Annotated in this window: 50 protein-coding genes, 1 tRNA gene and 1 pseudogene (1 of these 52 only partly in view); 32 read left to right on the forward strand and 20 right to left on the reverse strand. The window is 73.1% G+C overall.

The window, feature by feature from the left end; translation table 11 throughout:
• The 3 genes and pseudogenes from AB0L40_RS01980 to AB0L40_RS01990 all read left to right on the forward strand — a co-directional run.
• Positions 1–177: pseudogene (locus AB0L40_RS01980) on the forward strand (ribose-phosphate diphosphokinase); the annotation flags it as partial.
• 115 nt (positions 178–292) lie between these two features.
• On the forward strand, positions 293–607 hold the full coding sequence (locus AB0L40_RS01985) for a hypothetical protein (RefSeq protein ID WP_364348362.1): 315 nt from the start codon (positions 293–295) through the stop codon (positions 605–607).
• A gap of 96 nt (positions 608–703) precedes the next feature.
• A complete protein-coding gene (locus AB0L40_RS01990; protein ID WP_364348365.1) occupies positions 704–1,774 on the forward strand; it encodes a cellulase family glycosylhydrolase in 1,071 nt (356 codons plus the stop codon).
• A 97-nt stretch (positions 1,775–1,871) separates the two neighbouring features.
• On the opposite strand, the gene AB0L40_RS01995 is transcribed toward AB0L40_RS01990, so the two are convergent.
• On the reverse strand, positions 1,872–2,159 hold the full coding sequence (locus AB0L40_RS01995; protein ID WP_364348368.1) for a DUF4235 domain-containing protein: 288 nt from the start codon (positions 2,157–2,159) through the stop codon (positions 1,872–1,874).
• A 50-nt stretch (positions 2,160–2,209) separates the two neighbouring features.
• Between AB0L40_RS01995 and AB0L40_RS02000 the strand changes: the two genes are divergently transcribed.
• The 3 genes from AB0L40_RS02000 to pth all read left to right on the forward strand — a co-directional run bounded on the left by AB0L40_RS02000 (position 2,210) and on the right by pth (position 5,820).
• Positions 2,210–4,327 (forward strand): glycoside hydrolase family 2 TIM barrel-domain containing protein, encoded by a 2,118-nt coding sequence (locus AB0L40_RS02000; RefSeq protein ID WP_364348371.1) that lies wholly within the window; start codon positions 2,210–2,212, stop codon positions 4,325–4,327.
• Positions 4,328–4,443: 116 nt separating this feature from the next.
• Positions 4,444–5,097: a 50S ribosomal protein L25 gene (locus AB0L40_RS02005; RefSeq protein ID WP_364348374.1), complete on the forward strand. Its 654-nt coding sequence runs from the start codon at positions 4,444–4,446 to the stop codon at positions 5,095–5,097.
• A 111-nt stretch (positions 5,098–5,208) separates the two neighbouring features.
• Positions 5,209–5,820 carry an aminoacyl-tRNA hydrolase gene (gene pth / locus AB0L40_RS02010; protein WP_364348377.1) on the forward strand — a complete coding sequence of 204 codons (612 nt, stop codon included), beginning with the start codon at positions 5,209–5,211 and terminating at the stop codon, positions 5,818–5,820.
• A 234-nt stretch (positions 5,821–6,054) separates the two neighbouring features.
• Here the strand turns inward: pth and guaB are convergent, their stop codons facing one another.
• A complete protein-coding gene (gene guaB / locus AB0L40_RS02015; protein WP_364348380.1) occupies positions 6,055–7,593 on the reverse strand; it encodes an IMP dehydrogenase in 1,539 nt (512 codons plus the stop codon).
• 293 nt (positions 7,594–7,886) lie between these two features.
• On the opposite strand from guaB, the gene AB0L40_RS02020 reads away from it, so the two are divergent.
• From AB0L40_RS02020 to AB0L40_RS02035, 4 genes are all read left to right on the forward strand, one after another.
• Entirely contained in the window at positions 7,887–8,330 is a 444-nt protein-coding gene (locus AB0L40_RS02020) for a hypothetical protein (protein ID WP_364348383.1), read from the forward strand.
• Between the two features lie 215 nt (positions 8,331–8,545).
• Complete coding sequence (gene mfd, locus AB0L40_RS02025) at positions 8,546–11,962, forward strand: transcription-repair coupling factor (RefSeq protein ID WP_364348385.1); 3,417 nt, start codon at positions 8,546–8,548, stop codon at positions 11,960–11,962.
• A 187-nt stretch (positions 11,963–12,149) separates the two neighbouring features.
• Positions 12,150–13,307 (forward strand): peptidyl-prolyl cis-trans isomerase, encoded by a 1,158-nt coding sequence (locus AB0L40_RS02030; RefSeq protein WP_364348388.1) that lies wholly within the window; start codon positions 12,150–12,152, stop codon positions 13,305–13,307.
• A 162-nt stretch (positions 13,308–13,469) separates the two neighbouring features.
• Positions 13,470–14,375, forward strand: coding sequence for a MazG nucleotide pyrophosphohydrolase domain-containing protein (locus AB0L40_RS02035; RefSeq protein WP_364348391.1), 906 nt, complete (start codon positions 13,470–13,472; stop codon positions 14,373–14,375).
• A gap of 73 nt (positions 14,376–14,448) precedes the next feature.
• Here AB0L40_RS02035 and AB0L40_RS02040 read toward each other — a convergent pair whose 3' ends face one another.
• Both AB0L40_RS02040 and AB0L40_RS02045 read right to left on the reverse strand, forming a co-directional pair.
• A complete protein-coding gene (locus AB0L40_RS02040) occupies positions 14,449–14,595 on the reverse strand; it encodes a DUF1059 domain-containing protein (RefSeq protein ID WP_364348393.1) in 147 nt (48 codons plus the stop codon).
• A gap of 119 nt (positions 14,596–14,714) precedes the next feature.
• The gene (locus AB0L40_RS02045; RefSeq protein WP_364348396.1) at positions 14,715–15,074 is read right to left on the reverse strand and encodes a peptidoglycan-binding domain-containing protein; all 360 of its coding nucleotides are present in this window, start codon (positions 15,072–15,074) and stop codon (positions 14,715–14,717) included.
• 290 nt (positions 15,075–15,364) lie between these two features.
• Here AB0L40_RS02045 and eno point away from each other — a divergent pair, with 290 nt between their 5' ends.
• The 3 genes from eno to AB0L40_RS02060 all read left to right on the forward strand — a co-directional run bounded on the left by eno (position 15,365) and on the right by AB0L40_RS02060 (position 17,620).
• Positions 15,365–16,648: a phosphopyruvate hydratase gene (gene eno, locus AB0L40_RS02050; protein ID WP_364348399.1), complete on the forward strand. Its 1,284-nt coding sequence runs from the start codon at positions 15,365–15,367 to the stop codon at positions 16,646–16,648.
• Between the two features lie 161 nt (positions 16,649–16,809).
• Entirely contained in the window at positions 16,810–17,151 is a 342-nt protein-coding gene (locus AB0L40_RS02055; RefSeq protein WP_364348402.1) for a hypothetical protein, read from the forward strand.
• Between the two features lie 145 nt (positions 17,152–17,296).
• Positions 17,297–17,620 carry a hypothetical protein gene (locus tag AB0L40_RS02060; protein WP_364348405.1) on the forward strand — a complete coding sequence of 108 codons (324 nt, stop codon included), beginning with the start codon at positions 17,297–17,299 and terminating at the stop codon, positions 17,618–17,620.
• Between the two features lie 126 nt (positions 17,621–17,746).
• Here the strand turns inward: AB0L40_RS02060 and AB0L40_RS02065 are convergent, their stop codons facing one another.
• The 3 genes from AB0L40_RS02065 to AB0L40_RS02075 all read right to left on the reverse strand — a co-directional run bounded on the left by AB0L40_RS02065 (position 17,747) and on the right by AB0L40_RS02075 (position 19,360).
• The gene (locus AB0L40_RS02065) at positions 17,747–18,352 is read right to left on the reverse strand and encodes a hypothetical protein (RefSeq protein WP_364348408.1); all 606 of its coding nucleotides are present in this window, start codon (positions 18,350–18,352) and stop codon (positions 17,747–17,749) included.
• A 160-nt stretch (positions 18,353–18,512) separates the two neighbouring features.
• Complete coding sequence (locus tag AB0L40_RS02070; RefSeq protein ID WP_364348411.1) at positions 18,513–18,767, reverse strand: hypothetical protein; 255 nt, start codon at positions 18,765–18,767, stop codon at positions 18,513–18,515.
• Positions 18,764–19,360: a thermonuclease family protein gene (locus AB0L40_RS02075; RefSeq protein ID WP_364348414.1), complete on the reverse strand. Its 597-nt coding sequence runs from the start codon at positions 19,358–19,360 to the stop codon at positions 18,764–18,766. The genes AB0L40_RS02070 and AB0L40_RS02075 overlap by 4 nt, the downstream gene beginning before the upstream one ends.
• Positions 19,361–19,593: 233 nt before the next feature.
• Between AB0L40_RS02075 and AB0L40_RS02080 the strand changes: the two genes are divergently transcribed.
• The 6 genes from AB0L40_RS02080 to AB0L40_RS02105 all read left to right on the forward strand — a co-directional run bounded on the left by AB0L40_RS02080 (position 19,594) and on the right by AB0L40_RS02105 (position 23,869).
• The gene (locus AB0L40_RS02080; RefSeq protein WP_364348417.1) at positions 19,594–20,670 is read left to right on the forward strand and encodes a class I fructose-bisphosphate aldolase; all 1,077 of its coding nucleotides are present in this window, start codon (positions 19,594–19,596) and stop codon (positions 20,668–20,670) included.
• A gap of 121 nt (positions 20,671–20,791) precedes the next feature.
• The gene (locus AB0L40_RS02085; RefSeq protein WP_364348420.1) at positions 20,792–21,658 is read left to right on the forward strand and encodes a zinc ribbon domain-containing protein; all 867 of its coding nucleotides are present in this window, start codon (positions 20,792–20,794) and stop codon (positions 21,656–21,658) included.
• A gap of 112 nt (positions 21,659–21,770) precedes the next feature.
• Positions 21,771–22,154 carry a hypothetical protein gene (locus tag AB0L40_RS02090; RefSeq protein WP_364348423.1) on the forward strand — a complete coding sequence of 128 codons (384 nt, stop codon included), beginning with the start codon at positions 21,771–21,773 and terminating at the stop codon, positions 22,152–22,154.
• Positions 22,151–22,828, forward strand: a complete 678-nt coding sequence (locus tag AB0L40_RS02095; RefSeq protein ID WP_364348426.1) for a metal-dependent hydrolase — start codon at positions 22,151–22,153, stop codon at positions 22,826–22,828. The genes AB0L40_RS02090 and AB0L40_RS02095 overlap by 4 nt, the downstream gene beginning before the upstream one ends.
• A gap of 9 nt (positions 22,829–22,837) precedes the next feature.
• On the forward strand, positions 22,838–23,119 hold the full coding sequence (locus AB0L40_RS02100; protein ID WP_364348428.1) for an Lrp/AsnC ligand binding domain-containing protein: 282 nt from the start codon (positions 22,838–22,840) through the stop codon (positions 23,117–23,119).
• 48 nt (positions 23,120–23,167) lie between these two features.
• A complete protein-coding gene (locus AB0L40_RS02105; protein WP_364348431.1) occupies positions 23,168–23,869 on the forward strand; it encodes a hypothetical protein in 702 nt (233 codons plus the stop codon).
• Between the two features lie 163 nt (positions 23,870–24,032).
• On the opposite strand, the gene AB0L40_RS02110 is transcribed toward AB0L40_RS02105, so the two are convergent.
• Complete coding sequence (locus AB0L40_RS02110; RefSeq protein WP_364348434.1) at positions 24,033–25,556, reverse strand: RNA polymerase sigma factor; 1,524 nt, start codon at positions 25,554–25,556, stop codon at positions 24,033–24,035.
• A gap of 236 nt (positions 25,557–25,792) precedes the next feature.
• On the opposite strand from AB0L40_RS02110, the gene AB0L40_RS02115 reads away from it, so the two are divergent.
• Complete coding sequence (locus AB0L40_RS02115; RefSeq protein ID WP_364348437.1) at positions 25,793–27,412, forward strand: adenylate/guanylate cyclase domain-containing protein; 1,620 nt, start codon at positions 25,793–25,795, stop codon at positions 27,410–27,412.
• Here the strand turns inward: AB0L40_RS02115 and AB0L40_RS02120 are convergent.
• Positions 27,409–28,335 carry a Ppx/GppA family phosphatase gene (locus AB0L40_RS02120; RefSeq protein WP_364348440.1) on the reverse strand — a complete coding sequence of 309 codons (927 nt, stop codon included), beginning with the start codon at positions 28,333–28,335 and terminating at the stop codon, positions 27,409–27,411. The genes AB0L40_RS02115 and AB0L40_RS02120 overlap by 4 nt on opposite strands.
• A 323-nt stretch (positions 28,336–28,658) precedes the next feature.
• Between AB0L40_RS02120 and AB0L40_RS02125 the strand changes: the two genes are divergently transcribed.
• Together AB0L40_RS02125 and AB0L40_RS02130 are read left to right on the forward strand one after the other, a co-directional pair.
• Positions 28,659–29,420 carry a helix-turn-helix domain-containing protein gene (locus AB0L40_RS02125; protein ID WP_364348443.1) on the forward strand — a complete coding sequence of 254 codons (762 nt, stop codon included), beginning with the start codon at positions 28,659–28,661 and terminating at the stop codon, positions 29,418–29,420.
• A 366-nt stretch (positions 29,421–29,786) separates the two neighbouring features.
• Positions 29,787–29,860 (forward strand) — tRNA-Met (locus AB0L40_RS02130).
• A gap of 402 nt (positions 29,861–30,262) precedes the next feature.
• Here the strand turns inward: AB0L40_RS02130 and AB0L40_RS02135 are convergent.
• The 4 genes from AB0L40_RS02135 to AB0L40_RS02150 all read right to left on the reverse strand — a co-directional run bounded on the left by AB0L40_RS02135 (position 30,263) and on the right by AB0L40_RS02150 (position 34,668).
• Positions 30,263–31,624 carry a hypothetical protein gene (locus tag AB0L40_RS02135; protein WP_364348446.1) on the reverse strand — a complete coding sequence of 454 codons (1,362 nt, stop codon included), beginning with the start codon at positions 31,622–31,624 and terminating at the stop codon, positions 30,263–30,265.
• Between the two features lie 65 nt (positions 31,625–31,689).
• Positions 31,690–32,613 carry a hypothetical protein gene (locus AB0L40_RS02140; protein ID WP_364348449.1) on the reverse strand — a complete coding sequence of 308 codons (924 nt, stop codon included), beginning with the start codon at positions 32,611–32,613 and terminating at the stop codon, positions 31,690–31,692.
• A 509-nt stretch (positions 32,614–33,122) separates the two neighbouring features.
• Entirely contained in the window at positions 33,123–34,160 is a 1,038-nt protein-coding gene (locus tag AB0L40_RS02145; RefSeq protein ID WP_364348452.1) for a hypothetical protein, read from the reverse strand.
• Between the two features lie 70 nt (positions 34,161–34,230).
• Entirely contained in the window at positions 34,231–34,668 is a 438-nt protein-coding gene (locus AB0L40_RS02150; RefSeq protein WP_364348455.1) for a TetR/AcrR family transcriptional regulator, read from the reverse strand.
• Between the two features lie 80 nt (positions 34,669–34,748).
• Between AB0L40_RS02150 and AB0L40_RS02155 the strand changes: the two genes are divergently transcribed.
• Together AB0L40_RS02155 and AB0L40_RS02160 are read left to right on the forward strand one after the other, a co-directional pair.
• Positions 34,749–34,961, forward strand: coding sequence for a hypothetical protein (locus tag AB0L40_RS02155; protein WP_364348458.1), 213 nt, complete (start codon positions 34,749–34,751; stop codon positions 34,959–34,961).
• Between the two features lie 66 nt (positions 34,962–35,027).
• On the forward strand, positions 35,028–35,588 hold the full coding sequence (locus AB0L40_RS02160; protein WP_364348461.1) for a cupin domain-containing protein: 561 nt from the start codon (positions 35,028–35,030) through the stop codon (positions 35,586–35,588).
• Between the two features lie 193 nt (positions 35,589–35,781).
• Here the strand turns inward: AB0L40_RS02160 and AB0L40_RS02165 are convergent, their stop codons facing one another.
• Together AB0L40_RS02165 and AB0L40_RS02170 are read right to left on the reverse strand one after the other, a co-directional pair.
• Complete coding sequence (locus AB0L40_RS02165; protein WP_364348464.1) at positions 35,782–36,306, reverse strand: GNAT family N-acetyltransferase; 525 nt, start codon at positions 36,304–36,306, stop codon at positions 35,782–35,784.
• Positions 36,299–36,577, reverse strand: coding sequence for a DUF1778 domain-containing protein (locus AB0L40_RS02170; RefSeq protein ID WP_364348467.1), 279 nt, complete (start codon positions 36,575–36,577; stop codon positions 36,299–36,301). The genes AB0L40_RS02165 and AB0L40_RS02170 overlap by 8 nt, the downstream gene beginning before the upstream one ends.
• A gap of 194 nt (positions 36,578–36,771) precedes the next feature.
• Here AB0L40_RS02170 and AB0L40_RS02175 point away from each other — a divergent pair, with 194 nt between their 5' ends.
• The gene (locus AB0L40_RS02175) at positions 36,772–40,077 is read left to right on the forward strand and encodes a hypothetical protein (RefSeq protein WP_364348470.1); all 3,306 of its coding nucleotides are present in this window, start codon (positions 36,772–36,774) and stop codon (positions 40,075–40,077) included.
• A 41-nt stretch (positions 40,078–40,118) separates the two neighbouring features.
• Entirely contained in the window at positions 40,119–41,315 is a 1,197-nt protein-coding gene (locus AB0L40_RS02180; protein ID WP_364348473.1) for a serine hydrolase domain-containing protein, read from the forward strand.
• Here the strand turns inward: AB0L40_RS02180 and AB0L40_RS02185 are convergent.
• The 3 genes from AB0L40_RS02185 to AB0L40_RS02195 all read right to left on the reverse strand — a co-directional run bounded on the left by AB0L40_RS02185 (position 41,275) and on the right by AB0L40_RS02195 (position 47,738).
• Positions 41,275–44,469, reverse strand: coding sequence for an AAA family ATPase (locus AB0L40_RS02185; protein WP_364348476.1), 3,195 nt, complete (start codon positions 44,467–44,469; stop codon positions 41,275–41,277). The two genes, AB0L40_RS02180 and AB0L40_RS02185, sit on opposite strands and share 41 nt — an antisense overlap.
• Before the next feature lie 56 nt (positions 44,470–44,525).
• Positions 44,526–45,203, reverse strand: coding sequence for a Crp/Fnr family transcriptional regulator (locus AB0L40_RS02190; protein ID WP_364348479.1), 678 nt, complete (start codon positions 45,201–45,203; stop codon positions 44,526–44,528).
• A gap of 486 nt (positions 45,204–45,689) precedes the next feature.
• Positions 45,690–47,738 carry a bifunctional metallophosphatase/5'-nucleotidase gene (locus AB0L40_RS02195; RefSeq protein WP_364348482.1) on the reverse strand — a complete coding sequence of 683 codons (2,049 nt, stop codon included), beginning with the start codon at positions 47,736–47,738 and terminating at the stop codon, positions 45,690–45,692.
• Between the two features lie 213 nt (positions 47,739–47,951).
• Here AB0L40_RS02195 and AB0L40_RS02200 point away from each other — a divergent pair, with 213 nt between their 5' ends.
• From AB0L40_RS02200 to AB0L40_RS02210, 3 genes are all read left to right on the forward strand, one after another.
• Complete coding sequence (locus AB0L40_RS02200; protein ID WP_364348485.1) at positions 47,952–48,551, forward strand: ATP-binding cassette domain-containing protein; 600 nt, start codon at positions 47,952–47,954, stop codon at positions 48,549–48,551.
• Between the two features lie 48 nt (positions 48,552–48,599).
• On the forward strand, positions 48,600–48,752 hold the full coding sequence (locus AB0L40_RS02205) for a hypothetical protein (RefSeq protein WP_364348488.1): 153 nt from the start codon (positions 48,600–48,602) through the stop codon (positions 48,750–48,752).
• Positions 48,753–48,917: 165 nt separating this feature from the next.
• Positions 48,918–52,346: an SdiA-regulated domain-containing protein gene (locus tag AB0L40_RS02210; protein ID WP_364348491.1), complete on the forward strand. Its 3,429-nt coding sequence runs from the start codon at positions 48,918–48,920 to the stop codon at positions 52,344–52,346.
• A 48-nt stretch (positions 52,347–52,394) separates the two neighbouring features.
• Here AB0L40_RS02210 and AB0L40_RS02215 read toward each other — a convergent pair whose 3' ends face one another.
• Entirely contained in the window at positions 52,395–52,685 is a 291-nt protein-coding gene (locus tag AB0L40_RS02215) for a hypothetical protein (RefSeq protein ID WP_364348494.1), read from the reverse strand.
• Between the two features lie 315 nt (positions 52,686–53,000).
• The gene (locus AB0L40_RS02220) at positions 53,001–53,147 is read right to left on the reverse strand and encodes a hypothetical protein (protein WP_364348497.1); all 147 of its coding nucleotides are present in this window, start codon (positions 53,145–53,147) and stop codon (positions 53,001–53,003) included.
• 572 nt (positions 53,148–53,719) lie between these two features.
• Between AB0L40_RS02220 and AB0L40_RS02225 the strand changes: the two genes are divergently transcribed.
• The 3 genes from AB0L40_RS02225 to AB0L40_RS02235 form a co-directional block, all read left to right on the forward strand.
• The gene (locus tag AB0L40_RS02225) at positions 53,720–54,133 is read left to right on the forward strand and encodes an SCP2 sterol-binding domain-containing protein (RefSeq protein WP_364348522.1); all 414 of its coding nucleotides are present in this window, start codon (positions 53,720–53,722) and stop codon (positions 54,131–54,133) included.
• Between the two features lie 46 nt (positions 54,134–54,179).
• Positions 54,180–55,472, forward strand: a complete 1,293-nt coding sequence (locus AB0L40_RS02230; RefSeq protein WP_364348500.1) for an acyl-CoA dehydrogenase family protein — start codon at positions 54,180–54,182, stop codon at positions 55,470–55,472.
• Between the two features lie 242 nt (positions 55,473–55,714).
• On the forward strand, positions 55,715–56,913 hold the start of the coding sequence (locus tag AB0L40_RS02235) for an amidase (protein WP_364348503.1). Its footprint extends 1,804 nt past the window's final position; 1,199 of the gene's 3,003 nt are visible here — the first part of the coding sequence; the start codon lies at positions 55,715–55,717; its stop codon lies beyond the right edge, outside the window.

The raw sequence follows: 56,913 nt of genomic DNA on the forward strand, positions 1-56,913 counted from the left end.
CTCGCCGCCGCCCCGTTCGAGCAGATCGTCGTCACCGACACGATCCCGCTGCGCGCCGGCGCCCCGGACAACGTCCACGTCGTCTCCTGCGCCGCGCTCCTGACGGACTCGATCCGCTCGATCTTCACGGACGACTCGGTCTCCGAGGTCTTCCAGGGCGAGAACCAGCTCTTCTAAGGGGAGGGGGGACCGGGCCCCGCCCCGAGCGTCTCGGGTCTCGACCGATCCGGGCTGCGACGAGGCTCGGGCCACCCGGAGGGGACCGGGCCCCGCCCGCGGTACCCTCGGTGGGATGCCGACGACCGCCGCCCAGCTCCTCGCCGAGCGCCTGGGGCTGACCGACGACGAGGTCCTGCTGATCCTCGACGCCGATCCGCTGTCGGTGATCGGCGGCGAGCTCGAGCACAAGCCGCAGCTGGCGCTGCTGCTGACGCTGACCACGGAGCCGGCGGAGCGGGTCGGCCTGCCGGCCCTCCACCGCTGGATGCGGACGAGCGGCCCCGTGGGCCGGCCGGTCGAGCTCCTGACGGCCCGGCGCTTCGGCGACTTCGAGGACGCGCTGACGGCGCTCGCCGACCGCGGCCTCGTCATCCGCCGGGCCCGCTGACCCGCGGCCTGGTGCCCAGGCGTCCGAACCCGGCGTACGGTGCCTCCGCGTTTGGCATCATGCTCCCGTCGTACCCCACGAGAGGACCACCCCCACATGTCCCGAACCACAGCCCGCACGCTGGCCGGCGGCCTCGCCGTGCTCTCCCTGATCGCGGTCCCGGCCTCGGCAGAGGCGAAGACCGTCAAGGGCCTGCAGGACAACTCGATCCTGAGCGACAACGCGGCCGACCGCCAGTCGTTCTTCACGGACGCGAAGGCGTCGAGCTCCCGCACCGTCCGCGTGCTCGTCAACTGGGACGGCAAGTCGACGTCGGCGCCCGCGGACCAGATCGCCCGGATCCGCCGCGCGGCCACCGAGGGGCGCGGCTACCGCGTCAAGCTGCTCGTCGGCAGCTACGTGACGATGGGCCGCGGCAAGAAGGCCGGCGCGAAGGTCCCGGCCGCGACGCAGTCCAACTACGTCCTCTTCATGGGCGACATCGCCAAGCAGCTCTCCGACCTGTCGCTGGCCGGCTACCTGACGTTCAACGAGCCGAACTACAAGACCGCCTGGCCGACGCACCAGGAGGCCGCCTGGGTGAAGCTCTCCAACCGGGTCTACAAGCAGATCAAGAAGAACGACCGGGGCGCCAAGGTCCTGGTCGGCGAGGCGGCCCCGAACACCCGCTCGGGCGACGCCTCGACGAACCCCGGCGCGTTCTTCCGCAAGGCGCTGTACCTGAACTCGAGCTTCAAGCCGACGAGCCGCTCGAAGGCCGCGAAGACGAAGCTCCTGGGCGACGGGTTCACGCTCCACACCTACGACTTCTCGCGCTCGCCCGTCAAGGCGACGTCGTCCAAGGACCAGTGGACGCACGGCAACCTGAAGACGACGGTCGCGCAGATCAAGAGCCTGGCGCGCGCCGGCCGGCTGTCGGGCACCGCCGCGAAGAACATCAACATCACGGAGTTCGCGTACCGCACCGAGGGCCGCTACAAGACGCCTGACGCGCGCGCCGCGACCTACCTGAAGCAGGCGTTCTCGCTCGCCAAGAAGAACGGCATCAAGACGTTCATCTGGTACCAGCTGCGCGATCCGGCCGGCAAGAGCGACTGGAAGTCCGGCCTGAAGACGTCCACCGGCGGCGTCCGCAAGACCTGGACGGCGTTCCTCAAGCTGAAGTGATCCGGTGGGCGGGGCGCGGCGACGCGCCCTGCCCACCCGTGGGCGCCGCGTGGTCCGCGGCGTCCCGCCGCGGGCCCCCCGGCCCGCGGCCCGCCGGTCAGGCCTCGACCTGCTCCGGGGCCTCGCGGTGGTCGCCCGGCCAGCGGCCGAAGGTGTGCTCGAAGACGTGCATGCCGTAACGGCTGGCGGCCGCCGACGTGCCGGCGAAGATCGCGGCCTGCAGCGCCGCGGCGGCGATCGCCCGCCCCGCGGGATCCTCGCGGACGTCCGCGTTGGGCAGGTCGCCCCCGTCGACGCGCTGCCACACCTGGTCGAAGATCGCGGTCGCGGCGCGCGAAGCGACGAGGCCCGCGACGAGGCCGAACGGCTTGAAGAGGAGCTTCATCGCTCGCGAGAGTAGCGCGGGATCCGGGCGCCGCGTGCTAGAGAGCAGGCATGCATCGCCCCCTTCGGGCCGCCTCGCGCGTCGCGGCCCTGGCCGTCGTGCTGTCGGCCCTCATCGCTGCGCCCACCCACGCGCAGGACGTGCCCCCCGCCACCACGGGCCCCGCGACCCCCACCACCCAGGCACCAGCGACCCCGAGCACGGACACCGCCCGCCCGGTGCCGTCGCTCCCCTCGAAGGGCGGCCGCTACTTCGCGGGCCCGGACGACCGCTGGACGGTCGGCGGCAGCTGGCTGATCCGCCGCGACCAGGGCCAGGTCGGCCTGAAGAACGCGTGGCAGCGGCAGAAGAGCGCGGTCGGGTGGACGCCCACGACGGTCCCCAACGTCTGGAACGCCGGCGACAACAGCCCGGCCTCGCAGCTCGGTGGCATCACCTGGTACCGCCGGGAGCTGCGCCTGCCGACGATCCCGAAGGCCCGCCGCGGCGGCCTCTTCGTCCTGCGCTTCGAGCGCGTGTCCGTCCAGGCGATCGTCTGGGTCGACGGCGTCCGGGTCCGCTCGCACCGCGGCGCGTACGAGCCGTTCCAGGCCGTCATCCCGCGCGACAAGGCCAAGGACGGGCAGGTCAACATCGTCGTCCGCACGGACAGCCGCCGGACGGTCGGCGACCTGCCGCCCGGGTCGACCCAGAAGGACGGCACCCCCGGCGGCGGCTGGTGGAACGACGCGGGGATCCCGCGCGAGGTCGGGCTGCGGTACGCCGACCAGGTCGACCTCTCCCCGGTCCAGATCACGCCGGACCTGCCGTGCCCGACCTGCTCGGGGGTCGTCCGCTACCGCGTGACGGCGACGAACTTCTCCTCCAAGCGCCAGCGGGCGGAGATCGTCGCGAGCGTCGCCGGCCGCTCGATCACGCTGGGCCGCGTCTCGCTGCGACCGTCACCGGCCCTGGGCCGCTCGCACCCCAAGGAGCTGACGGGGACCGTGAAGATCCCCAAGCCGCACGTGTGGTCGCCGAAGGACCCGCACCTCTACGAGGCCGACGTCGACGCCCGGCTGATCGGCGGCAAGCGCGACGGGGAGCGGGTGGCGCACTACCGCGCCCGCACCGGCATCCGCTCGATCCGCGTCAAGGCGGGCAAGCTCCAGCTGAACTTCAAGGACGTGGACCTGCGCGGCACCGGCGTCCACGAGATGGACATCCCCCGCGGCAGCGCGCTGACGGACGAGGGCCAGGACCTGCTGCTGCAGCAGGTCCGCGACCTCGGCGGCCTCGTGATCCGCGGGCACTACCCGTTCCACCCGCGGATCCTCGAGGAGGCCGACCGGCTGGGCCTGCTCGTCTGGACCGAGATCCCGGTCTACCAGGTGCGCCAGTCGCAGCTGGCGCGCGACACCATCCGCGAGGACGCCCTCGACCTGCTGAAGACCACGATCACGGTCAACGCGCACCACCCGTCGGTCTTCACGTGGTCGATCGGCAACGAGCTCACCACGAACCCGGGCCCGCCGATCGTCCGCTACGTCCAGGACGCGCGCAAGGTCGTCGACGAGTACGACCCGACGCGGCCGATGGCCTACGCCCGCCAGTCCGGGGTCAAGTACGGCTGCGTCGGGGCCTACGGACCGGTCGACCTGCTGGGGATCAACGACTACTTCGGCTGGTACGGGTCGCCGACGGAGCCGCTCGCGGACCCGGCCCAGCTCGGGCCGTTCCTCGACAACCTCCGCAAGTGCAACCCCAACGAGGCGATCATGATCACCGAGACGGGGGCCGAGGCCAACCGCGACGGCCCGGTCACCGAGCCCGGCACGTACGCCTTCCAGGCCGCGTACGCGGCTCACCACTTCGCGGTCTACCGCTCCCGCCCGTGGCTCTCGGGCGCGATCTGGTGGGGCCTGCGCGAGTTCCGGGTCCGCCCGAACTGGGGCGGCGGCAACCCGGTGCCGACGCCGCCGTGGCACGGCAAGGGCCTCCTGGGCCGCGACATGTCCCGCAAGCCCGCGTGGCAGGTGCTGCACGACGAGTTCGGGAGCGTCGACCAGCTGGCCCCGGCGCCGAGCACGCCGGTCGACATCCCGCCGTCGCCCCCGGGCCGCCTCTCGTCCGACGGCACGGGCGAGGACGGCGACCCGGCCGACGGGGTCGCGTCGCCCGGCGCCTGACCGGCACGGCCCCGCCGCCGGAGGCGGGGCCGCGCGGGCCCGGGGCCGGCCGCTCCGGGCCCGTCCGGTGGCGCGGGACGGATCCCGAACGCCTTCGCTAAGATCATCGGTCGCTCATGGCCACGAACTCTTCCTCGCTCGCAGTCGCTTCCCGCGAACCCGCCCACTCGCGTGAGGCTCGGCGTGCCCGTCGTACGGGCAGCGTCCCCGGCGTGATCTACGGCGGCTCGGCCGACCCGGTCTCGATCGCCGTGAACGAGCGCGACCTGCGCCACACGCTGGCCGCCAAGGGCGCCGTCATCGACGTCGCCATCGACGGCGGCGCGAGCGAGCCGGTCGTGCTCAAGGAGGCCCAGCGCCACCCCGTCCGCGGCCAGATCGTGCACATCGACCTGCTGCGCGTCGACCTGAAGCAGAAGATCCAGGCCACGGTCCCGGTCGAGGTCGTCGGCTCCGACGACGCCGAGGCGATCAAGCTCGGCGGCATCGTCGCGCAGATCGTCCGCGAGATCACCATCGAGGCCCTCCCGAACGAGATCCCCGAGTCCGTCTCGATCGACGTCACCGACCTGAAGATCGGTCACCACCTGACCGTCGGCGACATCGCGATCCCGAGCAGCGCCACGCTGGTCGACGATCCGGAGCCGATCGCCGTGAACATGGCCGCCCCGCGCCTGGCGTCCGAGGTCGAGGCCGAGGAGGAGGCCGCCGCCGAGGCCGGCACGTCCTCGTCCGAGGGCAGCGCGGCCGCCGAGGGCTCCGGCGAGTAGTCGACCCGGACGGGCCGCCGCCCGGCCGCTCCGCCCGCCCGCGCCCTGCGCGGGCGCGGCGTCCGAGCGCCGTGCGGCACCACCTCCCGTCCGCGTCAGATCCCCCCCCCGATGTCCCTCCTCGGCGGCACGACGCCCGTCGACTGGCTGGTCGTGGGGCTCGGGAACCCCGGTTCCCAGTACGAGCGCACCCCGCACAACGCCGGGTTCCAGGTGGCCCGCGAGCTCGTGCGCCGCTGGGACCTCGGCAAGGGCCGCGCCAAGTTCCGCGGCGAGTTCTGGCAGGGCACCGTCCGGGAGTCTCCGGGCGAGGCGCCGACCCGCGTCGCCGTCCTCCTGCCGCAGACCTTCATGAACGAGTCCGGGCGGTCCGTGAGCCCCGCCCGCGGCCAGCTCAAGGTCCCTCTGGAGCGGATCCTCGTCCTGCACGACGAGATCGACCTCGCCTTCGGCGACGTCCGGTGGCGCCTCGCGGGTGGCCTCGCCGGCCACAACGGTCTGCGGTCGCTGAAGAAGGAGCTCGGCGAGCCCACCTTCGGCCGCGTCCGCATCGGCGTCGGCCGGCCGAACTCCACGGACCCCGAGATCGTCTCGGGGTACGTGCTGGGCACGTGGCGCCAGCCCGAGCAGGACGTCGAGGACCTGGTCACGACCGCGGCGGACGTCGCCGAGTCGATCGTCTTCGGCCGCCGCGAGCTCGTCGCCGCGAAGCAGAACGGCTGAGGGCATCGTTCTGGCCCCGCCCCGAGCGTCTCGGGTCGGGATCGTGTCCGGGGGTCGGCGAGGCTCCTGGCACCCGCAGGGCTGCGGGCCCCGCCCCCGACTGACGCGATTCCGCCCGCCCGGGCCGCGTCCGGACTGCGGCGCGGCTCGGGGCCACCCGCAGAACGACCACGGGCCCGCCGTGGCGGACCCGTGGGGTGCTGCTGAGCGGCGCCTCGGCGCCGCCGGGACGTCCTAGCGGGGCCGCGCCGCGTAGTTCGGCGCCTCGACCGTCATCTGGATGTCGTGGGCGTGGCTCTCCTTGAGCCCCGCCGACGTGATCCGCACGAACTGGCCGTGGTCCTGCAGCTCGCCGATGGTCGCGGAGCCCGTGTAGCCCATCGCGGCGCGCAGGCCGCCGACGAGCTGGTGCGCGACGGCCTGGACCGGGCCGCGGTACGGGACCTGGCCCTCGACGCCCTCGGGGACGAGCTTGTCGTCGCCGGAGACGTTGTCCTGGAAGTAGCGGTCCTTGGAGAAGCTCTGGCGGCCCTGCATCGCGCCGAGGGAGCCCATGCCGCGGTAGGACTTGAACTGCTTGCCGTTGATGAAGACGAGCTCGCCCGGAGACTCCTCGCAGCCCGCCAGCAGCGAGCCGAGCATCACCGACGACGCGCCGGCGGAGATCGCCTTGGCGATGTCGCCCGAGAACTGCAGGCCGCCATCGCCGATGACCGGCACGCCGGCCGGGCGGGCGGCGCGGGAGGCCTCGAAGATGGCCGAGACCTGGGGGACCCCGACGCCGGCGACGATGCGGGTCGTGCAGATGGAGCCCGGGCCGACGCCGACCTTGACGGCGTCCGCACCCGCGTCGATCAGCGCCTGGGCGCCGCCGCGGGTGGCGACGTTGCCGCCGATGACGTCGACGGACGTCTCGCGCTTGACCTGGGCGACGGTGTCGAGCACGCCGCGCTGGTGGCCGTGGGCGGTGTCGACGATCAGGACGTCGACCCCGGCGTCGACGAGCGCGTGGGCGCGCTCGCGACTGTCGGCCCCGACGCCGACTGCGGCGCCGACGAGCAGGCGGCCGGAGCCGTCCTTGGAGGCCGACGGGTACTTCTCGGTCTTCGTGAAGTCCTTCAGGGTGATGAGGCCGGCGAGTCGGCCGTCGCCGTCGACCAGCGGCAGCTTCTCGATCTTGTGCTCGCGCAGGAGGCGCATCGCCTCGTCGCCCGAGGTGCCGGGGGAAGCCGTGACGAGCGGCATCCTCGTCATCACCGAGTGCAGCGGCTGCCCGTGGTCGGACTCGAAGCGGATGTCGCGGTTGGTGACGATGCCGAGCAGCAGGCCCTGCTCGTCGCAGATCGGCAGGCCGCCGATGCCGTAGCGGCCCATCACGGCGTCGGCGTCGCGGATCGTCGCGTCCGGGCCGATCGTGACGGGGTGCCGGATCATCCCGGCCTCGGACCGCTTGACCGTGTCGACCTGGGCCGCCTGGTCCTCGATCGACTGGTTGCGGTGCAGGATCCCGATGCCGCCCTGGCGGGCCATGGCGATCGCCATGCGGGCCTCGGTGACGGTGTCCATCGCCGCGGAGAGCAGCGGCACCTTCAGCTGGATGTTGCGCGTCAGCCACGTGCCGGTCCCGACGTCGCCCGGGAGCACGTCGGACGGCCCCGGGAGTAGCAGCACGTCGTCGTAGGTCAACCCCTCGAGCACGAACTTGTCGCTCGGCGTGACCGCCTCGACGGCGGGGGCGACGTCATGGGACGTCAGGTGCGATACGTGGGGCATGGCGGCGGGTGCTGGGTCGGCGGCGAGGAGAACCCGGGTGCCGCGACGCTGCTGACTGCCGCAGCGACGTGACGTCCGTCTTAGGACGGTAGCGCGCCCGGAGGGCGGAACAGCGTGATCGGGCTCCCGTAACGCGGTACGCGGCGTGGCCGGTTCGTCCACCGCGTCGCGCATGCCCGCGCCGGTCCCTGGACGGTCGACCGCCGCGCGGGCGGCTCGAGGCCCCCTGGGGTGTCCCTGGCGCACTCGCCCCACGGCGTTTGCGGTTGCGTGCGTACGGGCAACACGCACCCGTGAGCATCTTCGATCGGAAGCTGAGCGACCTGACGGTCGGGGACGTGGCGAAGGGCTACGCCGTCTACTGGGGCATCGGCGCCGTCGCCGCCCTGGTCGTCGCGGTGATCGGGTTCTCGATGGTGAGCTCGGCGAAGGACGACGCGTCGTCGTCGTTCGGTCCCGGGGGCTTCGGCGGGTCCGGCGGCGGGACGATGCTCGAGACGTCGGCGAGCGACCACCAGGTGACGCGTGCCGAGTACGTCGCCGTGAAGACCGGCACGAGCAAGGACGCCGTGCTCGAGCGGTTCGGCGACCCCGGCGGCAAGGGCTCCGACATCTACGACCAGACGGGCCAGGGGTCGGACGACTGCGTCTACTACTCGCGCGCGACGAAGCCCGACAAGGGCTACCTGTTCTGCTTCGACGGCGACGAGAAGCTCACGGCGAAGCACGGCATGTAGGGGCGCCGGCGCCGGCCGGAGCCCCGGGGTCCCGCCGGCCCCGATGGCCACGGGCCCCGGCCACGTCCGGCACGAACGGCCGCCGCGTACAATCGGCGGCGCCCTCCGGCGGTCGTCCGGCGGGTCCGAACACGGCCGCGCCGGCTCCCGGCGGGGCCTTCGCGCGTCCCGTCGCCCGCCCGGGGACGCCTCCTTCGCCACCACAGGCCCGCCGCATGTCCCTCCGCCCGCTCCTCCGCCACCTCGCCGACGAACCCACGGGCGCGCGCATCGCCCGCGAGGGCGGCAAGGTCTTCGTCGCCACCTCGATGCGCCCGTTCGTGGTCGCCGGGGCCCTGGACGGCGTCGACGGCGCGATCGGCCTCGGTCGCCCCGCGCTCGTCGTCGCGCCCGACGACAAGGCCGCCCGCGAGCTCGCCCGCGACCTCCGCGCCTGGCTGCACCCGCGGCCGGTCCGCTTCTACCCGTCGCGCGGCGTCGCCTACGAGTCGCACCTCGCCCCGCCGCCGCACCTCGTCGGCATGCGCGTCGCGGCGCTGGATGCCCTGCTGGCGGAGGACGACGGCGAGACCGAGCTCCCCGTCGTGGTCGCCTCGGCCGCCGCGCTCTCGGAGACCGTCCCCGATCCGGCGCTGCGCCCGCACGGCTTCTGCCTGAAGACCGGCGAGCTGCTGGACCTCGACGACTGCGCCCACGACCTCGTCGCGTGCGGCTACGCCCGCGTGGACCAGGTCGACGACCGCGGCCAGTTCGCGATCCGCGGCGGCATCCTCGACGTCTTCCCGGCCACCGAGGACAACCCGGTCCGCGTCGACCTCTTCGACATCGAGATCGAGTCGATCCGCGCGTTCTCCGTCTTCACCCAGCGCAGCCTCGGCGAGCTCGACCAGGTCGACGTCGCCCCGGCGGCCGAGCTGGCCGCCGAGCACCGCGGCGCCGAGATCGCCCATTCGATCCAGGCCGCGAAGGAGGGGGAGGAGCGCCCCGACGTCGCGAGCCTCCTGCCGGTCGACCGCTTCGGGCCGTTCCTCGACCTCGTCCCCGAGGACGCCGTCGTGATCCTCGTCGCCGACGAGGAGATCCAGCCCGCGCTGCGCGACCAGTGGGACGACGTCTGCGCGGCGTTCCACGACGAGGACGCCGGGCACCTGTACGTCAAGCCCGACGTGATCATGGAGGAGCTCGACCGCCGCGCCGAGCTGCGGATCATGAGCCTCCTGCAGGACCAGGACCTGCAGCTCCACGGACAGTCCGGCGACCTCGCGGCCCGCAACCTGACCGGCGCGGAGACCGAGCTCGAGAAGCTCCTGCGCTCCGGCTACCGCACCGTCGTCACGTGGCGGCGGCAGGGCGACGGCGACCGCGCGGCCTACAACCTCTCCCGCGTGCGGGCCCAGTGGGTGGGCGACGGCGACTTCGACCGCTCACGCGCGGGCTTCGTCATCGCGGACCTGCGCCACGGCTTCATCGCCCCGGGCATGGAGCTCGCCGTCCTGCCGGACCACCGGCTGATGCGGCGGCGGAAGACGGAGGCCGACGACGAGTCCCGCCGGCGCTCCGGCCGCAAGGGCGCGCTGAAGTCCTTCGCGGACCTGCGCACCGGCGACATCGTCGTCCACGAGGACCACGGCATCGCCCGCTTCAACGGCTTCGACACGAAGACCGTCGGCGGCGTCACCCGCGACTACCTGAAGCTGCAGTACGACGGGGACGACAAGGTCTTCGTCCCCGTCGACCAGCTCGCGAAGATCACCCGCTACGTCACCGGCGGCGGGGCCGAGCCGCGCCTCAGCAAGCTCGGCGGCAAGGGCTGGGAGCTGATCAAGACCCGCGCGCGCAAGGCCGCGCACGAGATGGCCGGCGAGCTCATCACCCTCTACGCCGAGCGCCGCGCCCGCCGCGGGTACCAGTTCCCGCCCGACGGGGAGCTCGTCGAGGAGTTCGAGGCGAAGTTCCCGTACAAGGAGACCGTCGACCAGCTCGACGCGATCGACGCCGTCAAGGCCGACATGGAGTCCACGCGCCCGATGGACCGCCTGATCTGCGGCGACGTCGGCTTCGGCAAGACCGAGGTCGCGCTGCGCGCCGCGGTCAAGGCCGCGGCCGACGGCAAGCAGGTCCTGATCCTCGCCCCGACGACGATCCTCGCCCAGCAGCACTACGGCACGTTCGCCGAGCGCCTGCGGGACCTGCCGCTGACCGTCGACCACGTCTCGCGCTTCCGCACCGCGCCGGAGCAGCGCGAGGTCGTAGGGGCGTTCAACGAGGGCAAGATCGACGTGCTCGTCGGCACCCACCGCATCCTCGGCCGCGACGTCGCGGGCAAGGACCTCGGTCTGATCGTCGTCGACGAGGAGCAGCGCTTCGGGGTCAAGCAGAAGGAGAACCTGCGGCAGCTGAAGCTGCGGGTCGACGTCATCGCGATGTCCGCGACGCCGATCCCGCGCACGCTGCAGATGTCGCTCGCCGGCCTGCGCGACATCTCGACCATCGAGACCGCGCCCGAGGGCCGGCGCCCGGTCAAGACGTACGTCGGCGAGTACGACGAGCAGCTCGTCCGCCAGGCGCTGCGGCGCGAGAAGGACCGCGGCGGCCAGTCGTTCTTCCTCCACAACCGCGTCGAGACGATCGACGAGACGGCGGCCCGCCTGCGCGGCCTCTGCCCGGACATGAGCTTCGAGGTCGCCCACGGGCAGATGAGCGACCAGCAGCTCGAGGACCACATGATGCGGTTCCTCAAGGGTGACGCCGACGTGCTGGTCTCGACCTCGATCATCGAGTCGGGCATCGACATCCCGCAGGCCAACACCCTGATCGTCGACCGCTCCGACCTCTTCGGCCTGAGCCAGCTCTACCAGATCCGCGGCCGCGTCGGCCGCGGCAAGGACCGCGGCTACGCCTACCTCCTCTACCCCTCCGCGGCGGCGCTGACGGAGGACGCGATGCACCGGCTGACCGCGCTGGCGGACTACACCGAGCTCGGCTCCGGCTTCCAGATCGCCATGCGCGACCTCGAGCTGCGCGGCGCCGGCAACCTGCTCGGCGACGAGCAGTCCGGGCACGTCGCCGCGCTCGGCTTCGAGCTCTACCTCTCGATGCTCGAGGACGCGGTCCAGGAGCGCGAGGCCGAGGACCGCGACGGCACCGAGGACGGGGCCGACGAGCGCCCCGAGCCCGTCCGCATGGACGCGCAGGTCTCCGCCTACGTCCCGGCGGAGTACGTGCCGTACGAGCAGGCGAAGGTCGACATCCACCGCCGGATCGCGTCCGCCAACGACGTCGCGAACCTGGAGGAGCTGCGCGGCGAGCTCGAGGACCGCTTCGGCGCGATGCCGGAGCCGCTGCTGAACCTCGTCGAGCTCCAGCGCGCGCGGATCCGCTTCGGCGAGGCCCGCTGCCGCGTGGTCACCCTGCGCGGGACGAAGCTCACCGCGACGCCGATCGAGCTCGACGCCGAGGGCATCTCGCGCCTGCGCGAGGAGGGCACCTCCGCGGGTCTGGTCATGAAGTACGAGGGCGGACACTCCCGGATCACCGTGACCGTCCCGGCCGAGGGCCCGGAGCGCCTGGAGGCCGTCGTGGCGGCGGCCGAGGGTGTACGCGCGGCAGCCCTGAGCGTCGCGCTGGCCTGAGCCTCGGCGTGGCTCCAGGTGGGGTCTGCCGGATTGCACGTTCCGGGTCAGCACGGTGGTCGGGCGCCGACGTGGGTGCGATACTTCGTGAACCGCTGGAGGCATCCAGAGGCGTCCCTGAGCGCGGACTTATGTCTGATCGCTAGTCTGGCGCCCGATGCCTCGTACCCAGCGTCCCTTCAGAAGCGTGTTCCTCGCGTGCGCCATCGGCGTACCGGTCGCCGTCGCGCTGGCCGGCTGCGGCGGTGATGACGGTCTGTCCGCCGACGCCGTCGCCAAGGTCGGCAAGACCGAGATCACGAAGACGCAGTTCGAGGGCGCTCAGAAGCTGCAGCTGCTCGCCGCGAGCCAGAGCCCGCAGTTCACGAAGAACGGCGTCTTCAAGGAGGCCACGCCGAAGCTCGTGTCCTTCACCGCGCCGTACACGGAGTGCACGACGCTCCTGAAGAAGTCGCTGACGAAGGAGCAGGCGGCCCAGGCCAAGCCGGCCGACCTCGTCGCCTACTGCAAGAACATCGGCGACCAGTCGAAGCCGCAGGCGCTGCAGATGCTGATCGTCCAGCAGGTGGCCGAGGGCGAGGCCGCGAAGTACAAGGTCACGGCGACGGACGCCGAGGTCAACAAGCAGCTCGACGGGCTCTACACCCAGCTGCTGGCCGGCAAGGCGAACCTCGGCAAGTTCACGGCCCTGACCGGCGTCACGCCGGAGCAGCTGAAGACCGAGGCCAAGGCCGAGGTCCTGCTCCAGAAGGTGCAGGCCAAGATCTCGAAGGACGGCAGCACCGTCACGGACGCCGACGTCCTCGCGTACTACAACAAGAACAAGAAGCAGTACACGCAGCCGGAGTCCCGCAACCTCCACATCGTGCTGACGAAGTCCGAGCCGGAGGCGAAGAAGGCGCGCGCCGAGCTCGACGCCGGCGCGACCTTCGCGTCGGTGGCGAAGAAGTACTCCAAGGACCAGGTCACCCGCAACGCGGACGGCAAGCTCGCCAACGTCGTGAAGGGCCAGCAGGAGAAGGGCCTCGAGGACGCCGCGTTCTCGACCGCCGCCACGAAGCTCGCCGGCCCCGTCAAGACGGAGACCGGCTACTACGTCCTGCGCGTCGACAAGATCACGCCGGCCACGACGATCCCCTTCGACAAGGTCAAGACCGTCCTGAAGCAGACGGTCCAGCAGACCAAGCCGCAGGAGGCGCTGACGAAGTGGTCCGACGGCGTCGTCGCGGAGTACAAGAAGAAGACCGACTGCCGCGACGGCTACAACCAGGTCCAGTTCTGCAAGAACCAGCCGAAGCCGACGACCACGACGGCGGCGGCCGGCGCGGCGACGACGGGCCAGTAGCACCCGCGGGCCGGGCGTGATCGCCCGGGCCCCTCCTGCGCCGCCCCGGGTCCTGATCGACCCGGGGCCGGCGGCACACGCAGCACGTCGACGCCGGGGCACCCGGCTTCTCGCCGCGGAATCGGCCGGGAGCCGGGTGCCCCGGCCTCTATCCTCCTGGGGGTGCCGCGAGACGACATCACCGCAGCGCTCGGCGCGCTGGACGACATCACCCGGCGGCTGCGCATCGAGTGCCCCTGGGACCGCGAGCAGGACGAGCGCACGATCGTCCCGCACACGCTCGAGGAGGCCTACGAGCTGGCCGACGCCGCCAACTCGGGCGACGACGCCAAGCTCCGCGACGAGCTGGGCGACGTGCTCTTCCAGGTCCACTTCCTCTCGCTGCTGCTCGAGGAGCGGGGCGCCGGAGACCTGGCCGCGGTGGCGGCGCACTGTCGCCGCAAGCTGATCCGCCGCCACCCGCACGTCTTCGCTGCGGACTCCACCGAGATGGCCGAGGTCCTCGCGGCCGACGCCGCGGAGCGCGACGCCGAGGGCGACCGCGCCGGCGCCCAGCTGCGTGACGTCACGGGTGCCGACGACGTCCTGGCCAACTGGGACGCGATCAAGAAGACCGAGGCCGGCCGCGAGGGCGGGATCTTCGGCGAGGTCCCCGACAACCTGCCGTCGCTGCTCTTCGCGCGCAAGGTGCAGCGCCGGGCCGCGAGCTCGGGCTTCGATCCGATCGACGTCGACGCGGCGCTCGAGGCCGCCCACGCGGAGCTCGACCGCCTGGCGGAGACGATCCGCGCCGGCGCCCGCGCAGCGACGTTCCAGGCACTGGGCGACGCGCTCTTCGCCGTCACCAACGTCGCCCGCAAGGCGAAGGCGGACCCGGAGATCGCGCTGCGCTCCGCGAGCATCCGCTTCCGCGACCGCGTCCTGCGGGCCGAGGTGCTGGCCGAGGCCGAGGGCCGCACCTGGGCGGACCTCGGCGACGACGACCGGCTCGGCTACTACGCGCAGGTCCTCTTCGCGGAGGGCGGTCCCGGGCCCGAAGTGACGCCCGAGGACCCGGACGAGGGCTGACCGGGGCGCCCGGGAGTCCATCCCGGCATCTGCCGGGGGAGCCCCGACCGTCCCCTGCCCGCCGGTCCTCGGCTCAGGCCTCCTGGGCCCGCGAGAGGATCTGCTCGTCCGTGTACTTGCCGGCCATCTCGGGATGGGCGGCGCTCATGTGCTCGTTGACGGACTGGACGAACTCGTCGTCGGTCTCGCCGCTCAGCGACGCGCCGCAGGGACAGGTCATGACCTTCATGGTGGGTCCTCTCGGAGGGGTGGGACCACCAGCGTGGCAGACGACGAGGGGCAGCTCCACCCGATGGGTGCGTGGCGTGCGCCCGTCGGCGGGGCGCCGTCGGCGCCGCGTCAGGCGGCGTCCCGCTCCGGCGTGGCGAGCAGCGCGTCGCAGGTCGTGCGGTCCGCGATCCCGGTGACGGGCAGGTGCCGGGCGCGTTGGAAGAGCGCGACGGCGTCGGTGGTCGACCGGTCCCACCGGCCGCTGCAGCGCCCGGCGTCGAGGGTGCCGGCCCGCACGAGCAGGGCCTGCGCGTCGACCGTGTGCAGCGCGGGCACGACGTCCTCCGCGGCCCGCCCCGGCACGAGCGCCGCGCCGAGGGCGCGCAGCGCGACGGCGAGCCCGACCAGCGGCGACGGCCCGGCGGGGCGCTCGGTCGCCGTCCCGGGGGTCCAGGTGCGGGGCTGCTGGTGGTGGATCGAGGTCGACATGGTGGCGCTTCCGGTGGTGGTGAGATCCACGGTCCCACGCCGGCATGAGCGCGCCCCGAGGGCCTCCTGAACGGCGCCTGAGGATTCGTCCCGGCGCCGCGGGCCCGAGGGCCCGTCCGCCCGGCGCGTCGAGCGCGCCGGACGGTGGAGCCATCCTCCCGGGCACGGCCCCTCGCGGGAATGGGGGATGACCCCGGCGGGGCCCGGGGCGGACCCGGACCGGGGTCGGCCCGGACGTCGTCCGCCCCCGGGCCGACGTACACCGCAGCCACCCGGCAGACTGTGCGCCCATGAGCCAGATCGAGTCCGTCCTCGGCCGCCAGGTCCTCGACTCCCGGGGCAACCCGACCGTCGAGGTCGAGGTGACCCTCGCCTCCGGCGCCACCGCGCGCGCCGCCGTGCCGTCGGGCGCCTCCACGGGCGAGTTCGAGGCGACCGAGCTGCGCGACGGTGGCGACGCCTACCTCGGCAAGGGCGTCCTCAACGCGGTCGCGAACGTCAACGGCGAGATCGCTGCCGCCGTGAAGGGCCGCGACGCCGACGACCAGCCCGGGCTCGACCAGGCGCTGATCGACCTCGACGGCACGCCGAACAAGTCGCGCCTGGGCGCCAACGCCATCCTCGGCGTCTCGCTCGCCGTCGCGAAGGCCTCCGCCGCCGACGCCGGCGTCCCGCTGTGGAAGCACCTGCAGGTCGACGCCCCCGGCGCCGGCGTGACGCTGCCGGTCCCGATGATGAACGTCTTGAACGGCGGCTCGCACGCGGACAACTCCGTGGACTTCCAGGAGTTCATGATCGTCCCGTTCGGCTTCGAGAGCTTCACCGAGGGCCTCCGCGTCGGCGCCGAGATCTTCCACCACCTCAAGGCCCTGCTGCACTCCCGCGGGCTGGCGACGTCGGTCGGCGACGAGGGCGGCTTCGCCCCGGACCTCTCGTCCAACGAGGAGGCCCTCCAGGTCCTCGTCGACGGCATCGAGAAGGCGGGCTACAAGCCGGGCGAGCAGGTCGGCATCGCGCTGGACCCGGCGACGTCCGAGATCTTCGAGGGCGGGAAGTACGTCCTGACCCACGAGAACCGGTCGCTGACGTCCGCCGAGCTCACCGCGTACTGGGCCGACAAGGCCGGCAAGTACCCGATCCTCTCGATCGAGGACGGCATGGACGAGGAGGACTGGGACGGCTGGAAGGTCCTCACCGACGCGCTCGGCGAGCGGGTCCAGCTCGTCGGCGACGACCTCTTCGTCACCAACCCGGAGCGCCTGAAGCGCGGCATCGACACCGGCACCGCCAACTCGATCCTCATCAAGGTCAACCAGATCGGGACCCTGACCGAGACGCTCGAGGCCATCCGCATGGCCCGCGCCGCCGGCTACACCGCCGTCATGTCGCACCGCTCCGGCGAGACCGAGGACGTCACCATCGCCGACCTCGCCGTCGCCACCGGCTGCGGCCAGATCAAGACCGGCGCCCCGTCGCGCTCGGACCGCGTCGCCAAGTACAACCAGCTGCTGCGCATCGAGGAGGCCCTGGGCGCCAAGGCCGTCTACCCGGGCCGCTCGGTCTTCCGCGGCTAGTCGGTTCCGCCCGCGGCGCGCCGTCGCGCCGCTGGCTCGGGACCCCGGCGCGAACAGGCGTTCCGGGGTCCTGCAACGCGTCTTGCAGCCCATCCGCGGGATTCGCTGCAAGGCGTCGTGCGCCGCGAGGAACCGCGGCGCGGGGGACGAATCCCCGGGTCGTGAGCAGCGTTCCGACCGCCGGTCATCGCACCCGCACCCCCTCGACGCAGGCCGCCCGCGTGGCGGCCAACCGCGCCCGCTTCGGGCGCATCGCGCTCGTCGTGGTGGTGCTGCTGATGGCCTCCAGCTACGTGCGCCCGGCCCTGGACTGGGTCAGCGCGCGCAGCGCCGCCGGTGAGCAGGCGCAGCGCCTCGACGCGCTGCGGGCCACCGAGAGCCGGTTGGAGCACGAGAAGGCCCGCCTGAGCAGCGCTCGGGGCCTGACCGTCCAAGCACGCGCGATGGGCATGGTCCGCGAGGGTGAGCGGGCCTACGTCGTGACCGGGCTGCCGAAGAACTGATCCGTCCGAGCGCCGCCCGGGAGCGCCCACCACCTCCACAGAGGTGGGCACCGCGGCGCGCACGGAGGGGTCGGAGGCGACGGTCCACCCGTCCGCGGGAGGCGGACGGGTGGGACCGCATCCAGCGTGGGCTATCGTCGGCGGTGTGCGGTTGACGTTGGCGGTGGAGCAGTGGCGGAGCGGCGAGCGGTACGTGCTGGGGCTGGACGGGCGTCTCGGTCGCAAGGCGGACGAGGTCGTCTCCGAGATCGCGGACGAGCTCCGCAGGCGCCTCGGCGGGGCGTTCACGACGAACGAGCTCGTCGACCTCTACGAGGGCGGCGTCAGCTGGGCGCTGGACCTCGCGTCGCGGGTCGCCCCCGACGACCCGGACGCCTGGGACTCGCGGATCACCGACGCCGCGTTCCTGCGCTACCTGGGCCAGGCCCAGGACTGGGGCGGCGGACGCATCGTGTACCGCGAGACCTGACGCGGAGGCGGCCGCCGGCGGACGCCCGGGGCGCCGCGGCCCGCGGCGGGCGGGGCTCGACCGCGGGAGGCAGGGCCTCGACCGCGGGAGCGGGTGCGCGGCGCCGGGCGCCGCGCGGGGGAGTCCCTAGGACTCGTCGCCGGCGGACTCGCCGGCGCGACGGATGATGATCTGGTCGCCCTCGATGGTGACCTCGACCGGGCGGTGGCCGGCCCAGTGCTCGGCGTAGACCGGGGAGTCCGCGACGGCCGGGTCGAGCCAGAGGCCGTAGCCCTCGTCGCCGTGGTCGAACGTGCCCTCGAAGGCGTTGGCGGACGCGCCGCGGCTGCGGCGGCTGCCGCGGCGGCGGCGACGCGGACGGTCGTCGTCCTGGTCGTCCTCGCCCTGCTCGGCGGCCTTCGCGGCGCGCTCGGCGGCCTCGGCGGCGCGCTTCTCGGCGGCGGCGGCCTCCTCCGCGGCCTTGCGCTCCGCCTCGGCCTTGCGCTCGGCCTCGGCGGCCTCGAGCTCGGCGGCGATCTGCGCGTCGTCCTCGGCGCGGAGGTCCACGTCCTCCGGGGCGACGGCGCCGGCCGGATCGTCGGGCGACGCGGCGGTCAGGCCGTTCTTGTCCTTGAAGTCCGCGATCTCGGGGCCCGTGACCTCGAGCTGATGCGCCACCCATGCGTCGGTGCGGCCCTGGCGCACCCACGTGCGGATCTGGTTCAGGTGGGGTCGGAGCGAACGGCGAGCCATGTAGCAGGCAAATCTACCGCCGATGGCCCCGACGCTGCGTGGCGGCCGCATACACGCGCGGATGTCGCCCGGCTCGGGCCGCCGCGGGGGCTCGGGCGCGGACCCGGACCGCGGGGACGGGCGGCGGGAGCACGGAGCGACGCCCGGGCGGGGAGGGCCGCTAGGCGAAGACGATGGACAGCACGCGGAACATCACGAGCGTCACGAGCACCGCGGTGAACGTGAGCATCGCCAGCAGCAGCAGGTAGCGCAGGCCGCGGCGCCGCTTGACGGCGTCGAAGGCCCGCTCGGCCTCGCGTCGCTCGACGTCGCGCAGCATCTTCTCGCGTTGACGCTGGGCGATCTGAGTCTCGCGCGCGAGGCGGCGCTCGAGTTCGTCCATGGAGCCGCCGGGGCGTTGAGGTGCCGCGCTCACGTCCCCGAGGGTAGAGCATCCCCACACCTGCCCCACAGCCCGGCGCGCCGCTCCCTGGCCCGTGCCTCCAGCGTCCGGAGCCGCGGCGCGTCGGCCCCGTTGGGCGCGATCGCGAGCACGCGGGCGTACCCGTCAGCGATCAGGCGCTCGCTCAGGGAGCGCTTCCAGCCGTCGGGGACGAGGGCCGCCAGGAGGCGCCCGTAGGGGTCGACGCGCTCGACGTCGAAGCGCAGCCGGACGAGCCGGCCGGTCGCCCACGCGTGGTTGCGGTGCGACGCCTCGGGCCCGAAGCACTGGACCGGTTTGTCCGGATCGACCGACTCCGGCGTGTCGATCCCGAGGTAGCGGACGGTCACGAGGAAGCGGCCGCGCGCGTCCCGGACCGCGACGCGCGCGGTGTCGCCGTCCACGGTGCGGACGACCCGGGCGCGTGCTCCGGGAGCGGTGAGGGCCGCGAGCGCCCGCGCGGCGTCGCCCCGCCCGGCGGGCGCGGGGACGGGCCAGAGGCGGACCGCGGCCCAGCCGCCGGCGAGCGCGGCGACCGCGACGACGAGCGCCGGGGGCGGTCCCGGGCGGTGCGTTGCGGTGCGCATGCCCGAGGTCTACCGGCGGTAGGGCGCCGGTCCGACGGCGGGCACCGTCGGCACGGGGTCGGTTGTCGACCGTCACACAACGGCGCAGACGTCGTGCGGACGTGGGTTTTTGGGGTACCCTCCCCGTCTCGCCGTCCGATCCAGCTGCCGGATCCGGAGCCGAGGACCCCCCGATTGACGAAGCCGGTCCCCACCAGGACCGTCGGGAACCCAAAGCAACGAGAAGGACCACCATGGCTGTTCAGACCGCATCGACGATCGACCGCGTCACGGAGCTGCTCGGCGACGACGCCGACTCGCTCCTCGGGCACAAGTCCACGACGATCGACGCCTCGCAGCTGCACCTGCCGGGCCCCGACTTCGTCGACCGCATCTACTCGGCGACCGACCGCAACAACCGGACGCTGGTCAACCTGCAGCGCCTGTTCGACAACGGCCGCCTCGGCGGCACGGGCTACGTGTCGATCCTCCCGGTCGACCAGGGCATCGAGCACTCCGCCGCCGCGTCCTTCGCGCCGAACCCGGCGTACTTCGACCCGGCGAACATCGTCGAGCTCGCGGTCGAGGGCGGCTGCAACGCCGTCGCCTCCACGCTCGGCGTCCTGGGCTCCGTCTCGCGCACCTACGCGCACAAGATCCCGTTCATCGTGAAGCTCAACCACAACGAGTCGCTCACGCTGCCCGAGACGTACGACCAGATCCAGTTCTCGTCGGTCCAGCGCGCGTACGACCTCGGCGCGGCCGCCGTCGGCGCGACGATCTACTTCGGCTCGCCGGAGTCGGACCGCCAGATCATCGAGATCGGCAAGGCGTTCGAGGAGGCCCATCAGCTCGGCCTCGCGACGATCCTCTGGTGCTACACGCGCAACTCGGCCTTCAAGGCCGACGGCGTCGACTACCACACGGCCGCGGACCTCACGGGCCAGGCCAACCACCTCGGCGTCACGATCGAGGCCGACATCATCAAGCAGAAGCTGCCGGAGCTCAACGGCGGCTTCAACGCCATCAAGGTCGGCAAGACGCACCCGCTCGTCTACTCCGAGCTGACGACGGACCACCCGATCGACCTCACCCGGTACCAGCTGGCCAACTGCTACATGGGCCGCGCGCCGCTGATCAACTCCGGTGGGGCCTCCGCCGGCGAGAGCGACCTCGCCGAGGCCGTCAAGACGGCCGTCATCAACAAGCGCGCCGGGGGCGCGGGACTGATCTCCGGCCGCAAGGCGTTCCAGCGCCCGCTCGCCGACGGCGTGGCCCTGCTGCAGGCGATCCAGGACGTGTACCTGGATCCGCAGATCACCATCGCGTGATGTTCTCCGGGGCGCTGGGACGGCCTTTTTCGCCGTCTCGCACGGCCCCGGACCGCCGCGGAGGCGCGATCCTTCGCGGTTCGCTGCACCCCGGGCTCCCCGTCAGCCTACAATCGGTCTGATGGCGGGCCAGGCAGAGCTGTTCACGGTGTGCAGCAGCTGCGGGCAGCAGGTCTCGACGTTCGTGACCGAGTGCCCGTACTGCGGCACGCGCCTGCGCCAGCGCGCCCCGCGCCTGGATCGCAAGGACGGCGATCTCGAGGCCCTGCTGCGGCTCCCGACGCTCGAGCCGGACCGCAAGCTCCGCGAGCGCGGCGATGACGACGACGTCGTCGTCCCGCTGAAGAAGCGCCGCCGCACGCTCGCCTCGCGCGTGCCGAAGTCGTCGACGGCCCGCCCGCGCAAGCGCCCGGGCCGCCCGGCCAAGCGGAAGAGCTCGTACGCCACGGAGGGCAAGGCGTACGCGACGTTCACGATCGTCCTGCTCGCCCTGATCGCCCTGCCGGTCGAGGCGCTGCTCTCCGCCAACGACCTCAAGCTGCTCGACGGCTCGCCGATCTGGCACGCCGTCACCGCGGCGCTGACCTACGGCAACACCTGGAACGCCCTGGCCGTGCTGACGACGTTCGGCGTCTTCGGCTGGCTCTGGGAGCGCCGCGCCGGCTGGATCGGCACCGCGGCGGTCCTCGTCGCCTTCTTCGGGGCCGGCGTCGGCGGGCTGCTCGTGGACCGCGCGGCGGATCCGGACGTGATCGCGTTCGGCGGCGCCGGCAGCGCGATCGCGCTCGCCGTGGCGTGGATCGTCTGCGAGGTCCGCGATCGCCGCGCCGGCCAGTCGCTGGACGGCGACCTGATGGGCGCCGGCGTGCTGCTCGCGGTCCCGATCGCCACGACGGCGCTGACGGCCGAGACCGTCCCGACGTCGATCGCCGTCGGCCTGGCGGTCGGCCTGGTCCTCGGCGGCGTGCTCGCGCTCACCAAGCGCTGAGCTCCGGGAGGGCGCGCGGGCCCCGGCCCGTGCATCCCGGGTCGGGGCTCGCGCGGCGCACCGGCACGGGGCGTCGGCGGGGCGGCGGGCGGCCGCCCGTATGCTCCGTGACGTGTCCGAACGCCCCTACACCGCGGAGCAGGTGGACCTCGCCGTCCGCGAGATCAGCGAGCCCGGTCGACTGCGCCGCGCCGAGGAGATCGTCACCCACGCGGTGCCGAACCTCGAGCGGATCATCGACGGCGCGCTGCACGACGGCGGCTGGTTCAGCCAGGGCCACGAGCAGCAGGTCGGCCAGGCCGCGAACGAGCCCGACCCGAAGCTGCGCGAGGCCCGCCTCCACGCCCTGGTGGCCGACGAGTCCCGGCTCGCGATGCTCGTCGGCGTGACCGTCGGCTTCGCCCTGGCCCGCGAGCTCGCGGCGCCGGGGACGGCGGCGGCAGAGGCCGACCCGGACGCGTCCGATCACGACCCGAACGGAGCACCCCCCGCATGACCACGCTCACCTTCCTCGGCCAGTCGGCCGTCCTGCTGGAGTCCGGCGGCACCAACCTGCTCGTCGACCCGTTCCTGACGGGCAACCCGAAGGCCACGGTCTCGGCCGACGAGGTCCCGGCCGACCTGATCCTGCTGACCCATGGCCACGGCGACCACCTCGGCGACGCCGTCGCGATCGCCAAGCGCACCGGCGCCCCGGTCGTCGCGATCGTCGAGGTCGCGGGCGAGCTGGCGGAGGAGGGGATCGACGTCGTCGACCTCAACCTCGGCGGCACCCACGAGTTCGACGGCGGCTGGGCGCGCCTGGTGCCGGCCTGGCACACGGGCCTGACGCCCAAGGGCACGCCGCACACGCCGGGCGGCCTCGTCATCAACCTCGGCGGCAAGACGATCTACCACCTCGGCGACACGGCGCTCTTCAGCGACCTGGCGCTGCCGTCCAAGCGCGACGCGCTGGACCTGGCGCTGATCCCGATCGGCGGCCACTACACGATGGACCGCCACGACGCCGTCGAGGCCGCGCGCCTGGTCGCCGCCCCGCACGTCGTGCCGGTGCACTACGACACGTTCCCGCCCATCGAGGCCGACGCCGGCGCCTTCAAGCAGGACGTCGAGGACGCGGGCATCGCGAAGGTGACCGTTCTCGCGCCCGACGGCTCGATCGAGGTCTAGGGTCCCCCCATGGCGTCGTCCACCGCAATCGTCCTCGTCCAGGCCGACCGCCGGTTCCTCGGGGACCTGGGCGAGCGCCTGGCCGACCTCGAGGGCGTGGCCGAGGCCTACTCCGTGACCGGCGACTGGGACTTCGTCGCCATCGTGCGGTTGTCGCGCCCGGAGGACCTCGCCCGCGTCGTCACCACGGGCATCGCCCGCGAGGAGGGCGTCGAGCGGACGCAGACGCTGATGGCCTTCGAGGCCTTCAGCCGCCACGACCTCGACGCCTTCTTCGACGTCGGCGGCTGAGCCGCAGCGGCGGCTCGTCGCCGCGACGCGGTCGGTACGCTCGCCTGCGTGCCGATCGCGCGCCCCGAGTACGGACCGTCCCTCAAGGACGTCGCCGGTCCGCGCGTCGCGGCGATGCGCCGGCCCGCCCGATGGGCGGTCTACGCCTCGCCGCTGATCGTCGCGCTGATCGTCGGCGTCGTCCTCCTGATCCGTGCGACCCCGCTCACGCAGGCGGTCGTCCGCGGGCCGCTGACGTTCAACACCCGCTACGACAGCCGGATCGCCCGCGTCGCCGCCGGCCCCGGCGAGCTCCTGCACCTGCGGACGAAGTCCGGCCCCGGCCGCGGCGAGGAGCACCTCGTCTTCCGCGACGCCGGTCCGCCGCCCACGCGGCCCGAGCCCGCCGGCGGCCCGATCTCGCAGCTGGCGCTGCGCATGATCCCGCTGGTGGACGACATGCGGGCGAAGCTCACCGGCTTCCAGATCCGCTCCGCCGGCCGCGTCAAGATCGGGCGCGACTACGGCGGCTGGCTCGTGCGGTACCAGTTCCGCCGCAAGGTGGCCACGAAGCCGACCGAGCCCGCCCGGACGTTCTTCGGCGTCCGCGTGCTGCTGCTCCCCGACCTCGCCGGCACGACCGAGCGGGTCCTCGACATGTCCCTGCAGAGCCAGCGCTCCCAGGTCGTCGGCAACATCACCGAGGCCGGCGGCAACGGCCCGATGCGCACGCCGTTCTACGGCGTCGCGTTCGGCACCGAGAAGCCGTAGGCCGTAGGGGCGGGTCCGCGGCCGGGGTTCGGCACCGCGGATCCGCAAGGCGGGGGCCGACGGCCGGGAGGTCGCGGGGACGGCCGTCGCCAAGAGGCCGTGGTGCGGGCCTCTCGACGGGCGCCGCGTGGCCGGCCCGCGACCGAGGCGCCGTGGGGCGGCCCTACGGGGTGACGGGCGTCGACGGCAGCGGCGTGACGGGCATCTGCCCGCCGGCGCCGGGCGTCGGCTTCGGGGCCGGCGGCGCGGGGGTCGAGCTCGTCGCACCCGGGGTCTTCGGGGCGGTCGTCGTCGCGGCGGGCGGCTTCGGGGCCGTCGTGCCGGGCGCGGGCGTCGAGGGCGTCGTCGGCGTGGTCGACGGCAGCGTGACGGTCTCCTCGCCGGTGTCGGCGGGGACGGTCGTCGTCGTGGGGGAGGGGGCGGTCGGGACGGTGCTCGGGACCGTGGTGCCGGTCGTCGCGATCGTGCCGGTGCCCGTCGTGGACGTCGTGGTCGTGTCCGTCGTGGCGGCGGTCTTCGTGGTGTCGGTCGTGGTCGCCGACGCGATGCGGTCGGTCGTCGTCTTCGCGGACGCCATCGCGGCGGGCATGCCGCCGGTCGCCGTCGGGGTCGTGGGCGTGGCCTTCGGCGTCGTGGCGACGCGGACGCTCGGGGCGGTGACCGGCGCCGCGGCCCGTGTGGCGGCCCGGACGTTGATCGCCGCGGAGCCCGAGTCGTAGCGGCTGCGGGCGGAGTCGACCTCGACGGCGCCGGCGGTGAAGATCGCCGCGGCGGCGAGGCCGGCGGCGGTCTTCGACGCGATCGCGCTGACGCCGGTGGTCAGGACGCCGCCGGTCACGGAGCCCGCGGCGACCGAGCTGACGGCCGCGCCGCCCGACGCGCCGGCGCCGGCGGTGGCGTGGGCGAGCAGCTTCTTGACGAGGACGAGCGGGCCGATCGGGAAGATCGCCTGGAGCGTGCGGTTGTTCGCCTTCAGGTGCGTCTGGAACGCGGCGCAGCGCTCGCACTCCTTGACGTGGCGGCGGACCGGCGGGGAGATGCGCGCGAGCGTCTCGGAGACCTCGCCGAGCTCCTCGCGGACCTCCTCGCACGTCAGGTTGCGGGCCTCGGAGGCCTCGGCGAGGGCGACGCGGGCGCGAACCAGCAGCGACTTGACGCTGGGCACCGTGGTGTCCATCGCCTCCGCGATCTGGTCGTAGGAGAGCGCGTCGATCTCGCGCAGCAGCAGCGCGGTGCGCTGCGTCTCGGGCAGCGCCTTGACGTCGCCCAGGAGCTCGCGGAACTCCTCGCGGCGGTGCGCGGTGTCCGCGGCGGAGATGCCGTGGTCGGCCATCCGGTCGTCGAGCGTGTCGACGCCGATCGGCTGGATCTTCCGCAGGTGGTTCAGGCACCGGTTGCGGGCGATCCGGTACAGCCATGGCCGCACGTTGATGGCGCGGTCGTCGCCGATGATCGCGTTGAACGCGTTGGCGAAGACCTCCTGCAGGACGTCCTCCGCGTCCTCGCGGCTGCCCAGCATGTGCCGGCAGAACGCCAGGAGGCGGGACTGGTAGCGCTGGACGAGGGTCTCGTAGGCCGCCTGGTTGCCGCGCCTGGTGAGCGTGACGAGGCGCTCGTCGCCCTGCAGGCGCAGGAGCGTCGAGGGGCCTCGGAGGGCGGGGGCGGTGTCGAGTGCGGAGACTTCCATGGGGGTGCGAGAGGTCCTGGGGGACGTCCTCTCGGATGGTGGAACACGGCCGATCCCCCGGAGTTGCGCCGGGCCGAGGACCGCACTTCCGCGCCCATCGGGGCTCCTCAACGGTACCCGGGGCCGGTAAAGGGCCGAGAAACGCCGTTCGCGGGGCTCGGGGACCCCCGGTCGGCCGTCCCGAGGGTGGCCGGTCGCACGGGGGAGACGCCCGGTCTCCTGGGACAATGGCGCCCGTGCTCCGGCGCCCCCTCCACGAGCTGCATCGCCGCCTCGGCGACCGGTACCCGGCCGTGGCGCTCGTGCTGGTGCTCGTCCAGGCGCACGCCGTCGTCCTGGCGGCGGTGCTGATCCTCACGCGGTTCCTGGCGCTGCCTTCAGGCGGCCTGCTGCTGCTCATCACCACCTCGCAGGCCCTGACGCTCGCGGAGAACGTCCTCGTGATGGCCACGGCGTGGTTCTACCTGCGGCCCCTGCGCGCGTGGGAGCACCACGAGGGGGACGACGACGAGCAGCCCGGTACGGCGTCGGCCCGCGCCACCGAGGCGTGGCGGGCGCTGACCCGGTTGCCGCTCCGGCTCGTGGGTACCGGCGCCGCGGTCCGGACGCTGATCTGGGCCACCGTGATGATCGTCGCGATCTGCCTGGTCGCGGACCTGAACCTGTGGCCCAGCGGTGCTGTCCTGGTCCTCGCCGCGACCGTGGTGCTGCTGGCCGGCGTGCTGATCCGGTACCTGGAGGTCGAGCTCGTCCTGCGACCGGTCGTCGAGGCCGTGGCCCCGGGGCTGGACGACGACGCCCCGCTGGACCGCTCGCTGTCCCTGCGCTGGCGGCTGCTGGTCGGCGTGCCGCTGATCACCGTCGTCACCGGAGGCGTGGTGGCGAGCTTCAGCACCAGTAACCGGGACCTCTCGGACTTCGGGATCGGGATCGCGATCGCGCTGGCGTCGAGCGCCACGATCGCCCTGCTGCTGTCCGCCCTGCTGGTGCGCAGCTTCGTGGCGCCGCTCGACGAGCTGCGCGAGACGACGACCGCGATCGCGGGCGGCGACCTGGACCGGCCGGCGGTGATCCTCGCGGGCGACGAGATCGGCCGCCTGGCGCGCCAGGTCAACATCGGCCTGCGCGGGCTGCGCGAGCGCGACCGCCTGCACGAGGCGTTCGGCACCTACGTCGACCCGGCGATCGCGTCGCGCGTCCTCGACGAGGGCCCGCAGCTGGCGGGCACGGTGATCGAGGTGACCGTCGCGTTCATCGACATCCGCGGGTTCACCTCCTTCGCCGAGCAGTCGACGCCGACCGAGGTCTTCGGCGTCCTCAACGAGTTCTACGGCGTGATCGTGCCCGTCATCGAGCGCTACGGCGGGCACGCGAACACCTTCCAGGGTGACGGGCTGCTCGCGGTCTTCGGCGCCCCGACCGAGCTCGAGGACCACGCCGACCGCGCCGTCACGGCGTCGATCGAGGTCGCCCGCGCCGTCCGCCAGCACTTCGGCGGCGACCTGCGCCTCGGCATCGGCATCAACAGCGGCCCCGTCGTCGCCGGCACCATCGGCGGCGGCAACCGCGCGGCGTTCACCGTCATCGGCGACCCGGTCAACACCGCCAGCCGCGTCGAGCAGATCACCCGGCAGACGGGCGACGTCGTCCTCTTCACCGAGGAGACCCGTCGCCGGCTGAAGCGCGACCACGGCACGATCTCCGCCCGGCCACCCGCCCCGGTGCGCGGCAAGCGGATCCCCGTCCGCCTGCACGCGCCGCTCCTGGGCGGCCGCGTGGAAGACCCGCTTCCGACCCTCGAGGACGGCCTGGGACGGCTGCTGGAGCGGCCGGACGCGGGGCCGCCGGGGCGCTAGAAGTCGCCCGTCGCCGCAGCGATGATCGCGCCGCGGAGGATGTCGTGCTCGGAGACCTCGCACTCCTGCACGCCGAAGGCGCGCAGGACGACGGAGAGCAGGATGCAGCCGGCGACCATCGTCGGGGCGCGGTCGGGGTGGAGGCCGACGACGGTCCGTCGCTCGGCCTCGTCCATCTGGGCGAGGCGGGCGGTCAGCTCGTCGACCTGGGCGAGCTCCAGCCGGTAGCCGTGGGTGCGGTCGGGGACGTACTCGTCGTACTCCTCGAGGATCGACGCGGCCGACGTCGGGGTGCCCGCGACGGCGATGACGGTGCCGACGCGGCGGGCGACGTCCTCCGGCAGCGCGGCGGCGAAGATGCTCCGGGCCTCGTCGGCCAGCGCGGTCAGCTCGTCGCCGTCCGGCGGGTCGTGGCGCAGGTGACGCTCGCCCTGGCGCACGACGCCGGCCTGGGTGGTGACGACGAACTCCGGGTCGCCGCCGACGTGGCCGACCACGAGCTCGGTGCTGCCGCCGCCGATGTCGACGACGGCGACGGGCCGGTCCTCGGGCGCGCGGCCGCCGGTGGCGCCGAGGAACGTCAGCTCGGCCTCGCGCTCGCCCGGGATCGTGCGCGCGTCGATGCCGAGGGCGCGGACCCGCTCGGTCAGCTCGGACCCGTTGGCGGCGTCGCGGACGGCGCTGGTGAGGACGCCGACGGTGCGCTCGACCTCGTGCTGGTCGAGCAGGACGCGGACGGTCCCGAGCTCGGCGAGGACCCGGTCGACGGCGGCGCCGTCGAGCCGACCGGTGCGGTCGACGCCGTGACCCAGGCGCGTGACGGTCGCGCGGTGGACGATCTCGGTCATCCGCCCCTCGGTGTCGATGTCGGCGATCAGGAGACGGGTGGAGTTCGACCCCAGGTCGACCGCGGCGAGGCGCATCGGCGCAATGTACCCGGGGGCCGGTTCGCCGACGGGGTCGGCGGGCCGGGGAGCCAGCCCCGCCGTCCGGTCCCTTCCGGTGAACGGGGTTCCCGGGACCCGGGGCCCCGGTGCGGACGTGTCCGCGGCCGGCCGGCTGCGGTGGCCCCGGAAGGCGCCACCGCGCCGTCTCTCCCCAGGGGGGGAGAGACGCACTCCGACCGGTAGAGCGGTCGTCCAGCCGACCCGTCCGGTCGGGGGGAACTCGTCCGACGACCCGCGTGACGGCATGGGTTACCGCCGGTAGGATGGTCCGGCCGACGACCCTCGTCCCGCACCCTCCGATGTCGAAGCCCACGATTCCCAGCTCCCTCCCCAAGACCGCCAGCACCGCGCGCAAGGCCGTCGTCAAGGCCGGTGCGAAGGCCGGCAAGGCGGCCGGTCGTGCGACCCGGCAGGCGTCCCGCGGGCAGTCGCGCCCGCGCGCCGCGCACCTCGGCCCGGAGCGCCGGCGGCCGATGATCCTCGACGCCGCGTTCGGCGTCTTCCTGGAGAAGGGCTACGAGGGCGCGTCGATGGAGGAGATCGCCCGCCGCGCGGGGGTCTCCAAGCCCGTCGTCTACAGCTCCTTCGCGGGCAAGGACGCCCTCTTCGGCGAGCTCCTGCGTCGCGAGGAGGAGCGGATCCTCCAGGCGATCGCGACCGCCCTGCCGACGGAGCTGGACGAGGACGACCTCGAGCCCCTGATCACCGAGGCCGTCTGCGCCTTCCTGCAGGCCGTCGTCGAGTCGCCCGAGTCGTTCAAGGTCGTCTTCCTCGGCGCCGGCGGGTCCGACGCCAACATCACCCGCCGCGTCCAGCGCGGTCGCGAGCGGCAGATCGACCAGATCTCCGCCCTCGCCGAGCGCTGGATCGAGCGCCAGGGCATCCCGAACGCCGAGGAGGAGGGCCGGCTGCACGGCTATCTCTTCGTCGGCATGGCCGAGAACGCCGCCCGCGCCCTCGTCGCCGAGCCGGACCGCTGGACCCCGCGCCAGCTCGCGGTCCACATCGCCACGATGATCATGAGCAACTATCGGGCGATGCCGGCTCAGGACCGTACCTGAGGGATCGGCCGGCGGCCGACCGCTTCGGAGGCACGACGTGTCCGGCCCCGTAGTGGCGCGAGCCGGCACCGCTGACGCGTCGGGTGCGGGTCGGGTGCGGAGTTCAGGTCTTCGGCGGAAGGCTCCCGACGACCGCGACGCCACGACGTACCCACGACGCGAGCGCATCCTCGTCGCGGATGACGCGGGCGTCGACGAGCAGCCAGCCGTCCATCTCCCGCCCGCCGTCGAACCCGGCAGGCGTCGCTTTGCCGCGCGGCCCCACGACGGACCGCGTTCGTCGCGCCGGCCGCGACCGCACGGCGCGCGTCGCGGACCCACCCGCACGTCACGAAACCGGCCGAGTCGCTATCTTTCTGTGTCCGCCGCGGGGTGGAGCAGTCAGGTAGCTCGTCGGGCTCATAACCCGAAGGTCGCAGGTTCGAATCCTGCCCCCGCTACCTCCGAAGTAGTGACCAGAAGGCCCTCCTCACGGAGGGTCTTCTCGTTCTCGGGGGGACTCCCGGCCGGGTCGGTCGCCGAGGAGGCTGAGCGCTGGGTGTCGGTCGCTGCGCGAGCGCGTCGAGAGTGGCGTCGATCTCGGCGGTGAGGAGGTAGAGGTCGGTGCCGGTGGGGTCGTCCGGGTCGAACGGGTGGAAGCCGAGGCGCTCCCCCCACGCGCGTGCCCGGTCGTGGAGGGTGGTGGCACGACGGCTCGGCAGGTGGCCTTGGTGTGCAGCTCGGCGGCGGTGGCGAGGACGTGGGCGACGAGTGCGGGTCGTTGCGGTGCACGGCGCCACGGACGGTGGGTGGCCGTCCGACGATCCCCAGCGTCGACCGGAGCACCGGGAGCGGCATCCGCCCTACCGAACCGGCCGCCTCACGCGCACGGTCAGCGTCTTCTTCGTCTTGCCGGACGTGACGACGACCTTGTAGGTGCCGCGCTTCAGACGTTTGCCGTGGACCTTCGTGATCGTGCGCCGGAAAGGGCCCTTCTTCGCCTTGTAGCGGAGGATGCCGAGGGCCTTCTTCGCGCCCCGGCGGGTGACGGTGACCGACACGGTAGCGGCCTTGGCGAGCGTCAGCTGGAGGCGGAAGCCGCGGGTCGCGGCGACCGCCTTGGCCGCGCGGAAGGCGAGGGCGGGCCGCTTCGTGCCGGCGCTGCTGCCGCCGCCGGCCGGCGGGGCGCCGGTTCCTCCCGGGGCGCCGCTGCCGGCGGGCGGGCCGGTCCCCGCGGCGGCCGCGACGTCGAACGGGGCCCAGGAGGCGATCGCGCCGGGCACGGCGAGGCGCGGCTGGAGCTCGCAGGTCCCGCCGTTGGCCACCGGTGCGGGGGAGACGTAGGTCCCGGCCGGGCTGTCCCAGGCGATCTGGGTGCCGTCCGGCGACCATCGTGGCCGTCCGCCGCCCGTATCGTTGCTGACGTAGCCGTCCAGCGCGCAGAGGAGCTGCGGGCTCGGGTCGGTCGGCGCCGCGCTGCCGACGGACATCTCGGTGTACGAGTACAGCTCCAGCCGGTGGGGTTGCACGCCGGTGCCGGTCGCGGGCGCGAGATCGAGCAGGAGGCGCGTCTGGGTGGGGTGGAAGTCGAACCCGGCGAACGCATACGGGCTGCCGACCGGCAGCGCGATCCACGAGTCCATGTGGCTCGCGTCGTTCTGCCAGACCGAGAGCGTCCCGCCGTTGATGCCCGCCAGCCGCGCGTCGGGGTGGCGGAGCCAGTGCGGCTCGGTGAGGTAGTCGTACGACGGGTAGGTCGACGTCCCGACGGTCGGGCTGTTGCGGGCCACGAGGCGCACCGAGGGGGTCGGCGAGCCGCCGAGGCAGTTGCTGGAGCCCTTCCAGTACTGGACCGCGACGAACGTGCCGTCCGGTGAGGTCGACGTGCGGAACGGGCTCAGCCCACCGCAGATGCCGTACCGCTCGAACAGGAACGGCCCCTGGCGGACCGCACCGTCCTGGCCGAGGACGACGAAGGACGAGTTGCCGCTGTCGTCGCCCTTGCGCAGGAACGCGGTGATGCCACCGTCGTCGGCGACCGACACGCCCTTGTAGCCGTTGTCGGCGTCGGCCGCGTGCGTCACCTTCCGCACGTCGCTGCCGTCTGGCCGCGCGATGGCGACGTCCCCGCCGCTGTCGACGAAGACGAGGCTCGCGGCGCGGGCGGCCGGCGCGCCGGCGAGGACGCACGTCGTTGCCAACAGGGCGATGAGGGATCGGCGCACACGCCCGATCCTGCCCGGGCGGGCGCCGGTCGGCATCGGTGAAACCACCGGTATCGCCGCGTGGATCACAGCGGCCGCGTGCGGGCGGCGCGCCCGGTGACGCGGAGCGGCGTGAGCCGCCACGTGTACCGCAGCGCGCCCGTGATGCGCAGCCTCCCGCTGGACGCGAGCGGCGGGAGGAAGCTCTCGGACGGCGTCAGCGTGCAGTCGATCGGCACGTCGGCGGTGATGACGAACGCCTTCGGACGCCGGCGCACCAGCCGCGGGTAGAAGCGGCCGCGACGGAAGTACGAGGCCAGCCCGAGCTCCGGCGCCCCGCGGCCCGTGTCGAGCGCCGTCGCGTCGGGGCAGGCCGGCGTGTCCAGCCCGCCGTCGAACGATCTCTGGGCGACCGAGCGATACGTCGGGCACCGGCTCTCCCCGTCGGCCCCGATGAACCAGGGGTGGAGCAGCTCGCCCGTCAGCGCGGCGTCGTTGCGGGTGACCCCGTCCGTGACGCCGAAGCCCATCAGGAGGTCCAGCGTCGCCTGCCGCGCTCCACAGCCGTCGATCGGCGCCACGTCCGTCACGGCGTCCCAGGGGTCGCAGGCGCGCACGGCGTCGGTGAACGTCCCGGCGATGCTGACGGCGACCGGGAAGCGGACGTGATCCTCGATCTTCGGCCCGCCACGCGGACGGTAGGAGAGCGTGCGCATCCCGCGCGTCCGGCCGGCCCGCCGGAGCACCTGGACGGTGGCCATCCGGTAGGGCCGCGGCGAGGCGAAGGTCAGCGAGAAGCTGCCGCCCCCGCCGACGTCGCGCGTCGGGCCATCGGGGATCTCGGACGTGCACCGCGGCGGATCGGCGTGGGCCTCGGCCGTCCAGGAGAACGCCTGCCGGCCGGAGACGGTCGCCATCCACGCGACGTCGACGCGGGTGGTGTCGCGTCCGGCCGCCGCGGCGCCGGCGGGTGGGGCGGCCGCCACGAGAGCCGCCAGGAAGAAGAGCATCGCCCGCATCCCCGTACCGGTACCACGCCGACCCGGCCGTCCTCATCAGGGGAAGCACCGAACCGCGGCGGCCCGTGGTTCTCCCGATGCGGCCCGCCACCCCGCACTCGATCATCGAGTGGTCCCCCCGTCCGGCTCGTCCTGACCATCCTCGCCGCCGTGGGACTCGCCGCCACGCTCGCGGGCCCTGCATCCGCCACCCAGGTCGCCTACGTCGACGACGGTCAGGTCCGGGTGTCGTCGCTCGACGGCGCGCAGAAGCGGTCGTTGTCGGGGCCGTCACCGGACGGGAAGCAGTGGACCGAGGTGACCCAGGGGGACGACGAAGGCGTACCGCAAGCGGCTGTCGTCGCTGCGCCGCAAGACGCTGACGATCATCGTCACGTCCGGTGGCCGCACCGCCACCGTCAGGCGCACGCTGCGCTGAAGAGGCGGGGTGCGGCCCAGTGCTCGGAGTCGGCTCGGGAGTGCGCGCAGGCCCGGCGGGCGCCCGTCCGCTCGTCGGCCGGTCACCCCGCGGGGGCACACCGCGCGAACAGCCGTGCGATCCGCTGCGGCTCCGCGCCGGGGTCGGCGGGCATCGGTCGCCGGGCGAGGAACGTACCGGCCGCCGGCCCGTCGAAGACGAAGGCCGAGAGGAAGAGCGTGCCGGAGCCGCCCGACGCCACCTCGACCCCCGGCACGCCGACCGACGGGGCCGACGGCACGTCGTCGTCGCCCCCGCAGACGCTGACCGGGTCGGCGCGCGGGGCCCGGCCGCGGTCGAGGAGGACCAGGCGCCAGCTCGAGAAGTCGTGCGGTCGCCGCTGCGCCTCGATGAGCATCCACGGGCGTCCGCCGGCGCGGAACGTCGAGCGACGGCCATGGCTGGCGGGGAAGCCGGCCGCGTTCAGCGTCTCGTCCAGCGCGCGGTCCGGCTCGGCGGTCCAGTCGCGGAAGTTCCGCAGCGTGCCGATGCCCTGCCGGTCGATGCCGTCGGCGCCGGCGTTGTAGTGGAAGCGCAGCGTGATCGCCGAGGCGCCGGGCGAGCCGTTCCAGTCGACGCGCGCGAACGACGGGGTCCCCTCGTTGTTGTCCGACAACGTCGCCGGCAGCTCCCGCTGCGTCGACCACGTGTTCGCCAGCAACCGGGCGCGGTCGGCGTAGGCGCGGACGCGGATCCGGCTGATCGCGTTGCCTTCGACCACGCGCACGTAGTCCTCGTAGGCCAGCAGGTAGCCGCCGTCGGGCGTGCGCTGCAGGACCGGCATGTTGCCGCCGTCGGCGTCGAGCTCGGCGACGTTGTCCCAGTGCAGCAGGTCCTTCGACGTCGCCAGGCCGACGGCGAAGTCCGCGGGCCCCTTCCCGGTCGGCCAGTGGTAGACACCCAGCCACCCGTCACCGTCCGGGTCGGGGACGACGGACAGGGCGGTCAGCTGGTGCCCGTGCTGGTCGGTGGCGCTGGTGCGGGTACGCCGATCGTCCGAACCTCGAGGAAGCAGGACGACGAGCAACGCGACCACGGTGAGCACGACCACGCCGGCCGCGAGGAGCCGGAGTCGCGCCACGGCGGGGAACGATGACCGGTGGGGCGGCAGCGGTCAACCGGGCCGAGCGACCGCCCCCGCGGGCGGGGCGTCACGCGCCGCTCGGCGTGCGGGAGCCCGATCCCGTCGGCACCTCGAGGCCGGCGATCCAACGCTCGAGGCGGCGGGACTGCTTGGCCATGTTGGTTGGATCGTGCATGGCGTTGGAGAGCAGAGCCGCCCCTTGGTAGGTGGCGAGCAGCGTGACCGCCAGCTCTCGCGGGTCGCGTTGGCCCATCGCGGCGAAGCGCTCCTCGGCCCAGTCGATGAACGGCGTGAGCAGCACGTCGCCGGCCTGTCGGCTCATCGCGTCATCGCGCTTGCCGAGCGCGGAGACCAGGCTGCCGAACGGGCAGCCGTAGAGGGCCGTGACGGTTCCGTCCTCGTCGTGCATCAGCTCGCGCGCGAACGCCTTGAGCTGCGCCCGGGGGGTGCGGCGGCGGGAGACGTGCGCGAGGAACGCCTCCCGCTCGCGCACGAGCGCGGACATCGCCGCGCTCTACGCGCTCGCGCTCACCGAGGCGCCCGCCGGCTCCTACTACCTCGGCGCCAACCGCTGACAGCCCCACGATGACCGAGATCGCCAAGGCCGTCAGCGTCGCCCGCGGACTGGACGGCCGCGTCGCCCCCGAATCGCTCGAGCAGTCACGACAGCGCCTCGGACCGTTCACCGACGCCGTACTGATCGACGCGCAGATCAACGGCCAGCGTGCCCACGACCTGGGCTGGCGGCCGAGCGGACCGTCGCTGCTCGACGACCTCGCAACGATCGGCAACGCATGAACACCGTGAGAACCGGGGGCCAGACGTCCCCTTCGACGCCCCCCCGAACCGCTGACGGAGACCACCGTGAACACCGCTTCCCCCGACCCCGCAACCGGCCCGAACGTGACTCGGCGCATCGACTTCCGCCCGGGCATGGACATGTACTGGGACGTCGTGCGCACCGGCGAGGACACCGATGGTGAGCTGTTCGAGGTGCATGGCTGGCTCGGTCCCCACCAGCCCAGTCCCCCCGTGCACGTGCACGACAACGCCGAGGACAGCTTCGAGATCGTCGAGGGCCGGCTCGACGTGCAGCTCGACGGCACCTGGCGGACCTACGGTCCCGGGGAGCGCGCCGCGGCGGCTCCTGGTCTCCGGCACACCCTGCGAAACCCGCACGACGAGCCGGTGACGTTCGTCAACCGCCACCGCCCCGCCGTCGACTACGAGGGGTTCTTCCGCGACATGGCGTCGCTGACATCGACCGGGAAGATGGGCGCCGGAGCACCGCGCAGCCCGCGGCAGGCGATCTACGCAGCGATGCTGTTCAAGGCCCACCCGACCGCGATCCGCATGTCGCGCCTGCAGCGATTCGCATTCACGACGCTGTCGGGCCTGGGCCGGATGCTCGGCATGCGCCGATGACCGCGTGGATCGGGCCCGCCGCGCCGATGCGCGGCTGAGTACTGAACGCCGACGGCCGCCGGTGCGCTCGCTCGCACATTCGCAGCGGTGGTCCTTGGACTCCTGGGTCTTCAGATTGCCAGCGTGGGCCGTCTACGCGGTCGCGGCGACCTTCACCACCGGTCTGGGCACGCGTTCCGAGTGCCTCACCCGGTCACTGCTCGAGGGCGTCGAGCGTCGCTCCGATCTCCGCCGTGAGGAGATAGAGATCCGCGTCGGTGGGGTCGTCGGGGTCGAACGGGTGGAAGCCGAGGCGTTCCCACCACGCGCGTGCCTGCTCGTGGAGAGCGGTGACGACGACGGCGCGGCAGGCGGCCTTGGTGTTCAGCTCGACGGCGGTCGCGAGGACATGGGCGACGAGCGTGGTGGCGATGCCGAGTCCGTGGCACCGCTGGTCGACGGCGAGGCGGCCGAGCAGGAGCGCGGGCACGGGGTCTGGAGCGTGCTTGGCGATCGAGACCGGAGCGGCGCTGCGGTCGATCGCGGTCATGGCGAGGCTCGCGTAGGCCACGACCTGATCGTCCGGGGTGGCGATGACCCAGGTGGCGGCGGTGTCGCGCCGGCGGTTCTGGCCGGCGTAGCGGCGCAGCCAGTCGTCGAGTGCGGGCTCGCCGGAGTGGAAGTCGCTGCGGTCGTGGCGAGCCGGGTCCAGCGGCTCGGGGCGGCGGAGGTCAGTCAACCCAGCGAAAGCGACGCGGCCGTCCCAGCGCGGTGGCGAGTCGCTCGTTCACGCGGGCGGGTTGCGCGAGCGCGTCGCTGAACGCCTGGGCAGCTTGCGGTGACAGGTCGATGACCGTCCGCTCTGCGAGCACCCGCTCGGCGTGCTGGGATGCGGCGGCGAGCACGAACGCCGAGAGGCTCTGGTGCGTCGTGTCGGCAGCGCGTTCGAGCAGCTGCTTGCGTTGCGGGTCGACGCGGATCTGCAGCCGCTGCTCCTTGATCGTGGCCATGTACTCATTTTGGCAGTACACGCGCCGGGCGTCAATACGGTGGGTGTGCCCTCGAGCGTGGCCGAAGCGCGCACGCTCTGGGACGCGCCGCCGAGAGCTCCTCTCCGACGCGGTCGTCGAATGTCCAGAAGTGGACGCTTGGGACGTCCAGGACTGCGTGGTCGGCGCGATGACGTGCGCCTACGGTCACGAGCATGACGCGGAACAGCTCAGTCGGGGCCCGGCTCCTCGCGGTCGTCGCGGTCGTCGCGTTCTTCACCGTCGCGGCGGGCCCGGCGCACGCCGCGCCACGCCTGATCGTCGCGCCAGGCGGCGGCGCGCTCGTCACGCAGGAGCCGGTGCGGGTCGAGCTCACCCACCGGGCCGGCACGAAGACCCGCGTGCGCCTGGGTACCCGCGACGTGACGTCGCGCTTCCGCGTGGCGGGCCGCCGTCTCGTGGGCCGGCTGAAGCTCGGCGACGGCCTGCGCCACGGGCAGAACCACCTCACGGTCGTTGCGACACGCGGCGGGAAGGCGGAGGACCGGCAGACCCGCTCGTTCTTCGTCATGCGCCGCAGCCGGCACTTCGTCCGGGTGCAGCTCCAGGGCACCAACCCGACGCGCCTGCAGATCGACATCACCTCCGGCGCGTCTCACGCGTCGCTGTCCCGGCGGCGGCGGACGCTGCGCGTCTCGCTCAACGGGCACTCGGTGACGAGCGCGCTGACCGCCCGCACGGGCACGCGCTGGGCGGGCACGCTCTCGGGGACGCACGGGCTGCGCCGCGGCGTCAACCGGATCCGGGTGTACGTCGCCGAGCCGCGCGCCGGCCGCTACGAGGTGTACTCGCGGCGCTTCACCGTCCGCCGAGATCGCCCGCTGGCGGCCGCCGGCGCCGACCGCGCGACCCGTCCGCGCGTGGGCGTCCGGCTCGGGGGCAGCCACCGCGCCGCCCGCGGCGGGCGGCTGTCCTACCGCTGGACGCTGGTCACCAAGCCCGCAGGATCGCGGTCGCGGATCAGCGCACCCACCAGCGCGCGTCCCTCGCTCGTGCCCGATCGCCCGGGGCACTACGTGGCACGCGTGCGGGTCGACGAGCGCGGGCGCGGCGCCGCGCCGGGGGCGCATGTCCGGGTGGGCTCCTCGACCGACGACATCGCGGTCGACGTCGGCCCGAAGGCGTCGCTGGTCTCCCTGGCGGCCAACGCGTTCCCCGTCGGGCCTCGGGGGATCCAGGTCGGCGACCCCGCCGAGGGCGGCGTGTTCTACCCGCACACGGGACCGGCGGCGACGATCCAGGTCCTCGAGCTCGATCGCCACACGCTGACCCCGACGAACGCGAGCACCACGTGGTGCTGCGACGACTCGCCCGAGCACGCGCTCGAGAGCCTCAAGGCGAAGCTCGTGGCGTCGACGGCCGACGACCTGGTCGTCGTGGCGCTCCCGCCGCAGCGGGCCACCCTGCCGCCCAGCCAGTACCGGGCGTTCAACGAGGTGCTGGACCTGATCGGCGTGGATCCCCTCGACGCCCGCGACGACCTCAACAAGCCGGGGCAGCAGATCGTCGCCGTCGGCGTGCCGAGCGGCGGCAGGGGCAGCGGCTGGGTCCTGCGCAGCCACCGGGCCAACCCGCAGCTCGCCAGGCAGGGCTGGCTGATGCCGGACGGCGATCTGAGCGCCGGCTACCGCTTCCAGCCGCTGCGGTTGCCGTTCGACACCAGCTCGGCGTCGACCGCGACCTCGAACACGATGACGTTCGCCGGTCACGACGTCACCAGTCCGCCGCTGCGCACCGCGACCGGGTACCACTTCGTCGCGGTCGACCCGGCGGACCTGAGCGTCGTCCGCAACCTCTCGTTCGACAACGACGCGGCCGGCAACGCCGGGCTGGCGCAGGCGATCGCGGCCGCGAGCGAGCTGGACGACATCGGCAACCGGACGGGCCGGGGGACCTACGTCGCGCTGCAGAGCATCGGTCGATTCGCGCCGGACAACCCGGGGTGGGACACGGCCTCCCGCACCGACAGCGTCGCCACGGCGCTGGCTGCGATCGGCGCCAACCCGCACGACTTCAACTACCGCTCGGCGAGCTACGCGTTCTTCGGCGGCGCGCACCTCGGCGCGCAGGGGGCGGCGCAGTCCAACGCCGGAATCGTCGCCGACTCCACCGGACCGACGTACCAGAGCGGCAAGCTCAGCGGCGCGGCGCGCATGAACCCGGACGGGTTCTTCGCACCACCCACGGGCCCCTCGACGGCCGCCCCCGTCGAGTCGCTCTACGACGTCGTGTTCGACACGAAGACCGTGGCCTACCCGTACACGACGGGACCCGACGTCGGCGAGTACACGAACGCCATGAAGTACATCTCCGGGCAGCTGAGCGACCCGTCGGTGAACCGGTTCGGCAAGGACTTCACGCCCGACAGCGGTCCGAGATTCGACACCGACATCCGCGGTGCCTACGTCGGCCTCCCCGACTACGCCCAGTGGGACGACGCCGCCGCGGCCCTCGCCGACAAGGTGCACTACCCCGGCCGGGCCGCCGGCGCGTGCGCCGGCCCGCCGGACGCGGGCGACGCACCGGGCTTCACGCTCCAGCAGTTCTGCGCCCTGAAGAGCCAGCTCGGGCAGGAGATGGTCGCCCTGGTCCGCACGAAGAGCTTCACCGACAAGCTCAAGGCCGCGGTCCTGCAGGCGTCCAACGGGGAGGCGGGCATCCTCAACACCACCTACACCACGATCAAGGACGCGGTCGATCCTCCCGACGGGGAGATCGCGGCGCCGATCCTCGGGTTGATCAGGACGCTCGCGGAGTTCGCCGACCTGGCGGAGGTCACGTTCGCCCCGGAGGTCGCGGTCGCCGTCAGCCTCGGCGCGGACATCATCGACCTCACCAGCGCGGTGGCGACGTCGTCGAGCAAGCCCATCGGCGAGACGCTCGGCGACAAGGCGTCGGAGCTCGGCGCCGACCTCCAGGCCGACGTCGAGGCCTCCGCGAAGGGCGTGGACAGCATCCGCGTGACGGCGATGTCCGACTGGGGGCGCCTCCAAGCGCTCGACGCCGCCGCTCGTCGCGTCGCGTCGCAGTCGATCGACGCGCTCGACGACCAGCTCGAGAACGCGAGCGGCCGGTACATGGCGTCCGCGTTGATGTCGAGCCTCAAGCAGGGCCACTACCACGCCTTCCGGATCAAGACCGACGGCTCCGGCCGGGACGGCGGCCCCAGCCCCAACGACTGTCGCTACCGGTTCCGCGGCGCGCCCGACGGCGCATGGGTGCCGATGTTGTACGAGCTCGACCAGTGGTCGTCGATGGTCTTCGCCTGGGACGGCAACACCTCCACCGACTATCCGCCCAACGAGATCCTCACCCAGATGTTCGAGTCGCCGCACCTCGGGGCGCCGATCGCGAAGCTCGGGCGTGGGTACGGCATCGACAAGACGACGTGGATGTGGCAGCAGGCCGACGCGGACACGACCGCCTACCGCCAGTACGACACGTGCACGTTCGGCGAGTGACCGGTTCGGGAACGGTCGTGCGGCGACGACGAACGGGAGGCGTGTGGACCCGTCTGACGTCGGGTGCGGGGCGGCTGGCCCGCTGGCCCCTGCCGATCGTGGTCGCCTGCGCCCTCGTGGCTCCTTCGGCGGCGACCGCCGCCGAGCGCTGCGCGCCCGGGCAGTTCGATCGCGGCGGCACGTGCACGAGCTTCCGGGCCGCGGCGCGGCGGGCCGTCGAGATCACCCGGTCGGTGATGGGCACCGAGGGCGGCCGGGCGGCGATCGTGCGCGTCGACATCGGCGGTCGTACCCTCGTCGACCGCGGCTTCGGGCAGTCGATGGAGGGCGTCCCGGCGTCGCGGGACATGCACTTCCGCCCCGGCGCGATGGTGATCCCGATGCTGTCGACCCTGCTCCTGCAGTTGCAGGACGCGCGCCGCCTGGACCTCGACGACCGGCTGTCGCGCTGGTTCCCGAGCTTCCCGAACGCGGATCGCGTCACGCTGCGCCAGCTCGCCAGCTCGACCTCCGGCTATCCGGACTACCTCCAGGGGAACCTCCCCTTCCAGACGGCGCTCCACGCCGACGTCTTCCGTCACTGGACCGACGACGAGCTCCTCGAGTACGCGTTCGACCGGCCGCTCGTGTGCGCTCCCGGGGCGTGCTTCCACTACGCGCACACGAACTTCATCGTCCTCGGCAGGGTGGTGGAGCAGGTCACCGGGCGGTCGGTGGCGAGCCTGATCCGCTCGCGGTTCCTCGGTCCCCTCCGGCTCACGCACACGAGGATCTCCAAGCTCCCGGGCATCCCGGCGCCGGCCCTGCACGCGTACACCACCGACCGTGGGGTCTACGAGGACGCGACCACCTGGAGTCCGTCGTGGGGGATCGGCGAGGGGATGGTCATGACGTCGACCGCCGGCGACATGATCCGGATGATCCGCGCGATCGGCTCGGGGCGCCTGTTCTCGAAGGCCGCCGCGCGTCAGCTCACGACGCCGCTGTCGCGGGGCCTTCCGGGCTCGCCCGCGTCGATCGAGTACGGGCTCGGCATCGACGTCGCCAACGGGTGGATGCTCCAGAACCCGCAGTTCAACGGCTACGTCGGGATCCTCGCCTACCTCGCGCAGCGGAGGATCGCGATCGTCGTCGAGAACACCAACGGCCCCGACGTCGCGGACGGGCAGGCGATCAGCGGCACGATCACCAAGCGCCTCACGCAGTACTTGACGCCCGACCGTCCGATCGCGAAGTGAGCGGCTTCCGCGCCAGCGCCGCGAGCTCGCGGTGGATGCGGGGTTCGAAGACGAGGGCGCGGCTTTCGCGGGCGACGCGCCCCGCGCGGGCGAGGACCGCGTCGATCCGCTCGCCCGCGGCGGCCCCCTGGACGGCGATCAGGACCTGCGCGAGCGTGATCCGCGCGGACAGCCCGCAGGTGGTGAGATCGCGGGCGTCCGTGATGGCGACCGCCTCGTCGGCGGCAGCGAGCGCGCCGGACGACTCACCGAGCGCGAGCCGGCACCGCGCGACCGTCGCGAGCAGCAGCGGCTCGTAGTAGAGGCCGATCCGGCGTCGGCGGATCGCCGCGAGCGTGGATTCGGCGTCGGCGAGCGCGGCGACGAAGCGCCCCGCGCCCGCGTCGGCGACCGCGGCGGGAACCGCGCAGGCGATCGTGTGGACCGCGTTGCCGGCCCGTTCGGCGATCGCGAGGCCGAGGTCGGCGCTGTGGCGTGCCGCTGCGAAGTCCCCGATCTCCGCCTCGAGCAGGGCGCGGTTGGCGTGCACGGCGGATGCGGTCTCGGGGTCCGCGTGCTCGTGGGCCATCTCGATGCTGCGGTCGAAGTCGCGGCGGGCGGCATCGAGCTCGCCCAGGTAGCCCCGGCACGTCCCGCGGTCCCCGAGCGCGTGGGCGACGGGGCAGACGAAGGCCCGGCGCGCCCCCACGGTCGGGTCGCCGCCGGCCAGCGCCAGCGCCGCGCCGAGCGTCTGCAGCGCCTCGGTCGTCGAGCCCGCGATCCAGCTCGCGTACGCGACGCCGCAGGACGCGGTGATGACGCGCCCGGCATCGCCGGACGCGATGGCCGCGCGGCTGGCGTGGCGAAACGCATCGAGGCCCTCGCGCTCGTGGCCGCTGTGGAGCAGCGTCCCGGCGTAGTACAGATCCGCGGGGAACGGCTCGACGTCGGCGCGCACCTCGGCGTGGATCTCCGCCGTCTCCGTGGACGAGATGTCCAGTCTCCAGGCCAGGCTGAGGATGCCCAGTCGGGCCCGCGACGCGAGCTCCTCGCGCGCGGGACCGGCGTCGAGCTGGTCGGCGAGGTGGCGGACGCGGCGCCAGTGGCGCAGACCCTCCGCCGGGGACGGACCCTCGGCCCAAGCGGCCGCGCGCGCGTGCCAGCCCGCGGCGGCGGGGACGTCACCGGCGGCCTCGCAGTGGTGGGCCACGAGGGCGGCACGCTCGTCCAACCCGTCGGGGTACGTCCGCTCGATGGCGGCCGCGACCGTGCGGTGCGCCCGTGCTCGCCGGTCCGAGAGCTGGGAGGCGTAGGCGACCTCCTGCGTCAACGGGTGCTTGAACACGTACTCGCGGCTGCCGGCCGTCTCACGGGGGATGACCCACTGTGCGCCGGCGAGCAGCGCGACCGCGTCGGTCAGCTGCCGCTCGTCGAGGTCGCACACCGCCGTCAGCAGGGGTCCGGGGATCTCCGTGCCGATCACCGACATCGTCTGCACCAGCGCCTTCTCGCGGGCGGGCAACCGATCGATGCGCGCCGCGAGCCCCGCCTGGACCGTCGCCGGCAGCACGAGACCGTCCAGCTCCGCCGTCAGCCGATACGCCCCGCGAGCGCCCGTCACGGAGCCGTTCTCGACGAGCGTCTGGACGATCTCCTCGAGGAAGAACGGGTTGCCCGCGGTCCGCGCCTCGATCCGCGCCGTGAGCCCGTTGAGCGACCCGTCGCGCCCGAGCAGCCCGGTGAGCAGATCGTCGGCCGCATCGGCGTCGAGGGGCCCCAGGTCGACCTGGGCGTGCGGACCGCCGGTCGCCCAGGCCGCCTCGTACTCCGGCCGGTAGGTCCCGATCAGCAGCGTCCGCGTGCCCGCGACCGCCTCCACGAGCTCCTCGAGGAACGCGTCGCTCGCGTCGTCGAGCCAGTGGAGATCCTCGATCACCAGCACGGCCGCCTCACCGTGGCTGCGCGCGGTGAGCGCCCGCGTCGCGACGGCCAGCAGCCGGCGCCGGTGCGCCACGGCGTCGAGGACCGCGGGCGGCCGCCCGAGGTCCGCGACGCCGAGGAACTCGAGCACCAGGGGCAGGTCGTCCGCGAAGGCGGGATCGAGCGCCAGCAAGGTGCGCTCGATCCGCTCGCGGGCGACCTTCGGCGCGTCGCCTTCCGCGATCCCGAAGAAGTCGCGGTAGAGGGCGAGCACCGGCAGGAAGGGCACGTAGCGCCCGTGGGCGACACCCCGGGTCGCGGTGACCGCCAGCCCCCGTGCGGCGCAGTCCGCGGCGAACTCGTACACCAGCCGGCTCTTCCCCACGCCCGGATCGCCGACGATCCCGATCGCCCGCCCGTCCCCCTCCAGCGCCCGCGCGAGCGCGGCCCGGAGCTGCGCACGCTCGGCGTCGCGACCGATGAACGGCGACAGGCCGCGCGTGGCGGCGACGGCCTCCAGGCGCGTCCGCGCCGCGCCGGGCCCGACGAGCTCCAGCACGCGCTGGCGCCCCTGGACGCCCTTGACCTGAAACTCGCCCAGCTCGCGCAGCTCGAACTCGCCCTCGACGAGGGCGGCGGTGGACGCGCTGACCGCTGCCGACCCCTCGGGGGCGAGCGACTCGATCCGCTTCCCCAGCGCGGTCGTGTTGCCGATCGGCACGAAGTCCATGTGCACGTCGTCGCCGATCGCGCCGACGACCACCTCGCCGGAGTTCAGCCCGCACCGGACCGCGAACGCGGCTCCGTCGCTGCGCGCCACCTCGGCGGCCAGGACGGCCACCCCGCGCTGGAGCTCGAGGACGGCCAGGCACGCGCGCTGCGCGTGGTCCTCGTGGGCGAGGGGGGCGCCGAAGACCGCGAGGAGGCCATCGCCGGTGAACTGGTTCACGGTCCCCTCGAACGCGTGGACGGCGTTCGCGGCGATGGTCAGGAAGCGGTCGAGGACGAAGCCCCAGCGCTCGGCGTCCAGGGCGTGCGTCAGCGCCATCGAGCCGACGACGTCGGTGTACATCACCGTCACCTGCTTGCGCTCGCCCTCGATCCCCGTGCGCTCCTCGAGGATCCGGGTCTCGAGCCGGCTCGGCGCGCGGAGCGGCGTGGCGGTCGGCGTCAGGGCGACCCCGCACTGCTCGCAGAACCGCGCGCGCGGTGCCGCGCGATGCCCGCAGTCATGGCAATGTCTCAACCCCGTCACGCCCCCGGCGCGCGAGCCTACGGGTCCGTGCGCTCCGTGTCACGGGCGGGGGCCGCTCAGGTGGCCCGTCGCGTGAGCGCCTCGACGTCCAGCACGGTGATCCGCCGGCGCTCCGTCGCGATCCAGCCGAGCTCTCGCAGCGTCCGCAGGGCGCCGGCGACCCCGGCCCGTGAGGATGCCGTCCAGCTCCCGAGGTCCTCCTGCGTGAGCGGAAGCCTGATCTGGATCCCCGTGTCGTTGCGATCGCCGTAGCGCTCGCACAGCTCGATCAGGCGCGCGGCGACGCGGCCGACCGTGTCGAGCTCGCCGAACTGGAAGCGCGCGAGGTTGGCCGCGCGGAACCGCCCGCTGATCACGTCGATCAGCGTCAGTGCCGCGGTCGGCCGTTGCACGAGGTACGCGCGGAACTCCGAGGCTGCGACGGACTGGGCTGCGACGGGCTCGATCGCGGTGACGTTGCTCGAGCGCGGGTCGGCGTGGCTGAACGTGAGCTCGCCGAGGACGTCGCCGGAGCCGCGGAAGCTGAGCACGATCTCGCGCCCGCGGGAGTCGCTGATGCTCGCCTTGACGTGCCCGGCGAGGAGGAAGAGCAGGCGATCGCCCGGCTCTCCGCGGTGCATCAGGCGCTCGCCACGGGCGAACCGCCGCCGACCACCGAGGCTCAGCAGCGCATCGCGGTCGACGCCCGCGAGCAGCGCGAGGAAGGTGCCCGGCTCGGGCGTGTCGACGGTCACCGGGCGATGCTACCCCGCGTCGTCCTGCTGATCGTGCCGCCCGCCGGGCCGGGGCGGCGGGGACGGATCCTCCGGCGGGCTCGGCAGACGCGCGCCGCACCGGCGGCAGAACCGCGCCGTCCCCGACGAGGGTTCACCGCATACCCGGCAGCGAGCGGTGGGTCCGTGCTCCATCCACGGGACGCTACGTCGCCCCACCGTCAGCGGCCACCCAATTCTGGACGGAGGACACGGCCGGCGAGCGTCCAGAGCGAGACGTCCGGAAGGTCCAGGACTGCGTCGTCGAGCTCCAGGCGACCGACCAGCTGGGCCTCGCCATCAACGTGCTCGTCGGGGACTGGTCCGTCGCGCTCGGCGGGTGAAGCACGCCGGGACGTTCGGGGGCCTCGTCGCTGCGGCGAGCGGACCCGTCGAGCCCGACGAGCCTCCGTCGGCGCCCACCGGGCCGCCGACGGGCGCCGACGGGGACCCGGCGGCGCCCGGGGCTCAGACCCCGCCGGTCTGCGTGATCCTGGTGGTCGACGGCAGGGCCAGCGGGTCGTTCGCGCCCAGGTAGGACGTCAGCGCGTCGATGTCGACGTCGCCGCCGACCTGGTTCGTGCCCTGGTTGAACACCGAGAAGCCGTCGCCGCCCGTGGCGAGGAACGAGTTCATCGTCACCCGGTAGCTCGCCGCGGGATCGACCGTCGTGCCGTCGATCGTGATGCTCGCCGCGTCCACCCGCGACCCCGCCGCCCTCGTCGTGTCGTAGCTGTAGGCGAAGCCCTTCGACACGGAGAGGACGCGCTTGGCCCCCGCCGACGGGTTGTCGAACTGCTGCTCGAGCAGCGCCTTGATCTGCGCGCCGGTGAGCGTCTTGACCACGAGCGTGTTCGCGAACGGCTGCGTCGTGTACGCGTCGTTGTAGGTCACGTCGCCGTTCGGGGCGTTGAACGGCAGGTCGGCCCGGATGCCGCCCGGGTTCATGAACGCGACGACCGAGCCGCCCTTCGACGGCGGGCTCGACGCGGCGAGCTGCGAGTCGGCGATGACGTCGCCGAGCGGCGACTCCCCGGCGCCGTTGTTCGTCTTCGACAGGGTGCTCGGGATCCGTCCGATGACGCGGGCCGCGATCGGGGCGGCCAGCGCCTTGTACTTGTCGACGATCTGCTTGACCGACGCGTCCTCGGGCACGTCGCGGGTGACGAGCTCGTTCTTCGCGTCGGCCGCGGTCACGTCGCGGGTCTTCGGGTCGAGCGTCAGGTCGACCCGGGTGATCAGGCGACCGAACGACGACGCGCTCGTGACGAGCTTGCCCGCCCGCCGGCAGACGTACGGCTGGTGCGTGTGCGCGCTCAGCACCGCGTCGACGCGGGAGTCGAGGCGGTCGACGACCTCGCCGATGTCGCCGGTGACGTTGTCGCAGCGGTTGACGTCCTGGAAGCCGCCCGCGTACGGGGCGTTCTGCTGGCCGCCCTGGTGGATCAGCACGACGAAGGCCTGCACGTCCTGCGCGTCCGACAGGCGACGGACGATCCGGTTGACCGTGTCGGCCTCGTCGTCGAACGTCAGGCCCCGCACGCCGTCGGGCGTGACGATCTTCGGGGTGTCGCGGAGCGTGACGCCGATGAACGCCACGGGGATCCCGTCGACCTGCTTGATCTCGTACGGCGGCAGGATCGTGCGGTCGGTGTCGGCGTAGCGGACGTTCGCGGCGAGGTAGTCGAACGCCGCGCCCGTGAACGGCGTGCCGTCCTGGCACCCGTCGACGGGGTGGCAGCCGCCGAACTGCATGCGGTTCAGCTCGGCCGCGCCCTCGTCGAACTCGTGGTTGCCCACGCCGGCGTAGCTCATCCCCATGGCGTTCAGGGCCTCGATCGTCGGCTCGTCGTGGAAGAGGCCGGAGATGATCGGCGAGGCGCCGATGAGGTCGCCCGAGCCGACGACGATCGAGTGCTCCTGGCCGGCCTCGAGCTGCTTCAGGTGGGTGGCCAGGTAGGCGGCGCCGCCGGTCGGCGTCGTGACGCCGACGCCGGTCGGCGTGGTGCCCGACGAGCCGGTCGGGGGCTCGAGGTTGCCGTGGAAGTCGTTGAACGCCAGGACGCGCAGGTGGCTGGGGCCCGGCTCGACGGGGCCGGGGCCGGGAGCGCCGGTGTCGCCCTTGGGGCCGGGGGCGCCGGGGGTCCCCGGAGCACCCGGGGCGCCGGTCGCGCCGGTCGGCCCGGCGGGCCCCGCAGGACCGGCGGGACCGGGGGCGCCCTTCGAGCCGGTCGGGCCCTTGGGGCCCTTCGGCCCGCGAGGTCCGCGCTTGGCCGCGCGCTTGGCGGCGGCGCGCTGCTTGGCGGCCCGCGCGCGGGCGGCGGCCTTGCTGCGGGCGGTGGCCCGGCGCTTCGCGGCCTTGGTCGCGTTCGACGCGCGCGCATCCTTCGCGACGAACGCGGCGTGGGCGCCGGACGATGGAGTGGACGAGCGGTGGCCGGCCGGATCGGCGAGCGCGGGGGCGGACGTCGCGAGCATGCAGCCCGAGACGGCGAGTGCCACGAGGGCGGAACGCATGAGAGGGATCTCCTTGGGGCGAGGGACCCGCGGACGAGGGTCCGTACGCCAAGTTAGGGCGAACGGACCGCCGCGTGAACCCCCTTCACGGGCTGCTCACGAGTCGGTGCCCGGACGTTCACGGAAGGCCGGCGGCGGGCCGGTCGGAGGATGCCGGACGTCCGAACCGGCACCGTCACGTGCGCGCCCCACCGGGTGTTTCCGCTTTCGCGCGTGACCGACCGACCAGGCACCAGGCAGGCCGCCGTCTCCGTCCGCGGCCTCGAGCGGGCCTTCAAGGGCGGCATCGAGGCCGTCGACGGGCTCGACCTCGAGGTGCAGGAGGGCGAGATCTACGGGTTCCTCGGGCCCAACGGCGCGGGGAAGACGACGACCGTCCGCATCCTCGTCACGCTGCTGAAGCCGACCGGCGGCGAGGCCCGGGTCGTCGCCGCCCTCGGCCGCCGCGCGCTCAGCGTCCAGTTCCGTCGGGTGCAGCTGCTGATGCCGACCTTCGTGCTGCCGCTCCTCCTGCTCGCGGCGCCCGTCCGGCGCTCGAGCCTCGTCTTCGGCCGCATGGCGGGGACGCTCGGCCTGGCCGTCCTCCTGTTCACGGCGCCCGCGTTCGTCCCGCTCGACCTGCTGACCCCGACGTTGCACGACATCTCGGGGTACAACCCGCTGACCTCCGTCGTCGAGGGCGCGCGCGGGCTGCTGCAGGACGACACGAGCCTCGGCGACCCGCTGCTCGGCCTCGTCTCCGCGCTCGGACTGGCGGTCGTCGCGACCGGCCTCGCCGTCCTCGCCCTCCGCGACCGGGCGCGCCGCACGTGAGCTCCCGTCCTGCACGGGTGGCTCGAGACGGTCGCCCGGATCAACCCCGTGTCGCACGTCCTCGAGCTCGGCCGCCAGTCGACCGTCTCGGGCATCGACCTGAGTCTCGCGCACACCTGGCCGGGGCTCGCGTCGATCGCCGGGCTCGTCCCGTTCTTCGGCGCGCTCGCGCTCGTCGGGCTGTGGTGCATGGGGCGCTGAGACGGCGGGGGAGCAGGCCCTGCCCGCGGAGGCGGGCCGGCATGCACCCGTCACCACCTCTTCGCACGACGTTCGCGCGGGGTTCACAAGTGGGGGCCGGGTCGCGCCTAGCGTCCCGCCCGACGCGGCGTCCGCACCCACGCGACGCCCCGATCGAGGAGCCCCATGAACGTCGCACGTGCCGTCGTCAACCGATCAGCCCGCCGCCGCGCGGTCCGCGCCGTCGCCGTCGGCCTCGCCGCCACGGCCTCGGTCGTCGTGTTCCAGCCGGTCGCCGCCGCGACCGCGGCGCCGCTGACCGGCGTGGACCTGTCGACGTACGTGCGAGTCGGGCGCTTCAACCTGCCCGAGCCGACCCGGACGGCCGCGCCGGCCGGCAACCTGCTCGCGCAGGAGGCCTCGGGCGTCGCGTACGACTGGGACACCGACACCCTCTTCGTGGTGGGCGACGGCGGCACCTCGGTGACGCAGGTGAACAAGACCACCGGCGCGCTGATCGACACGATGACGCTGCCCGCCGGCAGCAGCGCGCAGCAGACGGAGTTCTACGACACGGAGGGCATCACCTACATCGGTGGCGGCCAGTTCGTGATGACCGAGGAGCGCGACCGGCAGCTCGTCCGCTTCACGTACGCGCCCGGCACCACGCTCACGCGCGCCCAGACCAGGACGGTCAAGCTCGGCACCACGATCGGCAACGTCGGCCTCGAGGGCCTGAGCAACGACCCGAAGACGGGCGGGTTCCTGGTCGTCAAGGAGAAGGACCCCAAGAGCCTCTTCCAGACCACGATCGACTGGAACGCGCTGACCGCGAGCAACGGCTCGCCCACCGCGACGGGCTCCACCGACCTGTTCGATCCGGCCCTGGTCCCGACGACGGACTTCTCCGACGTCTTCTCGTTGTCGAACCTGACGACGCTGACCGGTCCCGACGCGGACCGGATGCTGATCATCAGCCAGGAGGCCGGCAAGGTCCTGAACGTCGACCGCTCGGGCACCGTGTCGAGCTCGCTGACGCTCGTCAAGGACGCCGACAACCCGAAGTCCATCCCCGACCAGACGCACGAGGGCGTCACGATGGACAACGACGGGCGGCTCTACGTCGTGTCCGAGGAGGGCGGGGGCGACATCGACCACCCGCAGCTCTGGGTCTTCGCGCCGTCCGCCGCCCCGAACGCGGCGCCCACCGCGGTGACGCTGGGCAACACGACGCCCTCGATCGCCGAGAACGCGAACACCAGCACGCGCGTCAAGGTCGCCGACGTCACCGTGTCCGACGACGCCATCGGCACGAACGTGCTCGCGGTGACGGGCCCGGACGCCGACACGTTCGAGGTCGACAGCAACGGGCTCTACCTGAAGGCCGGCACGACGCTGAACGCCGCGACGAAGGCGAACTACACGGTCAGCGTCACGGTCGACGACCCGTCGGTCGGCAGCACCCCGGACGCCACCAGCGGCCCGTACACGCTGACGGTCACGCCCGTGTCCGGCGGCTCGATCGCGCCGTCGGTGATCGTCTCCGAGGTCTCCCCCTGGAGCAGCACCGCCACGGCCAGCCCCTACGCCGCGGACTGGTGGGAGCTCACGAACACCGGCACGACCACGGTCGATCTCACCGGGTGGAAGGTCGACGACGACTCCGGCTCGGCCGGCTCCGCCGCGGCCGCACTGGCGCTGAACGGCGTCAGCGAGCTGGCCCCGGGCCAGTCGGCGGTCTTCATCGAGGAGGGCGCCGTGGGCAGCACGGCCAAGGCCGACCTCTTCACGTCCTCCTGGTTCGGCACCGACGTCCCGGCCGGCTTCCAGATCGGAACGTACAGCGGCGGCGGGATCGGGTTCGGTCAGGGCGGCGACCAGGTCAACGTCTTCGACGCCACGGGCACGCGGGTGACGGGCGTCGCGTTCGGCGCGACGACGCCCGGCCGGACGCTCGACAACACGGCGGCGGTCGGCGGGACGTCGACGCCGCCGCCGACGATCAGCACCCTCAGCACGGCGGGCCAGAACGGAGCGAAGACCGTGCGCGACGGCACGAGCGACGCGGAGACCGGCTCGCCGGGCACCGTCCCGGTGGCGAACCCGGTCACGGTCTCCGAGGTCGCGCCCTGGGGCAGCGACGACGCGACGTACGCGGCGGACTGGTGGGAGCTGACGAACACGAGCAGCAGGACGGTCGACCTGACCGGCTGGAAGATGGACGACAGCTCGGGCGCGTTCGCGACCGCGGCGGCGCTCACCGGCGTGAGCACGCTGACGCCGGGCCAGTCCGCGGTCTTCCTCGAGGGTGACGCGACGAACGTGGCGGCGTTCAAGTCCGCGTGGTTCGGCTCGAGCATCCCGGCCGGGTTCCAGATCGGGTCCTACAGCGGCTCGGGCATCGGACTCAGCGGCAGCGGCGACGCCGTGAACATCTTCAACGCGTCCGGCGACCGGGTCACCGGGGTGAGCTTCGGCGCGCAGACCAAGAACGTCTCGTTCGACAACGCCGCGGGGATCGGGAGCTTCGCGCTGCCGCTGCCGACGATCTCGACCCTGAGCGTCGTCGGGCAGCGCGGCGCCTTCCTGGCGCACGACGAGATCGCCTCCCCGGGGACGATCACGCAGGCCGCGATCGGGCCGAGGCTCTCGACCGACACGCCGGCGTTCCCGGCCCAGGAGGTCGGCACGACCGGCCCCGGCCAGTGGGTCACGCTGACGAACACCGGCGACGCCGCGGTGGACATCAGCCGCCTCGCGATCCGCGAGGCCGACGACGCCTCCGCCGGCGACTTCCTCCTGACGAGCGACCGCTGCACCGACGAGGCGCTCGCGCCCGGCGCGACGTGCAAGGTGCAGGTGCGGTTCTCGCCGGGCCGCGCGAGCGCGACCTCGGTCGCGACCCTCGTGGTCACGTCCAACGTGCCCGGCAGCCCGACCACTGTGCCCCTGACGGCGATCAGCACGGCGGCGACGAGCGGCCCGACGGGGCCGACCGGCCCCACGGGCCCCACCGGTCCGACGGGCCCGAGCGGCTCCGACGGCGGGACGGGCCCCACCGGCCCGGCCGGTCCCACGGGCCCGAGCGGGTCCGACGGCGCGACGGGTCCGAAGGGCGACACCGGCTCCAAGGGCGACACCGGCGCCACGGGTGCGAAGGGTGACGCGGGCGTCGCCGGTGCGAAGGGCGACGCCGGGGTCAACGGCACGAACGGGGCCAACGGGACCAACGGCGTCGACGGCAAGGACGGCCCCGCCGGCCCGCAGGGCGCCCAGGGTCCGGCCGGCAAGAACGGGACGTTCGCCGTCGTCGCGACGCGCACGAAGGTCGCGGTCCGCCGCGGCCGCATGGTGACGCTGCGGCTGCGACTCGCCAACGACACCACGGCCAAGGTCGGTCGCTCCAAGGCCCGCGTGTCCGTGTCCAAGGCGCTGCGGGTGCGTGGCGCGCGGAACGTCGCGGTGCCGTCGCTCGCCCCCGGCAAGGCGCGCGACGTCGCGCTGAAGCTGCGGATCCTCGGCGCCGCGAAGCTCGGCACCCACGCGGTGAAGGTCGCGTTCACGATCAACGGCCGGACGATCACCCGCACGATCGCGGTGACGGTCACGCGCTAGCGACGCGCGGCGCACGGGGCGCCCCGGACGGCTCGGGCGACCGGGGCGCTACGTGCCGTGCACGGCCGCGATCGCGTCGGCCGCGGTGGACTCGAGGAGGGCGCGGGACACGCCGGCCTCGAGCGCCGCCGACACGGCGGTCTCGGCGGCCTCGTGGGCGTCGGCGGACGCCGCTCGCGTCGCGTAGCCCAGATGCGTGGCGGCCTCGACGGTCTCGGACGCCAGGAGCGCGCGGTGCGCGTGCTCGAGCGCGGCGCGCTGCTCGTCGGTGAGGGCGGCCGGGGGGCGTCGCGGCCCGTCGTCGTCGCGGCTCGCCGGCCACCAGCCCGGGCGCTTCACGCGGTCGACCCGCCGGCGGGGGACCGGGTCGGGGCTGCGTCGGCCCGGCCGGGGACCTGCGCCGGGCACGCGCGGCGTGCGCGGCCGGTCGTCCTCGTGCTGGTCCCGATGGCCCGTCGTCGTCCCGCAGGCCCGTGATCGGACATGGGGCCCTCCCTGGGGTGGTGGCGGAGACGCCCGGCCGGCCCCACGCGGCCGTCGGCCGCCGACCCCGGCCGGAGTCGTACCGACCAGTAGAACACAGTCGCGGCGGCGCCTCGACCGTCTGCGGCGTAGACCACCCGGGTGATCCACGCCGCAAGGAGCCGCGGGTGCTCAGCGGTTGTTCTGCCACCCGCCGCGCGTCACCGCGAGCGGCGTCAGCGAGGAGTCGCAGCCGATGACCGGCGCCATCGCCGTCAACGTCGGCGTGAAGCCCATCTTGTACGTGTCGGAGCCGTTCTCGTGGAGCGCGACGACCACGCCGGCGCCGAGGTTGCCGAGCAGCCCGGACGTCGACTTGCTGTCGAACGGGGAGAAGAAGCTGACGTCCTCGTCGTGCGTCTCCAGAGACGTGCGGGCCGCTCAGCCGGATGCTGCCCAGGGACGTCGGGAGTCCGATGACCGAGGCCAGGGGCCTCCTCGGCGACGAACGTCCCGGTCGCGGCCGCGAGTGGGGACAGGGCGTTCTCGCGAGCGATCATGGGTCCCTCCTCCGGCGGGGGCGGCGAGCCGCGTCTCCCTCGATCGGGGGTCGCGCCGGGAGCGACGTCGACGCCCGCGCGGCCGCGGTCCGTACCCGCCGGTGACGGCGAGAAACCGCTGCACGCCAGCGGTGTCCCGGGCGCCGCGAGCGGCAACGCGACGCGCCGTGCGACGCGTACCCGGAGAGGCCCCCGAGGGGTCCTACCCCCCCTTTCTGCGCACACAGACCACTGAGAGGGGGGAGGTTCCTCCGTACTCGCGCCCGTAGCGTCTGGTCACTGTTGATGAGGTTCGGATCGAGCGCCCTGGAGGCGCTCGGACGGGCCCGGTCCTGAGGAGAAGGTGTGAGCGTGACTGCGTTCAAGGATGCCGATGAGGTCTACGAGTACATCGGCGGCATGTTCGATACGGCGACGAAGACGCCGGCCTTCATCGAGGCGACCGAGGGCACGAGCCTCGTCATCCTGATCAAGCAGACGAACCCGGATGCGGCGATCCTCGTCGACTTCCCGGGGCAGAGCGTGAAGACGGGCGACGAGGCGCTGGCGGGGAAGTCGACCGTGCAGCTGCGGATGTCGTCGGACAACGCGAACAAGTTCTGGCAGGGCAAGTTGAACTTCACGCTGGCGATGGCCCAGCGGAAGGTGAAGCTCGACGGCAAGCGCTCCGTGGCGCTCAAGCTCCTGCCCCTCACCGAGGGCTTGTTCGACACCTACAAGCAGCGCCTGAAGGACACCGGTCGCGACGACCTCCTCGTCGGCTGACCGCCCGCCACCAACGCCCCGAACCACCCGAGACGGAACTGAACCCATGGCTTCCACCCAGACCGACGACTACCAGGCCCCGACGTCCGACGCGTCCTTCGACGCCTCGCTGAGCGACACCGACTTCGACGCGCTCTTCGAGCAGGCCGAGGAGCTCTCGCAGTACTTCCGCGAGATCGGCCCGGAGTACGACAAGAAGAACACCTTCGCGTTCCCGACGATCGAGAAGTTCAAGGCCACGGACCTCGGTGGCCTCTCGGTCCCGAAGAAGTTCGGCGGCGCCGGCGGCAGCCTGCTGCAGACGTCGAAGGTCATCTCCGAGCTCTCCAAGGGCGACTCGGCGATCACCCTCGCGTACAACATGCACTACATCATGGTCGGCATCGCCGGCGGCCTGATGAGCGACGAGCAGAACGACTACTGGCTCGGCCGCGTCGTCAAGAACAAGGAGCTCATGTTCGGGCCCTTCTCCGAGAAGCGCGCCGGCTTCTCGGGCCTGGCCGACATGAAGGCCATCCCGCAGGAGGGTGGCGGCTGGAAGATCTACGGCACCAAGACGTGGGGCACGCTCTGCGACGCCGCCACGATCATCACGACCAACGCCACGATCACGGACAAGGACGGCAACCTGCCGGACACGTTCGAGGAGCGCGTCGCCGCGGAGTCCTTCTTCATCCAGGACTTCAACTTCGACCCGGACACCCTGCAGGGCGACGGCTTCCACGTCGAGCGGACCTGGGACTCCCTGGGCATGCACGCCACGGGCACGCACACGATCGTGTTCGACGGCTTCTTCATCCCGGAGTCGGGCTTCATCTGCGAGTGGCGCACCGGCGCGTTCGGCGTCCTCGAGTGGGCGTCCCTGATGTTCGCCTCGATCTACCTCGGCATGCAGGCCCGGGTGCTCGAGGAGTCCATCAAGGTCCTCTCGAAGAAGACCCTGGGCGCCGTCTTCGGCGCCACGGTCGCCGCGGACGTCAAGGTCGCCGGCGTCGGCCACATCATCGACGGCGTCGGTGACATGGCCTCGCGCTACGAGATCTCCCGTCGGACGCTCTACCGCACCTGCGAGGAGGTCACGCTCGGTCTGGACGACGACTGGCCGATCGAGCTGCGCTTCCCGTACATCGGGCTGGCGAAGACCTTCATCGCCGAGAACGTCATGCACATGACGAAGCACGCGATGTCGATGGTCGGCGGCATGTCCTTCCGTCGCGGCATGATCTTCGAGCGCCTCTACCGCGACTCGGCCGCCTCGCTGTTCCAGCCGCTCAACGGCGACCAGGGCCGCACCTACATCGGTGAGTACCTGCTGCAGCCGGAAGAGCTCGAGGACTAGGACCCCGCAACACCTCGAGTGGCCACCGGCCCCGTCCTCTTCGAGGGCGGGGCCGGTGTCGTCTCCGGGGACGGCGAACAGACGCCGAGCAGGATCCGATCTTCCGATGGGTGGATCCAAGAGGGCCGGTTGTTCGACATCGGTCGAACCTGGGCGACTCCGGGCGAACGTACGCTCGATCGGATCGGTTCGGCCGCCCTCGCGGCCCGCCGACGAGCCACCCCATCCCCGGAGTTCTCCTCGTGTCCGAATCAGCACCAGCCGGCGGCCGCGCCCGCCGCCGCGCGGTCCGCGCCGGCGCGACGCTCGCGGTCTCCGCGATCGCCGCCGTCGCCGCCACCGCGCCCGCCTCGGCCGTCAACACGGTCTCGACCGCCAACGGCGCCGCGTGGCAGATCCACGACGCCGCCTCGCCCGCGCTCGACACCGGCAGCGTCCGCGCCATCAGCGACAACGCCTTCTACGGCTTCGGCGGCATCAAGGTCCGCGTCGGCAGCGTGCCGTCCTCGGACCCGACCGCGGCGTTCAACGGCGAGACGATCCGCGGCTTCGGCCTCGAGTTCGACGGGATCGACAGCTTCGCCACGACCCACGCGGTGCGCCTCGGCGGCATCCAGATCAGCCGGGCGATCAAGGTCGGCACCGCCGGAAACTGGACCCGGTGGGTGGACAGCTTCCGCAACACGACCGACCAGGACATCGCGGTCGAGGTCTCGTTCGGCGGCACCGCCGGCCTGAACACCACGGGCCAGCAGAGCCAGGTCGTCGCGACCTCCAGCGGCGACACCACGGTCGCGGCCAACGACTCGTGGGCCGAGGTCGCCAACTCGGCGGCCGCCGGTCCCGCCACCCGCGGACCGCACGCGGTCGTCCTCGGCACCGCGTCGTACAGCGCGACGACGTTCGCCACCGGCAACCAGCAGCGCAACCCGTTCTCGACCGCGCTGCCGACGGCCGGCCTCGACGCCAACTTCTACGGCTACAAGAACACGATCGTCGTGCCGGCGGGCAAGACCGTGTCGCTCCTGCACTACGTGGTCGCCGGGCGCAGCGAGAACGCCGGCACCGCGGGTACGCAGATCACGACGGTGCGCAACACCGCCGTCGGGCTTGCCGCGACGCCCAACCTCGACGACCTCAGCACCGGCCTGCGCTGCACGATCATCAACTTCAACGTGGCGACGACCCCGGGCTTCGACCCGGCGGCCTGCGCGACGGCGAAGGTCCCGGAGATCCACCCGCCCGTCCCCGTCGAGAAGCACGTCACGACCTCGGACTACGACGTCGTCGACAAGCCGATCACGCAGCTCCTGGCCGACATGAAGTCCGGCGTGACGACCTCCCAGGAGATCACGCGCGGCTACCTGGACCGGATCAACGCCTACGACACCGGCGCGTTCGGGTTCCACGCGTTCATCCGCGTCGCCGACGACGCGATGGC

The organism is Patulibacter sp. NPDC049589 (genome assembly GCF_040675535.1).
Classification (GTDB): domain Bacteria; phylum Actinomycetota; class Thermoleophilia; order Solirubrobacterales; family Solirubrobacteraceae; genus Patulibacter.

Coding starts and splice junctions, on each gene's coding strand:
- AB0L40_RS02095 (WP_364348426.1), top strand. CDS start 22,151: ATGACCACGCTCACCTTCCTCGGCCAGTCGGCCGTCCTGCTGGAGTCC.
- AB0L40_RS02150 (WP_364348455.1), bottom strand. CDS start 34,668: ATGTCCGCGCTCGTGCGCGAGCGGGAGGCGTTCCTCGCGCACGTCTCC.
- AB0L40_RS02000 (WP_364348371.1), top strand. CDS start 2,210: ATGCATCGCCCCCTTCGGGCCGCCTCGCGCGTCGCGGCCCTGGCCGTC.
- AB0L40_RS01990 (WP_364348365.1), top strand. CDS start 704: ATGTCCCGAACCACAGCCCGCACGCTGGCCGGCGGCCTCGCCGTGCTC.
- AB0L40_RS02170 (WP_364348467.1), bottom strand. CDS start 36,577: ATGGCCACGATCAAGGAGCAGCGGCTGCAGATCCGCGTCGACCCGCAA.
- AB0L40_RS02075 (WP_364348414.1), bottom strand. CDS start 19,360: ATGCGCACCGCAACGCACCGCCCGGGACCGCCCCCGGCGCTCGTCGTC.
- AB0L40_RS02140 (WP_364348449.1), bottom strand. CDS start 32,613: ATGCTCTTCTTCCTGGCGGCTCTCGTGGCGGCCGCCCCACCCGCCGGC.
- AB0L40_RS02100 (WP_364348428.1), top strand. CDS start 22,838: ATGGCGTCGTCCACCGCAATCGTCCTCGTCCAGGCCGACCGCCGGTTC.
- AB0L40_RS02080 (WP_364348417.1), top strand. CDS start 19,594: ATGGCTGTTCAGACCGCATCGACGATCGACCGCGTCACGGAGCTGCTC.
- AB0L40_RS02230 (WP_364348500.1), top strand. CDS start 54,180: ATGGCTTCCACCCAGACCGACGACTACCAGGCCCCGACGTCCGACGCG.
- AB0L40_RS02210 (WP_364348491.1), top strand. CDS start 48,918: ATGAACGTCGCACGTGCCGTCGTCAACCGATCAGCCCGCCGCCGCGCG.
- eno (WP_364348399.1), top strand. CDS start 15,365: ATGAGCCAGATCGAGTCCGTCCTCGGCCGCCAGGTCCTCGACTCCCGG.
- AB0L40_RS02175 (WP_364348470.1), top strand. CDS start 36,772: ATGACGCGGAACAGCTCAGTCGGGGCCCGGCTCCTCGCGGTCGTCGCG.
- AB0L40_RS01995 (WP_364348368.1), bottom strand. CDS start 2,159: ATGAAGCTCCTCTTCAAGCCGTTCGGCCTCGTCGCGGGCCTCGTCGCT.
- AB0L40_RS02045 (WP_364348396.1), bottom strand. CDS start 15,074: ATGTCGACCTCGATCCACCACCAGCAGCCCCGCACCTGGACCCCCGGG.
- pth (WP_364348377.1), top strand. CDS start 5,209: ATGTCCCTCCTCGGCGGCACGACGCCCGTCGACTGGCTGGTCGTGGGG.
- AB0L40_RS02065 (WP_364348408.1), bottom strand. CDS start 18,352: ATGGCTCGCCGTTCGCTCCGACCCCACCTGAACCAGATCCGCACGTGG.
- AB0L40_RS02110 (WP_364348434.1), bottom strand. CDS start 25,556: ATGGAAGTCTCCGCACTCGACACCGCCCCCGCCCTCCGAGGCCCCTCG.
- mfd (WP_364348385.1), top strand. CDS start 8,546: ATGTCCCTCCGCCCGCTCCTCCGCCACCTCGCCGACGAACCCACGGGC.
- AB0L40_RS02085 (WP_364348420.1), top strand. CDS start 20,792: ATGGCGGGCCAGGCAGAGCTGTTCACGGTGTGCAGCAGCTGCGGGCAG.
- guaB (WP_364348380.1), bottom strand. CDS start 7,593: ATGCCCCACGTATCGCACCTGACGTCCCATGACGTCGCCCCCGCCGTC.
- AB0L40_RS02005 (WP_364348374.1), top strand. CDS start 4,444: ATGGCCACGAACTCTTCCTCGCTCGCAGTCGCTTCCCGCGAACCCGCC.
- AB0L40_RS02155 (WP_364348458.1), top strand. CDS start 34,749: ATGACCGAGATCGCCAAGGCCGTCAGCGTCGCCCGCGGACTGGACGGC.
- AB0L40_RS01985 (WP_364348362.1), top strand. CDS start 293: ATGCCGACGACCGCCGCCCAGCTCCTCGCCGAGCGCCTGGGGCTGACC.
- AB0L40_RS02120 (WP_364348440.1), bottom strand. CDS start 28,335: ATGCGCCTCGCCGCGGTCGACCTGGGGTCGAACTCCACCCGTCTCCTG.
- AB0L40_RS02040 (WP_364348393.1), bottom strand. CDS start 14,595: ATGACCTGTCCCTGCGGCGCGTCGCTGAGCGGCGAGACCGACGACGAG.
- AB0L40_RS02125 (WP_364348443.1), top strand. CDS start 28,659: ATGTCGAAGCCCACGATTCCCAGCTCCCTCCCCAAGACCGCCAGCACC.
- AB0L40_RS02195 (WP_364348482.1), bottom strand. CDS start 47,738: ATGCGTTCCGCCCTCGTGGCACTCGCCGTCTCGGGCTGCATGCTCGCG.